Here is a 51,458-nt window from a genome sequence, read left to right as displayed (position 1 = left end):
GAGATCACGCCTTACCCTGAACAAACGAGTGGCTTACGCCTTCAACGCGGAGGTGAGGCCTTAACCGAACACGGATGGTTTCGAGTTGATAGTGGAGAATTGCGACATCGACGAGGTCGGGATAGCGACCACCTGACTGCATATACTGTTCGAAATTCCTCATCTTCGAAGCCGCCACCTCGGCTTTCGGTGGGACGAAACGGACACGTTGGCCAATACCGTTCGTGTCTTCCTCGATCCAGACGTACTGTGACCGGAACGCACCGGGTTGTGGGTCGTCGTCGGTTCGGTCGGCCTCCATCAGCGAACTGTGGAGAGATTTGAGGAGCGCGATGGAGAGATTTTCGCGTGAGCGTCCATCACGTGTCAGTTGTGCAGTGGCTTGTCGAAGTGCTTCTGCGTAATTTCTCGCTTCCCTGACGTCTTTCGAGTCGGACCCTCTTCGATACATATCAGAGACAGTAACCTGCGTCCCCTCGACTTGCGACGATTGTTCGGCCTCTTTATAGACGAAGAGACCGAACACGGCTTCTGGATCGTCGATCTCGCTCCAGAATCCATCCAGCCGGCCAAGCGAATGCATCGCACGGCCGTGAATCGCACCGAGCTTCTCCGAGAGAGTAATGTCTGGCGGGAGATCATCCGGTAAATAAAACTTGGATGCGGGGAGCGATGCACCCGAATCGGCCGGAAGATACTTACCGGGAACCGGTTCATCCACGAGATATCCGTCTTTCATTAGCGACTCGAAGGGCACAGATAGTAAAAGGTTAGTGCATACCGTTCACTTAGAACGGCTACGCTACTCCTCGGTAAACAAACGCCGCAGGAGGGTTACCTAGCGTGGCGAGCAGAATCGATAGCAAACAACGGCGTTTTGTACCAATGGTTGCGAATCTACCCGATAGATGTCGAACGCCAAGGGCGACCGCCGGGAGCGCGAACTCGTCAACCGACTCGACGCGGCGGGCTTTGCGGTGATGCGCGCGCCGGCCAGCGGTAGCGCCACCGAGCGCGAACTCCCCGATGCGCTCGCGGGCAACGGCAGGGTCTTCTATGCCATCGAGGCGAAATCGAGTAGTGGCAACCCCATCTATCTCACCGGCGAGGAGGTCGAGGCGCTGGTCTTCTTCGCCCAAAATTTCGGCGCGAAACCGCGTATCGGGGTGCGGTTCGACCGCGAGGACTGGTATTTCTTCCATCCGAGCGACCTCCATGTCACCGACGGCGGTAACTATCGTGTGAAAAAGGAGACCGCGCTCGAATCGGGGACCGATTTCGACGAACTCACCGGCAGCTCCTCGCGCACGCGCCTCGACGACTACGACGGCTGACGGTTCCCGCGACGCCCGTCGTGCGTATGTCTGACGCGGAGTTAAGTGCCGGCCGTCCGTCGCTTCGGACGGGCGCGCACCGCCGGTTTCACTCCCCATCCTCCCCACCCGCGCGCCCGCACGGTCCTCGCTCCGGTGGCCCTCCCCTCCCCTTTCCGTTACTGTTCGAGAGCTACGCGTCGGCCCCGTGAATCATCTCGCGGACGGTCGCCACCGCGTCCGGGCGGGCCATGAGCGCGAGCTGGTCGCCCGTCTCGATTGCCGTTCTGGGGAGCGGTATCGTCATCGGCTCGCCCGCCCGCCCGTGGGCATACACCCGCGCCTCCTCGGGCACGTCGAGGGTGACGACGCGCTCGCCGACGACGGGCGAGTCGTCGGGCACGGTGAGCGTGGCCGCCGAGAGCTTCTCGGTGATGTCGGCGAGGACGCTGAAATCCCCACCGAGCAGGGCAGTCTTCGCCCCGGCCGCACCGAGCTGTTCGGGATAGATGATTTCGTCGACGCCCTCGCTGTACTCGCGGTAGACCGCTTCGGAGAACTCCTCGCTGATGCGGAGCACCGTCCGACAGCCGTGGTCGTTGGCGACCGCACACACCGCGAAGTTGGTCTCGGGGTCGCCGGTGAGTCCGCCGACCGCATCGGCCGCATCGAGGTCGGTCTCGGCGAGCACGTCCGTCGCGGCACCGTCACCCTCGACGACGGTGAACCCGTTTTCGCGGGCGCGTTCGGCTTTTGCCGGGTCGTTTTCGACGACGACCACCTCGTGGCCCTCCGTGGCGAGGAGGTCGGCCGTCCGGATGCCGACGCGGCCGAACCCAACGATAACATATCTCATGGTCGGTATAGCAGGCCGGGGATGAAAACACTATCTGCTCTCGGCGGTGAGTCGACGAGACGGCGACGGGGAGGCTGATGGGGAGGTCGAGTATGCATGTTCTTGACCAAAGGCTATGTGTCATCCCCGAATACGGCTGGTCGATGACGGCCATTGCCATCACTGGCGCGGCGGGCGGGGTCGGTCGAACGCTGCTCGAAGGGTTCGACGACCACGACGTGACGCCGCTCACCTACGAGGAAGCGGACGACATCGACAGCATCGTCTGTGACGTTCTCGACCGCGAGGCGTTCACGGAGGCGCTCGCCGGACAGGACGTCCTCGTGCATCTCGCGGGCAACGCCTCGGCGTACGCCGACTGGAACGAGGTGCGCGAGGTGAACATCGACGGCGTCTACAACGCCTACGAGGCGGCCGTCGCCAACGGGCTCGACCGCGTGGTCTATGCGAGTTCGAACCACGCGGTGAACATGGCCGACGTCGCCGACCCGAGCGAGCCCGAGACGATGACGCCGGAGGCACCGACGGTTTTCGCCGATACGGACGCACGACCCGATTCCTATTATGGAGTCACGAAAGTCGCCGGCGAGGCCATCGGCAACTACTACGCCGCCCGCCACGGCATCGAAGTGGTCCATTCCCGCATCGGCTGGCTGATGGACCGCGAGGAGTTGCAGGACACCCAAGAGAACCCCGACCACCCCTATCCCGACGCGTACGCGCGCTTCGCCCGCGCGATGTGGCTCAGTCCGCGGGACTGCCGGGACCTCCACGAACGGGCCGCCACGGCCGACCTGCCCGAAACCCCAGTGACCGCTCACGGCGTCTCCAGAAACGACGAGCGGTATCTCTCGCTGACCGAGACCCAGCGTGCGCTCGGCTATCGGCCGCGGGACAACGCAAGCGAGGCGCTCGACGGCTGAGTGGGATACGAAGTGACTCGGGCCGCGCGGTCACTCGAAGACGTCCTCGACGAGGAGGTCGGCGATGCGCTCGTTGGTCTCGGCGCTGTAGTGGCCGCCCTCCCCGCGCTGGACGTACAGCGACTCGACGGCATCGGGGTCGTCGGCTTCGTCGAAGTGGCGCGGGATGTCGATGGTCTCTAGGTCCGGATATTCGTCGTCGAGACGGTCGAGCAAGTCGCCGTAGACGGGTCCGTGGGTCGCCTCGTAGGCCGCATACCGTAATTGGCCGCCCATCGCAAACACCGGCGTGAACTCCTTTTCGTCGGCGTAGTCGACGAATTCGCCGATGATGGCCGTGAACAGGTCTTCCTTCAGGTCGTACAGTTCCTCGTGGTATCGAACCCGCGGCTGTTCGAGTCTGACCCCCGAACGCGTCTTCGCTTGAGTGGTGTCGATGCCGGGTAGCGAAACGCCGGTTCGGCGTTCGACGTCTTCGAGGGCGGCAGCGGAGAGATAGCGGAGCTGTTCGGGGGGTTCGAGCAGGTCAGTCGCGTACGGGAACCGCGCGAGATGCGGCTTGAACCAGTGGTCGTAGTGATAGTCGTTCGAGCGGAGGAACTCGGCGTGGGCTTCGAGGTCAAGGAGGTCCTCTTTCTGCGCTATCGGCGTCTCGACTAGCTCCAGCGAGCCGTCATCGAGTCTGTAGCGTGGCTTCGTCGCGAGCACGTTGCCGAACTCCTGATAGTGTTTCCAGACGCTCAGGATGCGGGCAATTGACGATGCTGTGACGAGAACCACCACGTAATCGGTCGGGTCCTCCGGGTACTGTCGTTTGAGCCGCAGAAGTGCCTGGTCGAGACCGTAGTTGCCGCCGCCGTAGTTGCCGACGTGCGTGCCGAGCTTTCGTGCGAGGTGATTCTGGAAGGTCTCGTCGTCGTTGACCTCCCGACAGAAACAGTACGAATCGCCGTAGGTCGAAACCGAGAGGTCGGCATCGTCATCGCGTTCGGCGGCTGGACAGACTCTGCTTCCATATTCGTCGGTCGAATACTCGACGACGGTGCGGACCTCCTCGCCGGGGAGGTGGTCGCCGGTGTCCTTCTGTTTCGTCCGATTGGGCTGAGGACACCAGCCGAGTTCCGGGTCGAAACTGGAGAATTTCTCGAGCAGCGCCCGGTCGATACCCGGAAACTCCTCCAGGACGACCGTCGGCATGCTGTTCAGCCCCTCCCCGTATCGCCGCAGAGCGTACCGCGAGAGCGTCTCCAGACCGATTGCGCTCGCCGCTCCGATGCCGAGTGCCGCCCACAGCCGACTCCGTCGTTCTCCATCGGTTCGCGTCATCACTCGGCAACTGATGCACTGTTCCGATATAGGTTATGATGCCATCGACCGCAGCGGCCGAGCGTCAGCCGAAAATCGGCCCATCCTGAGCGATACCCGTGTAGAGAGCGCAAGCCTAGGCCGGGATTTGAACCCGGGGTCTCGTCCTTACCAAGGACGCGCTTTACCGCTAAGCTACCCAGGCAGCATTCGTGCCTACCGCCGAGCCGTCTTTATCCGTTTCGGTTCAGGAGTCCGTCGCCGACGTGCGCGCGCCGGCGTCGGTCGACTCGAACGGTGCGCTCGCTCGCCGGGCGAGTGCGTCGCGCGTTGCGGCGTCGAACAGTGCCTCGGCGGCGGGGAGGTCGGTCGATTCGGCCGTGGCGAGGTCGGCGACGAATTCGCGGTAGTTGGTCGAAGGATGGCCGTCGACGGCCGTGGTGCCGGCGACGGCGGCGAGGCGGAACACGTCGGCTTCGAGGCGGCACTTGTCGCGCCCACGGGTCCGGTCGCGGCCGAAATTGCGGACGGTTTCGACGGCACTCCCGGCGGCGTCGGTGCGCGCGAGCAGGTAGAACCCGCGGGCGACGAGCGCGTCGGCGGCGAGTACCGCCACGTTGGCCTCGTCGCTTTCGTCGGTCTCCCACGGTACCTCGGCGGCGAGCCGGCGCGTCAGTCGAAGTCCCTCGTAGATGAGTTGGGTGCCGGCAGCACGCTTGGCGACGGTCTCGAAGCCAATCGAAGAATCGAGTGCACGGGCCGAGAGCACGACGAGCACGCCGGGGGCCATCGAGCCGGTTTCGAGGGCGGCCGTGACGGCGTCGTTGAACGGTTCCGGGTCGATATCACGGACGGCCTCCCGCGCTGCGGACCGGACGTGGGAGGCTTCCTCCATCGGCAAATCGTCAGGCCGCGGACGGCAAAGGCCTTTGGAAACGGGCCGTACGTTCGCTCGTGATTGAAGTACGTATCGACGGTCCGGTCGCCACCGTCACCCTCGACCGCCCGCACAGACGCAACGCACTGACGCCGGCCGCGCTCGACGACCTCGAAGCCACGGTCGAGTCGCTCGACACACCGGTCATCCACCTGCGAGGCGCTGGCCCGGCCTTCTGTGCAGGGGCGGACCTCGCCGCCGTTGCCGACCTCGATGGGGATGAAGCCCACGAGTTCGCCCGGGACGGCCAGCGCGTCGCCGAGATCATCGAGAACACCGAGTCGGTGGTCGTGGCTGGCATCGACGGGGCCGCCCGCGGCGGCGGGGTCGAGCTCGCGCTCGCCTGTGACATCCGCCTCGCCACCCCGGAAGCGAGTTTCGCCGAGACGGGCGTCAAACTGGGGCTGTTCGGCGCGTGGGGTGGCACCCATCGACTACCCGCGGTCGTCGGGATGGGTAACGCCCTCGACCTCGCGCTCTCGGGGCGAACGGTCGACGCCGAGGAAGCGCTGCGGATGGGACTGGTCTCCAGAATCGTCGACGATCCCGCCGAAGCGGTTGCAGCAATCGCCGAGAGCGACCCGGCAGCGCTCACCGTCGTGAAAGAACGGTTGCGCGACGATGCGCCGACCGACGAGCAGGACCGGCGCGAGGCGGAAGCGTTCGCCGACCTCATCGAGCGCGCGGACCTCGCCGAATACCGCTAATCGAACCGGGTGAGCGGTGCGGGCGCGGGCGGCGTGTGGCGTTTGTGCTCGCTGCTGGCGACCAATTCCTCGACGCGCTCGACGGTCTCGGTGGGAATGTCGAGTTCGCGCGCCGTCGCCGTCCGCGAGAGCGGACCGTCGACCCGCAGCGCGAGGACTGCATCGAGCGTGTCGTAGCCAAGCCCCAGTTCGTCTTCGTCGGTCTGGCCGGCCCACATCCCGGCAGTGGGCGTCTTCTCGACGAGGTCGTCGGGGATACCTACATGACGGGCGAGCTGGCGCACCTGCATCTTGTAGAGGTTGCCGATGGGGTGGCAATCGACCGCGCCGTCGCCGTATTTGGTGAAGTAACCGACGAGCGCCTCGCTGCGGTTGCCCGTCCCGAGAACCATCACGTCCTCCCGATTGGCGACGAAGTAGTTGCAAACGGCCCGTACGCGCACCCGGAGGTTGCCGACGGCTGTCTTCGAGGAATCGCCGTCCGCGGAGTCGGGAAAGACATCGAGGAACGCCTCCACTATCGGCTCGATTGCGAGCACGTCGTAGTCGATGCCGAGGTCCTCGGCGACCCGTTCGGCGTCGCTCATGTTCTCATCACTGTTGACCTCGCTCGGCAACACCAGCCCGTGCAGCCCATCCGTTCCGAGTGCTTCGACAGCCAGATAGGCCGTCAGCGTGCTGTCGATACCGCCCGAAATCCCGAGCACGCCGCCGGTCGCGCCCGCGTACTCGACGCGCTCGCTGATGAACCGGGTGATGTGCTCGCGGTGGGCGTCGAGTTCGGCTTCCGAGAGCGAGAGGTCGAAGGGCATGTCGGTCGCCGTCGTTTCGGTATCGGACATTGCCCGACGGTAGACAGCCACGTCACTAATACTCACCACCTGCCCGTGGAACAAGGGACTACGGGGTGGCGATGGTGAACAGCAGGAGGTTGTGTACGCCCGGCCCGAGACCGACCGCCGCGACCGCCCCGAGCAGGAGATAGCCCTCGGTCGGCTCCTCGCGGACGTACTCGCTCAGGAAGACGACGACCAGCACCGCAAGCACGAGTTTGACGAGGACAAACAACCAGCCCGCGCCGATGACCTCCGCCGTGGGCAGCCCGGCGGCGAACTCGATGACCGCCCGCGAGACCGGCGAGCGCTCGCCGAAACCCAACACGTCGAGACCGACGGCCGTCGAGACGCCGTCGAGGGTGTGACCGAACACCGCGAGCGCGCCGACCGCACCCGTGCACTCGGTCTCCGGCACCGCTCGGCGCAGCCCGCTCCAGACTGCGGCCGCGAGGACTGCTGCGACGACCAGCCCCAGTGCGGGCCACGCGACGGTCAACCCAGGTGTACCGACCGAGAGCGCCCAGCCCAGAGCGATGGCGGTGAGAACGCTTCCCACGAGCGCGACGACACCCGGAACGGAGGGAAGTCGCCAGCGCCCGGTGGGGAGGTCGGCCGCTGCTGTGACAGTCCAAACCGTACCGGCAACGGTAGCGACGGAGAGATACACCGTGGGCGAGCCGAAAAGCGGTCGCAGAACGAGGGGAACGGCTTCGACCTCATAGAGCACGTACAGACTCGACCCCAGCACCATCCACGGCGCGAACGCGACGACCACCCGGTCGGTCACTCGTGGACCGACCCGGCGCAGCGAGACGGCGACGGCGACGAACGCGACCGCGAGGACGATGAGATAGCCGACCGGCGGGAGCGTCGAGCCGGCAGGCAGCAACTGCGCGGGCATCTGCATATCCGACGGCCGGCCGGCCCGGGCGAAAGCGTTCCGGTCGTCCAGGGGCGGATTTATCCGCCGTGCGCCCCCATGGATGGCATGGACCGCGCCGCCTTTGCCGCGAGCATCGACCACACAGTACTGGGTCCCGAAACCACCCCCGAAGACGTCGAACGAGTCCTTGGAGAGGCCGCCGAGCATGGGATGAATGCCTGCATTCCGCCCTGCTATCTCGATAGCGCCGACGGGCGCGACGTGACCGTCGCCACCGTCATCGGCTTCCCGCACGGCCAGCACGCCCCAGCAGTCAAACGCGAGGAGGCGGTCGCTGCATGGGAGGCCGGGGCCGACGAACTCGACGTCGTCATCAACGTCGGGCGGCTCCGCGCGGGGGAGGCCGAACGGGTCACCGAGGAACTCGCCGACGTGGTGGCGGCCGTCCCGATTCCAGTGAAGGCCATCATCGAAGCACCCCTGTTGAGCGACGCGGAGAAGCGCCGTGCCTGTGGGTGTGCGGTCGATGCCGACGCCGATTTCGTGAAGACCGCGACCGGCTTCGAGGGCGGTGCGACCGTCGAGGACGTCGAACTCATGAGCGAGTTCCTTCCCGTGAAGGCAAGCGGCGGCATCGGGAGCTACGAGAAGGCAGAAGAGATGTTCGCGGCAGGAGCCGACCGCATCGGCGCGTCGAGCGGCGTCGCACTCGTCGAAGGGTTCGACGCCGCCGAGGACTGATTACTCGCCGTCGAGCACGCGAACGACGCCGGTGACGACGAGCCACGGAGCGATCACGAGCGAGCCGAAGCCAATCATCGACACGGCGAACAGCCACGCCAAGGCCGGCAGCGACACGGCGAACCAGAGGGCCGCGAACCCGAGCGTCAGGACGGCGAACACCGCCGCCGCGAACGTCGTGGCACGTTCGGCCGTTCGACCCCGCCATGCGCGCGCACCAGCGCGCCCGTTCCTGTGCAGTACCCTCCGTCCAGCCTCGGCAGCACTATCGTAGTTCATTCTCGTTTCGTAGTAGGCCGCCTGCCACGATAAGTGTTAGCTGAAATTCATTTCTGTAACGCCGACAACCGAAATCCGCTTCAGTAACCAATCGGGAACGTGCGAGCCGTTCACTCGCGCGTCGCGTCGAGCACGCTCGCGTCGCCGTCGATGGTGAGGGCAAGCGTTGCGTCGTCGACCGGAATCCGCAGTTCGACCCGCCACGGGTCGGTGCGTTCGACCGTGAGAAAGTCGTCGCTCCAGAGAAAGGGCAGGTCCCACGAGGGTGTCTTCGAGACATCGATGCCGTGGTCGTAGAGGAAGGCGACCACGGCCGGATGGTTCTGGAAGGTCTCACCCACCGTGGTCGTCATGTCGGCGGTGCAGCGCTCGCAGGTGTGGACGACCTGCACTTCGGGGTCCGCCGGCGACTCGCCCGCGCGGAGTTCGGTCGTCCGGCGACCGAAACACCACGTGCAGAGACCGTCGACGGAGAGGGCGGTCTGTGAGCGCATCCATCCATCGTAGATCGAAAGCAGTTCCTCGCGGCTCCGGCCGGCGAGCGTGCCCGGCGGGAATGGGAAGTCGTGGAACCCGATGCCACAGTCCGGACAGCGAATCACCACATACTCGTGGTCGTACTGGGCGGCGAGCGTCGCCCCGCAGTTGTAACAATCACTTTCGAGGTCGAAGGGGGCGACGCTTCGCCGGTCGGTGTCGAGCGCCGCGAGCATCGACCGACAGACCGCCAGCCCGCTGAAAAGGAGGCCATATCCCTCCTCGGCGCGGTAGATGAACGTGCCGGTGAGCTGTTTCAGGTGGTAGTTGAACCGGCCGCTGTCGGCGAGACCGACGCGCTCGTTGAGCGCCGAGAACGGGACGACCCGGTCTGGAGCCTCGTACAGCGCGAACAGGATGCGCACGCGCGTCTCGTTGGCCAGCAGGCCGAATGCCTCCTCCAAGCGACTCTCGGTCGTCCAGTCGGCGGACTCCTCACTTCGTTTCATCGTTCTCCCGATGAGTGGGTTGGGTCATGGTCGGGGAGTAGGTGCGGGTCGTGATAAGGGCAGGGCACGAACCCACGAAGGCGAGCCGTCGCGTTTTTGCCCGCGCGCGTCCGAACGGTGGTAGGTGGATGGCCAGCTATCACATCGAGACCTACGGCTGTACCGCGAACCGCGGCGAGAGCCGCGCCATCGAGCGGCGGCTCCGCGACGGCGGCCACCACCCCGTCGACGGCCCCGAAAACGCCGACGTGGCCATCCTCAATACGTGTACTGTGGTCGAGAAGACCGAGACGAACATGCGCCGCCGGGCCGAGGAACTCGACGACGCGACCGCCGACGTGGTCGTCACCGGCTGCATGGCGCTCGCTCAAGGTGACGAGTTCGCCGACCTCGACGCGGAGGTCTGTGGTTGGGACGAGGTCCCCGAGGTCGTGCGTAACGGCGAGTGTCCGCGACCGACGCCGGACGCCGAGCCGGTACTCGATGGTGTCGTGGGAATACTCCCCATCGCCCGGGGCTGCATGAGCGATTGTTCGTACTGTATCACCAAACACGCGACGGGCAAAATCGACTCGCCGCCAATCGAGGAGAACGTCCGGAAGGCCCGCGCGCTGGTCCACGCCGGGGCGAAGGAGATTCGTGTCACCGGACAGGACACGGGCGTGTACGGCTGGGATACCGGCGAGCGCAAGCTCCACGAACTGCTCGCACGGATATGTTCCATCGACGGCGACTTCCGGGTACGCGTGGGGATGGCCAACCCGAAGGGAGTGCATGGAATCCGCGAGGAGTTGGCCGAAGTGTTCGCCGAAGAGGAGAAGCTCTACAACTTCCTGCACGCCCCCGTCCAGTCGGGCAGCAACGACGTTCTGGGAGAGATGCGCCGCCAGCACCAGGTCAGCGAGTTCCGCGATGTCGTCGCAACCTTCGACGACCGACTCGACCACTGGACGCTTGCCACGGACTTCATCGTGGGCTTTCCCTCCGAGACCGACGATGACTATGAGCAATCGATGGCCCTGCTGCGGGAGACGAGTCCCGAGAGAATCAACGTCACCCGCTTCTCGAAGCGGCCCGGCACCGACGCCGCCGACATGAAGGGTCTCGGTGGAACCCTCAAAAAGGAGCGCTCGAAAGCGATGAGCGACCTGAAGATGGACATCGTGGGCGCGGCCTACGAGTCGATGGTCGGCGAGCGCCATGAAGTCATGGTCGTCGAACCCGGTACTGGCGAGTCGGTGAAGTGCTACGACGAGGCCTACCGACAGGTCATCATCCGCGATGCACCCGCCCACGGCGTCGAACCCGGCGACCTCGTGGACGTTGAGGTTACGGGCCAGAACACGGTGTACGCCTTCGGCGAACCGGTATAACTCACCCACCGTCGGCGTTCGGTTCGTCATCCATCGGTTCCTCGGAACGCCGAACCAGTCTGTCCGTCTCGGGGTCTCGTTTCCACTCGCCGAGTTCCTTCGGGTCGATGTGGACGAACACGTCATCGACGTCATCGAGCGCGCGAATCGATTCGACGACCGCGCTCTCGATGTCGTGGGCCTCCCGGAGCGTGCGGTCGCCCTCGACCTCGATGTGGAGGCTCACGTCGATTTCCGGTCCCACGTAGTGAGCGATGACGTCGTGGGCACCCTCGACATCGGGATGGGCGAGCGCGCGCCGGAGGATGCGCCGCTGGAGGGCCTCCGAGGGTGCGCCACCCACCAAATAGGGCACGTTGTCACGGACGACATCGACACCGGTATAGAGAATACCCACGGAGACGAGTGCCGCCGCGAGCGGGTCCAGCAGTGGGAAGCCGAGGCGTGCGCCGACGACGCCGACCAGCGCCGCGCCCGCCGTGAGCACGTCGTTGCGGTTGTCGAGGGCCGTCGCCGCGAGCGCCGGCGAGTCGTGGGTCCGACTGGCCGACAGGCTGTAGCGGTACAGCCCTGCTTTCACGAGCGCCGCACCGGCGAGCACCGCGATGGCGACCGGACTCTCGGTAGCAGCAACGCTGCCGGCGAGGACGGCCGTCACCGACTGCCAGAGGACCGTGCCACCAGTCAGAAAGATGCCGAGCGCGATGGCGAGCGCGACGAACGGCTCGATGCGCTCGTGGCCGTGGGGGTGTTCGCTGTCGGGCGGCTGGGTCGTGAGATACAGCCCCGCGAGCACCACGGTCGCATAGACGGCATCGACGAGGCTGTTGGCGGCCTCGGAGCCGACCGCGAGGCTCCCCGTGTCGAGCCAGACCCAGCCCTTCGCGGCGGCGAGGACGACGTTCGCCGCGAGGATGAGGAGACCGATTCGTCGAACCGCGCCCGCACGACTCATCACCGGGGGTTGGCGAGCGCGAGCAAAGACGCTTCGGCCTACGCGATGCGGACCGCGTCATCGGAATCCTCGACATGCGTTCCCTCTTGGTCGGCGAAGGCCTCGTGAAGGTGGTCGTAGGTGTCCTCGATGGCCTCGACGATGACCTTCGTCTCGTCGATGACCGCCATGAAGTTGGTGTCGCCCGCCCAGCGCGGCACGACATGGGTGTGGAGGTGGTCGTCGATGGAGCCGCCGGCCGCGTTCCCGAGGTTCATGCCGGTGTTCGCGCCGTCGGGGTCGAGTCCGTCCTCGATGGCCTCCAGTGTGCGCTGGGTCAGGCGCGCGTGGTCGAGCAGTTCCTCGTCGGTGAGGTCGCCGTACACGCCGGTGTGGCGGTAGGGGATCACCATCGCGTGACCCGGATTATACGGGGCGTTGTTCAGCAGACAGAAGGCGTGCTCGCTGCGGGCGACGATTTTCGAGTCCCTATCCGCGCCGCGTGCAGGCAGGACACAGAACGGACAGCCGTCGGATTCCTCGTCGCGTTCGACCCACTCGATGCGCCACGGCGCGAACAGCTCGTCCATACACACCCCATCCGCGGGACCGATTTAACGGCTGGTATCGCGGCCCAAACTCAACAATAATAAGTCTTCTGGCCGTTTTCGACTGTTTCATCGTTCGCACTGCGAAAACGGTTCGGGGAAATCGACCCACAGAGCGTTTCTTTCCCGCATTCGTTCCGCAAAACGCGGAAACTGGTGACAATCGAGGCGAACGGATTCCGGTGTTTATGGAGACCTCGCTCCGAGAGACGGGTGATGTCAACCAAGACCCGATCTGCAAGCGACCTCACTGAAGCCTGCGAGGACTGCGGGCGCGACACCCCCCACACCGTCTCGATAGAGCTGCGCACCGAGAGCGACAAACACGAAAACCGGGAGTTCTCGCGCGAACCCTACCGTATCACCGAGTGTATGGCCTGCGGCAGCGAGACGGCGCTGCGGATGAACAACGCATAATTTCTCCCGACGCGACGGGCTTTTGACCGCCGGCGAACAGGCACGGCCATGCAGGCAGTCACGCTCGGACCGGCCGGCACGTATTCACATCGCGCAGCGCAGGCCGTCGGCGACGACATCGCCTTCCGCGAATCGGTGACGGGCATCGTCGAGGCGGTCGCCACAGGTGACGCCGACCGCGGCATCGTCCCGGTCGAAAACAGCATCGAAGGCTCCGTAACCGAGAGTCTCGACGCGCTCGCACAGTTCGAGGTCGCTGTCGTGCGCGAACTCATCACCCCCGTGCGTCACGCGCTGCTCGCCCGGAACGAGGAGTTCGAGGTCGTTGCGAGTCACTCCCAGGCGCTCGCCCAGTGTCGAAGCTATCTCGATGTCGAGTACCCGGACGTGGCCCTCGAATCGGTCACGAGCACCGCCCGCGGCGTCGAACGCGCCCGCGAGGACCCGACCGTGGCGGCCATCGGCCATCCCGAGACGGCCGGAGGAGAACTCACCGTGCTCGCCGAGAACATCCAGGACCGCACCTCGAACGCGACCCGCTTCGTCGTCGTCGCGCCGATGGACGAGCACTCGACGGGCGGTGGCAAGAGTTCGCTCATCGTCTATCCCAACGACGACTACCCCGGACTGCTGCTCGACCTGCTCGAACCCTTCGCCGACCGGCGCATCAACCTCACGCGCATCGAATCCCGGCCGAGCGGCGAGCGCCTCGGCGATTACGTCTTCCACATCGACGTCGAGGCGGGTCTCTACGAGGAGCGCACACAGGAGGCCATCGCGGTCGTCGAGGACATCGCCGCCGAGGGTTGGGTGCGCCGGCTCGGTTCGTATGACGTCGAACACGTCGTCGAGTGAGTGTGAGGTTTAAGACCGTTGCAGCCGTAGCTCGTGGTGAATGTCACGACGCAACCCATTCGAGGAGATCGAGCGGATGTTCGAACGGATGAACGAGCAGTTCGGCCAGTTCGAAGAGACGACGCTGCCGGCGACGCAATCCCTCTCGGTCGACCTCGCCGACCACGAGGACAGTTTCGAGGTCACCGCCGACCTCCCGGGCTACGACCGCGACGACATCGACCTCTCGGTGGCCGACCGAACGCTCAGAATCAGCGCCGAGCGCGACGAATCAACCGAGGAGGGCGAAGGCAACTACCTCCGGCGCGAACGCCGCCGGCGGTCGGTCAGTCGCTCGCTCTCGCTTCCCGAGGAGGTCGCAGAGGAGGAGGCAAGCGCCGCCTACACCAACGGCGTGCTGACCGTGACGCTGCCAAAGGCCACGAGCGACGAGGACTCGCGCAGCATCGACATCGACTGACCGCAATCGACTTTTCGCTCGCGGCCGAGGAACGGGCATGGCACTCTCGACTGGCGACCCGTCCCCGGCAGTGAGCGCGCAGAATCAAGCGGGCGAGACGGTGTCGCCCGACTTCGCCGAGCCGACGGTGGTGTATTTTTACCCGCGTGATGGCACGCCCGGCTGCGAACTCGAAGCCAACCAGTTTCAGGCCGAACTCGACGCCTACCGCGACGCCGGCATGGCAGTGTACGGCGTCTCGACCGACGGCGTGGATTCTCACAAAGAATTTGCCGACGACAATGACCTCGCGTTCGACCTGCTCGCCGACCCTGCGGGCGAAGTGGCCGCATCGTTCGACCTCGAAGTGAGCGACGATTTCGTCGGCCGCACGACGTTCGTGCTCGCCGACGGGGAGGTGAAAGCGGTTTACGACCCCGCGGACGTGAATCCCGACGGTCACGCGCGCGAGGTGCTCGAAGAAAGCCGCGATTCGGGACTCGTGGCGTTCGGCGAACGGTAGTTCTACACCGAAGCATCGGAGAGTCGGACAGCGATTCGGTTGGCGGTGGTATCCGCAACCGCTCGCCAGCCATCGGGCCGTTCAGCGCCGCGTTTCGGTGGATTCAACACGAATTCGATGGCGTGGTAGCTGAGCGCATCGAGCGCATCGGCGGCGACGCGACCGACGAATTCGGCGTTCCGTCGTTTCGAGGAAACCCCGCCGCCGGCGAGGTCGTAGTAGCCAGTGAAGACCTGAAAGACATCGATTCGGTCGGCAGCGAGCGCACCCTCGGAGAGATGGCGAAACAGTTTCGCGGTGTTGTCCGCCGGGTCTGCTCGTCGCCATTCCAGTTCGACGAGCGCGGTATGGTCCGTGGCGTGGCCGGCGATGTCCACCGGCGTGCCGGCGATTCGGTGTTCGGTTCGCCAGTCGAATCGCGGTCGGAGGGTGGCGAGGCGCTCACGGAGACACGACTGGACCGCGGTGGCGAACGAACCCATGCGGTGGCGTCGGCCGAGCAGCTCCTATGGCTTTCGACCGCCGTCGGCGTCACGCCTCGTGAATCTCGATTGCGGGCCGGCCCGGCGTTGCCTCCCGGGCAATGTCATCAGGGGCTTCGTCGGCACGTTCGAGACGCACGGAACAATCGAACTCGCGCTCGAAGAGCCATTTGGCGCGTTCGAGCGCCGCGAACTCCTTTTCCGGTGCGAGTGCTTCGGACAGGGACTGGTGTTCGGCGGCGAGGTCCTTCGCGTAGTCGGCGGCCGCCTCGCCGCGCTCGCGGAGGTCATCCTCTGCCATCACGTTTCCCACCACGTCCTCATCGCTGTGGATGGCGATGTCGAGCGCGCGATGCTTCCACTCGGGCGCGACGACGACCTCGATTGCCGCCGCGTTCTCGATGTCGGCCACGTCGATGATGTGACGGACGTCCTCGCGGGTGTTCTCGACGAGCTGGCGCTCGGCTGCGTGGTCGGCGTCGTGCTCCGTTTCGGGCCAGTCGGCCTCGGCGACGAAGCCGTCCTCGCCAAGCGCCGTCCAGCACTCCTCGGTGACGTGGGGCGTGACGGGCGCGAGCAGCCGAACCGCCGTCCGCAGGCCGCGCTCGAACGTGTCGTAATCGGGCGTCGCCTGCTCGCGGTAGCGCCGGAGCAACGAGACCAGCCCGCGTGCCTCCCGGAGCGCGTCGTTGAACCGGAAGCTCTCGTAGCCAGCGGTCGTCTCGTCGATGGTCGCGTCGATCTCGCGGGCGACGTACTCGTCGATTGGTCGTTCGCCAGCGTCGGTGGTCGCGGTCTCGCCGGCGGCGAACGCCTCGACCATCTCGAACAGTCGCCCGATGAACTCGTTGCTCGACCGGACGCCGCGTTCGGTCCAGTCGAAGTCCTTGCTCGGGCGGGCCGCACCCATCATGAACAATCGAGCGGTATCCGCGCCGTACTCGTCCATGATTTCCACCGGTGAAACGACGTTGCCCTTGCTGGAGGACATCGCCGTTCCTTCCAACTGGACCATCCCCTGTGCGAGGTAGTGCTCGAACGGTTCGTCGATATCGACCATCCCTATGTCCCCGATGGCGCGCGTGACGAACCGCGAATACAGCAGATGCATTACGGCATGTTCGATGCCCCCGACGTACTCGTCGACGGGCATCCAATCGTTGGCGCGGTCGGTGTCGAAGGGAACGTCCTCGCGGCCGGGCGAGGTGAACCTGAGGAAGTACCACGAGGAGTCCATGAACGTGTCCATCGTGTCGGTCTCGCGCTCGGCCGGGCCGCCACACTCCGGACACTCGGTGTGGACGAACGAATCGACCTCTTCGAGGGGGTTGCCCGTCGGCGTCGGGACGAACTCGGGGAGTTCCACAGGTAAATCCTCGTCGGGCACGAGGACGGGACCACAGTCCTCGCAGTGAACCACCGGAATCGGCGTGCCCCAGTAGCGCTGGCGGGAGATGAGCCAGTCGCGCAGTCGATACTGGGTGTGGTAGGCCGCCGTGTCGAGGTCCTCGACCAACCGCTCGCGGGCCGCGGCGCTCGCCGCACCATCATAGTCGCCGCTTTCGACGAGCACGCCCTCGTCGGTGTAGGCTTCCGCGTCGATATCGACCTCGCCCTCCTCGGGCGCGACGACCTGCCGAATCTCGATGTCGTACTCGCTGGCGAAGTCGTGGTCGCGCTCGTCGTGGCCCGGCACGCCCATCAGCGCGCCGGTGCCCACGTCCGAGAGGACGAAATCCGCGACATAGATGGGGATTTCTTCGCCCGTTGCGGGGTTTTTCGCATACTCGCCGGTGAACACGCCGCGCTTTTCGTCGCCGTCGGCATCGGGGTCCAACGTCTCGACTTGAGTTTCGAGTTCGGGGTCGTCGGCGACGAGTGACTGGGTGAGTTCGTGACCCGGCGCGAGCGCGAAGAAGGTCGCGCCGTGGATGGTGTCGAGGCGAGTGGTGAAGACCTCGACACCGCCGAAATCGGGCACCGCGAACTCCACCGTGGTACCCTCCTGACGGCCGATCCAGTTGCGCTGCATCCCGCGGACGCTGTCTGGCCAGCCATCGAGGTCGTCGATGCCGTCGAGCAGCTCGTCGGCGTAGTCGGTGATGGACAGAAACCACTGGTCGAGCACCCGCGATTCCACGGGTGTCCCACAGCGCCAGCAGACGCCGACGGCTCCGCCGTCTCCGTGAGACTCCGCCGGCGTCTCACCGCCCTCGACCTGCTCGTCGGCCAGCACCGTCTCGCACGAGGGACACCAGTTGACCTCGCCGCCCTTGCGCTCGGCGAGACCCTCCTCATAGAATCGCTTGAACAGCCACTGATTCCAGCGGTAGTAGTCGGGTTCGCAGGTCGTGATTTCCCTGTTCCAGTCGTAACCAAAGCCCATCGATTTCATCTGGGCTTTCATCGTGTCGATGCAGTCCATCGTCCACTCGCGGGGATTGATTTCGCGCTCGATGGCCGCGTTCTCGGCCGGCAAGCCAAACGAGTCCCAGCCCATCGGATGGAGGACGTCCTCGCCGCGCATGCGCTGATAGCGCGCGTAGGCGTCGGTAATCGTGTAGTTGCGGACGTGGCCCATGTGGAGGTCCCCGGAGGGATAGGGAAACATCGCGAGCACGTAGCTCGGGTCGGTGGCGTCGTCGGGCGTCCGATAGACGTCGGCATCGGCCCAGCGCTCCTGCCATTTCGACTCGATGGCGGCGTGGTCGTAGGTGTCCTGTCGGCCCATGAGTGATTACGGAGGATTGACGGCGGTCGGTTTTTTATGTTGTCATTGGCATGGTCGGCCGCTGGCTTCTTTTCGATGAGGCCCGAAGTACCACCATGAGCGGAAACAGCTCCGATGACGACCCGGGTGCGATGAAAAAGGCGCTGCGGACGGTCACGCCACCCTCGAAGATGCACCGCAACGCCGAGATGGACACCATCGGCTGGGCAATCTTCGCCGGCCTGCTCGTCGTCGCGCTGCCGCTGTTGCCGATACTCGTCGTTGTGTGGCTGCTAACGAAACTGTTCGGCCGCGCCGCCGACCGCGCAGGCGAGTGAGTCAGCGGCCGACGAACTCGAACGACTGACCGCCGCCGGTCTTGCTCGCGTGCTCGTAGATGACGTGGGCGGTCGCCACGTCCTGAATCGCCAACCCCGTGCTGTCGAACACAGTAATACCGTCCTCCGAAGTACGGCCCGACCGGTCGCCGACGACGATTTCACCGACCGCGCCGTGGATGTCGGAGTCGTCGATGATACCTTCGGAATAGGGAATACTGATTTCGCCCGAATGGGTGGTCTGGTCGTGGTCGTCGATGACGAGTTTTGCCTCGCGGAGGATTTCGGCGTCGAGTTCCTGCTTTGCGGCGGCATCCGCTCCCATCGCGTTGACGTGGGTGTGGGCAGCGAGGTCCGCCCGCGAGACGAGCGGTTCGGTGCTCGGTGTCACAGTAGAGAGCACGTCACAGGCAGCCGCTTCGGCTATCGAGCCGCCGCGGACGTCGAAGCGGTCGTCGAAGGTCTCGACGAACGCATCGACCGCGTCGCTGTCCAGATCGGCGACGACGACCTCCTCAATGGGTCGGATTTCGGCGATGGCCTCCAGCTGTGTGTACGATTGGACGCCCGCACCGACCAGTCCAAGGCTCCGTGCGTCCTCGATGGCGAGGTGGTCGGTGGCGACGGCGGCCGCAGCACCGGTGCGTTTCATCGTGAGTTCGGTGCCGTCCATGATGGCAAGCGGGACGGCGTTCTCGGGGTCGGAGTAGATCATCGTCCCGATCACGGTTGGAAGGTCGAACTTTTCGGGGTTGTCGGGATGGACGTTGACCCACTTGATGCCGGCGGCGTCCCACTCGCCGGCGTCCATGTAGGCCGGCATCGCACGGAAATCGCCGTTGTACTGGTCGAGTTCGATGTAGGATTTCGCCGGCATCAGCGCGTCGCCGCGTTCGTAGGCCCCGAAGGCCTCGCTCACGGCGTCGATGACCTCGTCCATCCGCGCGTTCGTATCGACCGCCTCGCGGTCGAGGAGGAGTGTTTCCATACCGGCGATATCTGCGCCCGCATCTTAACTCCCCCACCTCCGGGCCGAGCGCGGCGACGGCAAAGTATTTGCCACGATGGCTGTGAATCGAACCATGCGACGTGCGCTCGGGTTGATTCTGCTTTCCGTGCTGGTCGTCCTCACCGGTTGTTCCGGCGTGTTCGGTGGCAGTGGCGAGCCGACCGAGACGGTCACCCCCGCCGCCGTCCCCACCGACGAACCGACGCCCACCCCGGCCCCGCGGCTCGCACCCGGCATCACGGAGCAGGGTATCGTGAGTCCGCGGGCGCTCGTCGTCGCCCATCAGTCGTTCCTCCAAAATCGGTCGTTCACCCGGCGGTCGAACTCCACGGCGCTAGCTGCGAACGGCTCGACTGTCCTGCGGACGACGAGTAGCCTCCGCGCGGGACCGCCGGGGGAAGGACTCTATTCCGTGATAGAGCGGAACGGCTCGTACGTCTCTCAGGAGTCTGCGACGATTTCGACACGCTCCGAAGCGTGGTGGGATGGCGGACAGTACGTCGTGAGGCGGACGTTCTCGAACGGAACGACGACGTACGGTCAACCATCGAACAGTGTCACGCGCGCCAATATCGGAACCGGAACGCTCCCGTACCTGCTCGAATCGTTCGGCACTAACGATACGACCGTGACTGACCGCCTCACTCGAAACGGAACCACGTTGTACCGCGTCGAAGGAACCAGCGACGGGCCGAGACAGCCGAATACGACCCTCCGGTTGCTTGTTGACTCCCGCGGCGTCGTCCACGAGTACACGACGATTCGACAACTCTCCACCGGGCCGGCCGTGTCGAGAAGTGTCACGAAGACGCGACTCGTCGCCATCAACGAGACTGACGCGCCCGAGCGGCCATCATGGGTCGATGATGCGCTGAACCAAACGACATCGACGGCGAGTAGCGGAACCGAGCTGGCTGGATAAGAGTCGTTTGACGCGCCGGAGTGGGCGAGTCGTTGCTGCCGGAGTGAGGGAGAATAAAATCAGTCGTTCGTGCGGTCGCGGTGCGGTTGTGGTGCAGTTTGCGGTCGTGGTGCGGTCTTTTTCCCCAAGTTTTTGCGAACGAGCGCGCCAGCGGCGCGCGAGTGATGCAAAAAGTGGGTTTACATCATGCCGCCCATGCCGCCCATTCCGCCCATGCCACCCATGCCGCCGGGTGCGCCACCGGGACCGCCGGCGTCCTCGTCGCCCTCGGTGGTGAGGTCGCCGGCCGAGATGATGTCGTCGATCTTGAGCACGAGGTTCGCGGCCTCGGTGGCACTGGAGAGTGCCTGCTCCTTGGCGTGGGCGGGTTCGACGACGCCGCCCTCGAAGGTGTTCTCGACCTCGCCGTTGAAGACGTTGAGACCCGCCTGCTGGTCGCCCGACTCGTGGGCCGAGCGGAGGTCGACGAGCGTATCGATGGGGTCGAGTCCGGCGTTTTCGGCGAGGACTCTCGGAACGAGTTCGAGCGAGTCGGCGAAGGTCTCGACGGCGAGCTGTTCGCGCCCGCTCACGGAGTCTGCGTACTCGCGGAGCCGGGAGGCGACTTCGACCTCGACCGCGCCGCCGCCGGCGAGCACGCGCCCGTCGGAGACGGTCTGAGCGACGACCTCCAGCGCGTCGGTGATGCCGCGTTCGAGCTCGTCGACCACGTGGTCGGTCGAGCCCCGAAGCAGGAGAGTCACGCCGTGGGAGTCCTCGCCCTCGACGTAGAACAGTTCTTCATCTTCGTCACGGGTGACTGAGCCGGTGCCGAGGTCGGCGCTGGTGGCGCTGTTGAGGTCCGAGACGATGTTCGCGCCGAGCACTTCGCTCAGGAACTCGATGTCGGATTTCTTCGCGCGGCGCACGGCGAGGATACCCTCCTTGGCGAGGTAGTGCTGGGCGAGGTCGTCGATGCCCTTCTGACAGAAGACGACGTCCGCGCCGGTGTCCTTGATCTGCTCGACCTTCTGTTTGAGCTGCTCGTCCTCTTGGTCCAAGAACTGCTGGAGCTGGTCGGGGTCCGAGAGGCTGACCTGCGAGTCGACGTTGGCCTCCTCGACCTCGACGGCCTCGCTCAGCAGGAGCGCCGAGGCGTCCTCGACCTCGCTCGGCATCTCGTCGTGGACCGGGTCCTTCGAGATGACCGCGCCCGAGAGCAGTTCCGAGTCGCTCGCCGATTTGCCGGTCTGGGTCTCGATGTTGACGAATTCGAGGTCGACGATGCTCTCGCCCGCCTCGTTCTCGACGGTCACGTTTTGCACTGCGTCGACGATGAGCTGGGCGAGCTGTTCTTTGTTCAGCTCCGCGCCCTTGCCGGTCATCGAGGTCTCGGCGACCTTTTTTATCCTATCCGTGTCGTCGGCGTCGACTTCCTCGGCCACATTGGCGATCTCTTCTCTGGCCTTCTCGCTGGCCATGTTGAACCCACGGATGATGGCCGTCGGATGGATGTCCTGCTCGATGAGGTCCTCGGCGTTCTTCAGGAGTTCGCCCGCGACCGCCACGGCGGTGGTCGTCCCGTCGCCCGCCTCGTCCTCCTGTGTCTCGGCGACCTCGACGATCATCTCCGCCGTCGGGTTGTTGATGTCCATCTCGGTGAGGATGGTGACGCCGTCGTTCGTCACAGTTACATCGCCCATCGAGGAGACGAGCATCTTGTCCATGCCCTTCGGCCCGAGCGTCGAGCGGACGGAGTCGGCCACCGCCCGCGCCGCGTCGATGTTGTGCGACTGGGCGTCCTCGTCCTTGACGCGCTGGGAGTCATCACCCATGATGATCATGGGCTGACCCTGCATTCGCTGACTCATGATTCACCGAACGATTGAATGTGATTCTATATAAAAGCATTCATTCGCGTTGCCTCGTGTCCAATCGACAGGAACAGTCGGCGACGACGTACGGACCGACTTGACGCTCGTTTTGGCCCGTGCGTGGCGAACGTTAGCACGAACTGTGCCGTTCGGTCGGTCGGCACAGCGGTCATTTATCACTTCGTCGGCTCACTCGACGGGTTCCTTCCAGTGAACGACGACCGACCCCACGACGAAGTCGTCGCGGGTGTCGGCATCGCAGACGATACGAACCGTGTTCTCGCCGGGTTCGAGGTCCGCACCGGTAATCGGGTCCATCCAGTACTGCCAGCCCGGTGCGGGCGGGATGTCGAAGCCCGTGAGCGCGTCGCCATTGACCACGATCTCGTGACCGTAGCTTCCAACCTCAAACAGTTGACATTCGAGATACGCCTCCGTGGCCGGCCCGGCGGGCACCGTGAACTCCTGTGCGGAGGAGCGGTGGTTGCCGACGAACTCCGCCCACGACACGTCGAGTCCGTCCGAACTCTCGCCGAGGTGTTCCTGAAAGTCGAGCAGTGCGTAGTTCGCCCGGGTCCGGGTGTGGGTCATCACCCGATTCTTGCAGGCTGGTGAATTAAGCTTGCGGCCATCGTGCGAAAACACGGTCGTTCCGCTACGCTCCACTCCCTGCTCTATCTCGTTACACTCGGGAGAACGCCGGGGCGGGATTTGAACTCGGTCGGACGTGCTCACTCGCTTTCGCTCGTTGCGCGCGACCTCCCTGCTCAAATCCCCGCGTTGGCGATTTAGCTCCTCGCGTCCGCTCGTCGCAAAATACGCCGGGACGGGGATTTGAACCCCGGATCCCAAAGGGAACACGCTTTCCAGGCGTGCGCCTTACCACTCGGCCATCCCGGCTCGCCTAAGACTACCCGCGTCGCGGGTTAAGACCTTTCGCTCCGCGCCAACCACCCCTCAAACAGGTAGCTCGCCGCGCCGGCGACGAACCAGACGACCGCCGCGATGGCGAGTTTGACGAGTAGGCTGATGCCCGGTGCGAAAAGCAGTTCGTAGCCCTGTGCGAGTACCAGAAAGGCGAGTGCGCCGACCGCACCCCACAGCAGACCCGCTTTCGCGCGCGGACGCACTACTTCTCGGCGATGGCCTCGATTTCGACGCCGACGCCCTTCGGGAGCGCGCCAGCCTGCACCGCGCTTCTGGCGGGTGGTTCCTCGTCGAAATAGTCGGCGTAGGTCTCGTTCATCTCGTCGAAGTCGCCGATGTCGGCGAGGAATATCGTCGTCTTCACCACGTCTCCCAACTCGCAGCCGGCCTCGTTGAGCACGCTTTCGAGGTTGTCGAGGACGAGTTCGGTCTGCTCGGCAATGGAGACATCAGCTTTCGATTCGCCGTCGGGTGTGAACGGAATCTGGCCGGCGGTGAACACGAGCGAATCCGTCGAAACGGCCTGACTGTACGCGCCGACCGCCGCGGCTGCGTCGTCGGTCTCGATGATTTCGGTCATACAATCGGCTCGACGGCTGGCAGCCGCAAAACCCCTTTCGACTCAGACCAACACCTCTGGTGCGTAGCCGTTGGCTTCGAGTTCGTCGAGCAGCGCCGCGACGTGCTCGTCGCCACGCGTTTCGAGGTCGATTTCGACCTCCGTCGCGGTCATGCCGATGTCCCGGGAGGTGCGGTCGTGCTGGATGGCGTAGATGTTCGCCTGCATGTCGGCGATGATTTCGAGCAGGCGTTCGAGCGAGCCGGGCTGGTCAGGCAGCGTCGTCCTGAAACGGAGGTACCGACCCGACTCGACCAGCCCGCGCATGATGACCGTGCGCAGCATGTTCAGGTCGATGTTGCCGCCACAGAGCACGGGTACGATGACCTCCCCCTCAGCATAGCCGAACGCCTCGGCGAGAATCGCGGCCATCGGCACCGCGCCCGCCCCTTCGATGAGCGTCTTCGAGCGTTCGAGCAGTTTCGTGATGGCGACGGCGATGTCGGGGTCCGAGACCGTGACGACCTCGTCGACGCGCTCTTCGATGACCGGAAATGTCTGTTCGCCCACGCGACGGGTAGCGATGCCGTCGGCGATGGTGTCGACCCCATCGAGTTCCTGTACCGCCCCCTTTTCGAGCGACTGGGCGACGCTCGATGCGCCTTCGGCCTGTACCCCAATCATCCGTACGTCAGGGGCCTGTTCTTTGATGGCGGTGGCGATGCCGGCGATGAGTCCGCCACCGCCGATGGGGACGACGACCGTCTCGACGTCGGGGCAGTCTTCGAGAATTTCGAGACCGATTGTTCCCTGACCGGCCATCACGGCCGGGTCGTCGAAGGCGTGGACGTAGGTCCGGCCGTCGTCGGCTTCGATGTCGTGGGCGCGGGCCTGTGCTTCGTCGTAGTCCTCGCCGTGGAGGACGACCCTTGCTCCGTAGCTCCGAGTGGCTTTGACCTTCGCAATCGGGGCGTGTTCGGGCATCACCACCACGGAGTCGACGTCCGCGCGCGTGGCCGCGAGCGCGACGCCCTGTGCGTGATTGCCCGCGCTCGCGGTCACAACGCCCGCGGCCTGCTCCGCCTCGGTGAGCGTGGCGATGCGATTGCTCGCGCCGCGAATCTTGAACGAGCCGGTGCGCTGGAAGACCTCTAGTTTGGGATGGACCGCCGCGCCCGAGAGGTCCGAAAACGAGTGGGAGTGTTCGAGCGGCGTGTGGCGGGCCACCACATCGACGCGCTCGCGCGCCTCGCGGATATCATCGAGGTCGAGCATACGCCGAGTGCGTCGCTCGGCGGTATAGTTCTTGTTGGAAACGGCGGTGGAGAGCCGCCAAAGCGTGTGACGCATCGACTCTCGGTGGCGGATGCTCATCAATGCGCGGAAAGCGGAGTGAAAGTGAACGTGTTGGCCGCGGTGGTCGCGGTGCGGTTGCGGTCGGTGGCGGTGCAGGGCGGTTTGCGGTTCCTGGTGGATGAAGGGCGAGGCGCACCGATGTGAGCGGAGCGAACACCGCGACCGAAGGGAGCGCGCCGAGGGCTTCGGCGGTGCGGTTGCAGGTGCTGGATGGTGCGGAAAGCGGTCGTGTCCGTGCGAGTGCAGCGAGCGCGGTTCGCCGCGAGTGAGTCGAAGACGAACGACGGGAGTTTTTAGTCCAGGTTTTTGCAAGCGGGGGTCGCCGTAGGCGACCCTCCGCAGTAAAAAAGTGGGGGTTCCTAGTCGCTCTGGATGCGGGGGGCGAGCATGTAGGTGACGCTGCCCTCGGTCTCGGCGACGGCGAAGTGGAGTTTGACGGGGAACTCCTCGCCGAGGTCGATGGTGACTTCGGCGTCGCCGGGGATGGCCTTGTTCATGTCCTTGAGGTAGTCGAGGCTGAACAGCGAGTGGGCAGGGCCGGGAGTGAGGTCGATGAGGTCCTCGGTGTCGAGTTCGAAGTGCACATCGTCAGTATCGCCCTCGGCATCGACGTAGAACTGTTCGGCGTCCTCGTCCACCCCAAGGGCGATGTGGTCGCTCACCATGTCGGCGGCCGTCACTGCCCTGTCGATGTCGCGGCCTTCGAGGACGATCTTCGCCGGGAGGTCGAGGTCCGGGATGTCGGGTTCCTGCCGGATGGAATCGGGGTCGATGAGCGCGAGCGTGTACTCCAGTCCGTCGATGGAGATGTGGAGTTTCCGTGTCTCTTCGTCGAGTTCGAGATGCACGAGGTCGTCGCTGCCGGCCATGCCCGCGATGTCCTGGAGTCGGGAGAGGTTCACGCCGATGACGCCGCCGTCGGCCTCGTAGGACTCGAAGGCGTCGGCCGAGAGCGTCAGATCGACCATCCCGACGTTTGCGGGGTCGACGGCACGAATGGCGATTTCGTCGTCGTTGAGGTGGAGTTTGCACTCCTCGACGAGCACGCTCACCGAATCGAGGGCCGTCCCGAGCGTCCCCGCGCTCACGATAGCGTCGAACATGGCTCCGGTACGACCAGCCGGGTTATAAAAGATGTGCGTTGGCCCGCCGAACGAAGGGCGTTTACGCGCCCGTAGAGTAGCGTCTCGGGATGGCGCGCCGGGACGAATACTACAACAAGGCAAAACAGCAGGGCTATCGCTCGCGGTCGGCCTACAAGCTCCAACAGCTCGACGAGACGGCGGACCTCTTTACGAACGAGAGCACCGTTCTCGACTTGGGCGCGGCTCCCGGCGGCTGGCTCCAAGTCGCGGCCGAGCGCACGCCCGAGGGTCGCGTCGTCGGCGTCGACCGCCAGCGCATCGAGACAATCGAGGGCGTCGAGACTCGTCGGGGCGACCTCACCGACGAAGAAGTCAGGGCGGAACTGAAAGCCGACATCGGCGAGGCGGACGTCGTGCTCTCCGATATGGCTCCGAACATGAGCGGCGAGTACGACCTCGACCACGCGCGGTCGGTGCATCTCGCCCGGCAGGCTCTCGACGTGGCCCGCGAGGTGCTCACGCCGGGCGGCGACCTCGTGGTGAAGGTCTTCGACGGTCGCGACCTCGATGGTCTCAAGACCGACGTCGACGACGAGTTCGAGTACGTGAGAACCGTGCACCCGGACGCCTCGCGCGACGAATCCTCGGAGCTGTATCTCGTCGGGAAAGGCCGTATGACCGCACCGGTCGAGGTTGGCGACCAGCTCGTGGTGGAGATCACCGCCACGGGCGAGGAAGGCGACGGTATCGCCAAAATCGAGGAGTACACCGTCTTCGTACCAGAGACCGAAGAAGGCGAGGAGGTGCGCGTTCGCATCGTGGACGTGAAACCGCGGTTCGGTTTCGCCGAGCGCATCGACTGAGGCCGAGCGGCCGTCGAATCGGCAGTTGTACCGATTGGGGAATCTCCAGTCGAAGTCGAGGGGTTTGCGTCGTCGGACCCGGCTGCAGGCAGCCAGTTACTGGGTACGAAACGCGCGGTCGCCGGCGTCGCCGAGGCCCGGCACGATGAACCCGTTCTCGTCGAGGCGGTCGTCGATGCTCACGGTGAGGAGGTCGGCCTCGGGGAAGCGCTCGCCGACGCGGAGCAGACCATCGGGCGCGCTGACCGCCGAGAGCACGATGAGGTGTTCGGGGTCGGGCGCGTTGGCGAGGACGTGCTCCAGTACCGTGCACATCGTCGAGCCGGTGGCGAGCATCGGATCGGCGACGATGACGGTGTCCTCAGGGCTGATCTCGGGCAGTTTGGTGTAGTCGATGCTGATGGGGAACTCGCCGTCGGTCATGCCGGTCTCCTCGTCCCTTCCTGCACTGATGACGCCCTGTTTCGCCCGCGGGAAGGCCTTCAACAGCCCCTCCACAAAGGGTGTCGCCGCCCGGAGGACGTTGACGATGACGACGTCGTCGAGACCCTTGACGCGCTCGCCGGTGGTCTCGGCCAGCGGCGTCTGAATCGAGACGTACTCGGTCTCCATCGCGCCGTCGATGATCTCGTAGCCACAGATACGGCCGAGTTTCACGAGTCCTTTCCGGAAGGCGACCTGTTCCGTGTCGGCGCTTCGCAGCCGTGAGAGCGTATCTCGCGCGAGTGCGTGGGTGATGAGCGAGGCCGAATCGCGCTCGGAGATGGGCATGGTGGATTCGCTTGCCGCGCGCCTATAAACTCACCCCATCGTGCTCAGCGCAGTACCGCGAGGTAGGTCAGAGCTGCCACGACCAACGCCGCGAGCACCACCGTTCGAATCGAGAAGGTGAGAACACCGAGCACCGAGAGTCCCCACACGACGACCGACCCGAACACCGCCGAGAGCAGCAGGTCCAGTACGAGCAGGACACGGATATCACCCTCCGAAGCCATCGGTCTCGACAACGACCCCACCGAATTATATACTGTCGGTCCACCCTTTCCCGTGCCGGAACCGGGCTGGAGCGCCCACTGTGCAGGTCGGCGCGCTGTGGGATAGCTGGCCGACGGCGTATGTACGCAGCCGACGTATGGCCACCATGAAACTCACGAACCGCCACGGGACGCCGGTCGATCCGGTGCCGTTTCTCGTCGTCTCGTCGCTTGCCTTCCTCGTGAGCCTCTCGTATGGACCCATCTACCTGCTGTCGCTCGGACTCTCGCTGCCGGCGGCGGTCGTCGTTTCGGGGCTGCTGTTCGTGTGCGCTACGGGCGCAGCCTACCATCGGCTGGTGCTGACGACGCGCCCGGAGCTGCGCGGCGAGATACCGCCCGAGAAACGTCTCCGTCGGCTGGTGTACGCGGCCGTGGTCGGTCTCGCGCTGCTGGTGTTGCTATCGCTGCCGTTTTTCGTACCCTGACCCAAGCGACGGTATGCGCGAGGTCAGCGCGTCGCGGTTCGTCCGGGCGACGCCGGCGGCCGTCGAGCGTGCGCTCACGCCACGGGCGCTCGTCGAATACGAGGGGAGTTTTACCGTCTACGAGGTCGAGGACACCGAGGAAGGCTGGCTCGTCATCGCCGGGTCCCGGGGTATGGAACTCGCGCTCGCCTTCGAGGTTCGTGCGGAAGGGCTGACCTACGAACAGCGCGGCGACGGTCCACTGGAGGCGCTCGAAACCACCGTCACGTACGAACCGGAAGACGAGGGTACCTCGGTACGGATGCGGTCGCGGGTGAGTGCCGGGCTGCCACTCCCGTCCATCACCGACCGCGTGGCCGCGTGGAAACGCCGTGGCGAACTCCGGCGGGCGCTCTCTCGTCTTGCCGCCGACATGGAGTGACGCCCGTGTGTTGCATGCGCACAGCCGCACTCGGATTTATCCGTTCGCCGCTCGAACCGTTCCCATGGAATTCGTTAGCAACCTCAGGGAGACGCTGAAGGCATCGACCGAATCGGCCAACCGTGGTGGCGGCACAGGTGATAATTCGAAGGGAGCCTACTGGTGTCACGACTGCGCCGAGCGGATTCGGGACGTGGACGTCGAGGGCGAGAATTCACCGGACTGTCCCGACTGCGGCGCGGCGATGGAGTTCGAGCGCTCGCCCTCCTCGACCGGCTGTGCCTGCTGAACGGATGGACGAAGCCAGCGGCCGCTTAAGTGTTCACGCCGCCATTGTCCGAGTCATGACGCTCGCAGACCGCATCGCAACCTACCGCGAAATCATCGAGGAATGGCTGCATGGGCTGTATCACGGCATGATAGAGGGACCGGCGTTCGAACTCATCGAGAAGGAGGCCGAAGACACCGAGGACGTGTTCATGCTCGCGTGTTTCGCCGACGCCTTCGGGATTCCGAGTCCGGTCTCCTATTACACCGCCGAACTGCTCCCGTATCTCGCCGAGGAGTTCGCGGGCTGGGAACGCCGGCTCTGGGACCGCGATTCGATGATAGAACGCAAGGGCCAGCAGTACCACTTCTGATGGGGTGGCAAACGTGAACGAGTTCGTCTTCTTCGGCGGCAAGGGCGGCGTCGGCAAGACCACCGTCTCCTGCGCGTATGCACTCAAATGCGCCCGGGCGGGGCTGGACACGCTCGTGGTCTCGACCGACCCGGCCCACAGCACATCCGATGTGTTCGACCAACAGTTCGGCGACCAAGCCCGGCCTGTGGAGGGCCACGACGGACTATCGGCGATGGAGATCGACCCCGACGAGGAAGTGAGCGAGCACCTGCTGGAGACCAAACGCGCCCTCGCCGACCAGGTGAGTCCGGCGATGGTCAACGAGATCGACAGACAGATCGAACTCGCCCATCAGACCCCCGGCGCGTACGAGGCAGCCCTCTTCGACCGGTTCATCGAGGTGATGCGCGAAAGCGACCACGACCGCGTGGTCTTCGACACCGCCCCCACCGGTGGGGCGCTCCGCTTGCTCTCGCTCCCGGAGTTCCTCGAAGACTGGATCGACCGTCTCATCGCAAAGCGCACCGAGAGCATCGACCTCTACGAGCGGGCGGCTATCGGCGAACGCGAGGCCCGCCGACAGGCCGAAACCGACCCCATCATCCGGCGCCTGCGCGAACGAAAGGAGATGTTCGAGTTCGCCGGGCACGCCCTCCGCGAGCGCGCGACCTTCTTCCTCGTACTAAACCCCGACGAACTCTCGGTGCGCGAGACCGAGCGCGCGCTCGACGACCTCGACGAGTACGGACTTTCGGTTGGGGGATTGCTCGTCAACCGCCTGACGCCCGAGCCCGACGACGAGGAGCAGGGCCGGGGTGCGCGCTATCTCCGCGAGCGGTGTGTGAACGAGCGCGAGCACGTCGCCGAAGTCCGCGAGGCGTTCGCCCCGCCGGTGCTCGGAACAATCGAGACACGCGTCGCGGAAATCAAGGGTGGCCTGCTCGCAGACGTGGCCGCCGAACTCGACATCGAGGTCGCGCCCGAGCCGACCGCCTGAGTCCATTTCGTCGGGCGGACGGGGAAACCGAGAACAACGTTTAAGCCGTTCCATTCCGTCGGCTGTTGTGGACGGTTATCATGGTTCAAGTCATCTGGATGGTTGCCCTCTCGCTCGTAACGTTCACCATCGGGTATATCGGCTACTCGCGCTATCTCGCGAGGTTCGTCGAACTCGACGAGGAGACCGAAACCCCGGCACACAAATACGAGGACGGCCAGGAGTACGTTCCGGCGAAAAAGCCCGTTCTGCTCGGTCACCACTACTCGTCGATTGCCGGCGGTGCGCCAATCGTGGGTCCCATCACCGCTGGCGTGGTCTGGGGATGGGTGCCGGCACTCCTCTGGATCGCCATCGGCAACCCGATTCTCGGGAGCGTCCACGACTTCGTCTCGCTGTCGAGCAGCCTGCGCCACGAGGGGAAGTCCATCGGCTACATCATCGGCGAGTACGTCGGCACCCGCGGCAAGGACATGCTGCTGTGGTTCGCCTTCCTGACCATCGTGCTCGTCGTTGCGGTGTTCGCGCTGGTGGTCTCAATCGTCTTCAACGCCTATCCGAGCGCGGCGACCGCGAGCGTCCTCTACATCGCGCTCGCGTTCGTCTTCGGCGTCTATCTCTACCAGCTCAACCTGCCGTTCATCCTTGGGACTGTGGTGTTCGTCGCCGGCGTGTTCGCAAGCGTCTGGGTCGGCATCAACTTCCCGCTCGCGCTGTTCCCGGCAGGCGCTGATGCCTCGTATCCGGCAGGCACGATGGTGCTCTTCGGCGGCGGGTCGTGGATTCCCGGCGCAGCGAGTCTCGGAGCGAACACCGCGGCGTGGGTGCCGGTCATCATGATCTATGGGGCCCTCGCCTCGGCGCTCCCAGTTTGGATGCTGCTCCAGCCGCGTGACTATCTCTCGTCGTTCTTACTGTATGCAGGCGTCGGCGGGGCGCTGCTCGCCATCATCGTCGGCACGCTGTTGGGAACGAGTTCGGAGCCGCTCACCATCGACCTCGCTGCGTACAAGGGCTTCTGGGGCGGCGAGTTCGGTCCGCTACCGCTGTTCCCGCTGCTGTTCGTGACCATCGCCTGCGGCACCATCAGCGGCTTCCACTCGCTCGTCTCCTCGGGCACGACCGCAAAGCAGCTCAACAAGGAGACCGACGCCCGCACCATCGGCTATGGGGGCATGCTCGGCGAGGGGCTGTTGGCGACGCTCTCGCTGGCGACCGTCGCGGTCGCGTCACAGACGCCGGCGGGCGGCGGCATCGGTCTCGCGCTGCCGAACTTCGCCACCGGCGGCGGCATTATCCTGACGAGTTTCGGCATTCCGGCGAGTTTCGGCGCGCCCTTCATGGCGCTGGTGTTGGTGAGTTTCCTGCTCACGAGCACCGATACGGCGGTGCGCCTCGGGCGATACATGTTCGAGGAGATCGTCGAAACGCCCGAGACCTCCGTCGAGAAGACGGTCACGAACCGCTATGTCAACGCACTCATCCAGATCGTTCCCGCCTACATCCTCGTCTCCAGCGGGAGTTGGGCCGACCTCTGGCCGCTCTTCGGGGGCGCAAACCAGTTGCTCGCGGCGCTTGCACTCCTGACTGCTACCGTCTGGCTCGCCAACTGGGACGAGTCGAAACAGCTCATCTCCACGGGCGTCCCGATGGTGTTGATGTCGGCCGTCACGATTCTCGCACTCCTGTATCTCGCTGTGGTTCAGAACTTCGCCGAGAAATTCCTCAATCCTTCGTGGATGGCCGATGCCACGATTGCTGCGATGGCGTCGGCGGTCGTCCAGATCGCCATCGCGCTCGTCCTCGTCGGCCTCGCTTTGGCGCTCGTCAGGATAGGGTACGGCAACATTCGAGAAGCCCGCAGCGAGGGTGGTGCGGTCGCGGCCGACGGGGGTGAGCCGAGCGACGACTGACGATCCGGATTTCGGTTCGTCGTGGTCGCTTCGTTCGCCGTTCGGTGCGTGGCCGTGCCGTCGCTATCCGGCTCCAGTGACCACCGCCAGCGCTCGATAGAAGCCGAAGCCGACGATTCCCGTGCCGACGAGCGTGCCGAGCCACGCGACGACCGTGATACCGATCTTGCGCGCCGAGACACCCGCCGACCCGACGACGAGACCGCTGCCGATGACGCCGCCGATGATGACGTTGTTGAACGAGAACGGAATCCCGAGCGCGATGGCGGTCTGAGCGATGAGAAAGCCCGGAATCAGCGCCGCAATCGACCGCCGGACGCCGAGCTGTGAGTATTCGCGCGAGACCGCCTGAAGGAGCCGTGGCGACCCCATCCACGCGCCCAGCAGAATGCCGACGGCCCCGAGTCCGAGCAGGACGATGCCCGGCGTCCCGAACGAGTCAAAGAGCGGTTCGAGCGGGCCGGTAGCGAGTCCGACCTGACTCCCGCCGGAAGAAAACGCCACGATTGCACCCAACCCGATCAGGAATCTCCTGATGCCGGCGTCCATCGAGCGACGCATCTCGCGGCGAACGCCGACGAAAACCACGGCACCGAGCGCGAGGCTCACACCGAACGCGAGTGCGTCGTACGACCCGAACAGGACGGGTGCGCCGCCGAGCGCACGCGAGAGATAGCCCGCGAGCGTCCCCGTGCCGCCCTCGACGGGAATAAAGGTAAATTCGACGTTGGCGAGGACGAACCCGACGATGGCGCTGAGCAGCGACACGCTGAGTTCCTCCGGCACGTCCTCGCGGCGCAGCAGGGTCGCGGTCGCGTAGGCAATCGTGGCCGAGACGAACGGCACCGCAATCCAGAAGGTGCCGAGGCGCTGGTAGGTGTCGTAGGCCGGCCCGCCGCCGAGGGCGAGACCCGCGCCGACGACCGCGCCCGTCGTGGCAAAGGCCGCCGGTATCGGATAGCCAGTTCTCACGCCGGCCGCGATGAACCCCGCCGCCGTCAGGAGTGCAGCGGTGGCGGCGAGCGGCGTAATCGACACTCCGTCGATGAGACCCTTGCCCACCGTCTCGGAGATGCTCCCTCCCTGCGCGACCGCGCCGAGCGCGGCGAACACGCCGATGAAAAACGCCGCGCGCATCGTCGGGAGTGCGTTCGCACCGACCGCCGGGGCAAAGGGTGGCGAGTTCGAGGAGGCACCGAGCGCCCACGCCATCCCGAGACACGCAAGCACTGCCACGCCAGCCACGAGCAGCGGGGCGGCCGATTGGAGAACGACCGTCACTACCGTCGCTCCCGGAATCGCCCTCCCCAACGGGACGGACCGACAGCCGACCGCCGTTCGCGCATGGCGTCCATTACGCCCCGTTTTCGCGCAGGCGAAAAGCGTTGTCGCCCGCCGACACAAAAAGACTATGCGCGCGAGGCGGCCAGTTCGACCCATGAGCCGGACGGAATCGGCCGCCATAGACCTCGATTTCGGCGATAGCGGGTTGGTGACGGTCGTCACACAGGACGCCGCTTCCGAGCAGGTGTTGATGGTCGCTCATGCTTCACCGAAAGCAATCGAGCGCACCCGCGAGACCGGTCTCGCCCACTATCACTCCCGCAGCCGCGACGAACTCTGGCAGAAAGGACAATCGAGCGGTCACGTCCAACACGTCGAAGAAGTCAGGGTCGATTGCGACGGCGACGCCCTCCTCTATCGCGTCGCACAGGAGGGCGGGGCCTGCCACACCGGCTACGAGAGTTGTTTCTACCGCACGCTCGACGGCGAGACCGTCGGCGAGCGCGTCTTCGACCCCAACGCGGTGTATGACTGAGCGCGCCGAGGACCTCGCGGGCGAACTGGCCGCGGCACACGAAGCATACGAGGACGTCGACGAACGCATCGCCGAACACGGCGAAAGCGACCTCGGAGGGCTCGCCGACGCACACGACCGCGCGACGACGTTGCTCGAAACGTACGAAGACCGCGCCACCGGCACGGGCGATTTCGAAGCATTCATTCGGTTTCAGGAATCGTTCGCCGAACTCGTCGAATCGCTCGACGAGGAGATGCCCCTGCGGCAGGCCTTCGAGGACGCCAACGACCGCTTCGACAAGCGCCGCCTCTCGTCGAGCGACTTCGCCGCCGCCCGCGAGGCGCTCGCGCCGGTCGCCGAACGCGTCGAGCTGCTCGACGAGCGCGAGCAACGCCGCGAGCACTACCGGGAGGTCCGCCGGCGCGTCGTCGCCCGCCGCGACGACCTTGCCGATGACATCGCCGAGTTGGAGCGCCTCAGCACGCTCGCCGATATCGACCTCGACGCGCCGGTCGGGGACCTCCGTGAGATGGTCGAAGGCTACAACGAAGCGGTCGCAAAAGCGTTTCAGCGCTTCCGCGGGGAGGCGAGCGCGCGCGAGGTCATCGAGTTCGTCGAACGCACCGAACAGTACCCGCTCGTGCCGTTCCGGCCACCACCGGACGACCTCCGCAAGTACGTCGAGACCAGTCCTGTAGGCACCGAACCGCTCACCCAACTGCTCGACTACGCCGACTACTCGCCGTCGAAGCTCGCCCACTACGTCGACGAACCCGACCGACTCCGGAAGAACGTCGCCGTCCACCGGAGCTATCTCGACGGTCTCGACGCGACGGCGCTCGAAATCGACTGGCCACCGCCATCCGCCCCGGAGTGTCGATTCCTGCTGCGCGAGCTGGTCGCGGTCGTCGGGCGGTTCGCGCCCGAGGAGGTAGTGAGACGGCTCCACGAACTCCGGGGATTCGCTCGGAGCGAGCGCTACGAACGCCTCCACCGCGCGGCGATGGCCCGAGAAGAACTCTCCGAACGCGACCGCAAGCGCCTCGCCGAAGGGACGGTCGAGGCAGACCTCACAGCCGCCAGAAACGACCGCGAGCGCCTCGCCGAGGCGCTGTCGGCCCATCCCGGTCCCTAATCGAGCGCGCGGTCGAGCCGGTCGCGGATGCCGTCGGCGAGTTCGTGGGCACGCGCTTCGGTGCGCGCCTCGGTATAGACACGCACGAGCGGTTCGGTCCCGCTCTCACGGACGAGCACCCAACCGTCGCCGACGTCGAGACGGTAGCCATCGATGTCGTTCAACTCGCCATCGCTCTCGTCGGCGTACGCTTCGGCCGCCGCGAGCAACGCCTCGCGGTCGGCGTCGCTCCCGTACTCGACGGTCGTCCGTACGTTGTGATAGCCGCCGACGTCGCCGACGACCGCGCTCGCCGGCGTTTCAGTGATGAGTTCGAGGAATCTGGCGGCGGTGTACGCGCCGTCGCGGGCGAGGCGGTACTCGGGAAAGAGCACGCCACCGTTGCCCTCGCCGGCGATGGGCACCGAAATCCCCCCATCCTGGAGGTCGCGCACCCGCGAGATGATGCGTGTGCTCCCGACCGGCGTGAGTTCGAGGCTCGCATCCGCCCGCTCGGCCACGTCGACGAGACGCTGGGAGACCGTCACCGCCGACACCGTCGTATCGCCCGCTTCGAGCGTCGGGGCCGCGAGCGCCGCGAGCGTCGCGTCACCTTCGATGTAGTGCCCCTGTTCGTCGAAGAAGATCGCTCGGTCGGCGTCGCCGTCGTGAGCGATGCCGACGTCGGCGTCGGTCGCCCGCACCAATTGTTCGAGGGCGGCGAGGTTTGCGGGTATCGGCTCGGGGTCCCGGCCCGGAAAACTCCCGTCGCGCTGGGCGTTGACCGTATGGACCTCACAGCCCAACTCCCTGAAGAGGTCCGGACTCGTCAGCGCGCCCGCACCGTGACCGGGGTCGAGCGCCACGGTGAGGTCGGCATCGCTGATGCGCTCGCGGTCGACGGCATCGACGACCTCCGTGATATACTCACGGCGCGCGCTCGCAACCCGTCGGGAGCTTCCCGTCTCGTCCCAGCGGGCGCGCTCGAACGCCTCCGTCTCAAGGAGTTCCTCGATAGACTCGGAGCGCTCGACGCCGAACTCGATGCCATCGGCACCGACGAGCTTGATGCCGTTGTACTGCGGCGGGTTGTGCGAGGCGGTTATCATCACCGCCGGGACGCCCTCGCGCTCGGCATAGGATTGGAGGGCCGGCGTCGGCAGCACGCCCACTCTGTCGATGTCGTTGCCGGCGCTCGCGAGACCGCTCGCCGTCGCGTCGGCGAGCATCGCACCCGTCGCCCGCGTGTCCCGCCCGATGGCAACCCGGCCCTCGACGGCCGTGCCGACGGCAAGCCCCATCCGCAGGCAGAACTCCGGCGTCACCTCCTCGTTTGCGACCCCGCGAACCCCACTCGACCCGAACAGTTGCATTCGAGTAACGGTTGGACCCGACTCACAAATCGCTTCCGAACCCCACCTTTTTGCTGCGGGGGGTCGCGCGCCTCCGGCGCGCTCAACCCCTTGCAAAAATCTGGACCAAAAACCCCCGCTCGCTCCCTCGCTACGCTCGGTCGTCTGCTCACGGGCGCGGAGCGTCCTCAGAAGCCGAAGGCTTCTGATGGGCTGCACGAGAGCGAAGCTCTCGTGAACGCCCGTTCGCATGGTCCGAGGGACCGAAGGTCCCTCACTACTCACGGCGAACCGCGCTCGTTTCACTCGCACGGATGCTGACCGCTAACCGCTCCCGCAACCGCCAACCGCACAGCACCGCAGAAGCCCTCACTCGCTCCGCTAACGGGTCGCTTCGCTCCCCGTTCGCTTGGCGGTGCTCACTTCGTTCGCACCGCCCGCCGCTCGCTCGCCCTTCATCCGCCAGGGACCGCAACCGCCGCGACGGCTCCGCGACCGCACCGTAGTCGTCGGCGCGGCCGCGCCGGAACGCTTTCGCCGTTCGGCGTGCGCATCCGCGTATGAGCAGCATCGACGAAAAGCGCGTTCACGGCGCGAACACCGAGCCAACGGCGCTGTTCGTCGCCAGCGACATCGGTCTCACCCGCGTCGCGGTCGCGGGCGAGCGCGTGGGCGAAATCGAACTCCGCGACCGCCGCCCCGCCCGCGACTGCGCGTTCGACAAGAAGTTGGCCGTCGCCACCGAGGAGGACGTGCTGGTCGGCGAGTCGCTCGACGAGTCGGGATTCGGCCCGGCGACGGCGGTCGGCTTCGACGACGAACCCGTCGCCACCGCCCCGGACGGCACCGTCGCACGCCGAATCGACGACGACTGGCACGAGGTGGGCACGGTCGAGACGGTCCATGCCATCGACGGCGACCTGCTCGGCACGGACGGCGGCGTCTATCGAATCACGGACGGCGGCCTCCAGTACACGGGTCTCGACGCGGTCCGCGACGTCGCCACCACCGGAGTTCCGCGAGCCGCGACCGCAACGGGACTCTATCGCCTCGGCAACGGCTGGTTGGACGACCTCGACGGCGAGTTCACGATGGTGAGCGCCGATGCGGAGAGGGCACACGCCGCAACGATGGACGACTTCTATGCCCACGAGGGCGAGTGGCAACCCATCGAGGTTCGAAAATCGGTCGCCGCCGTCGCGTACGCCGAGAAGGTCTATGCCGTCACGAGGGACGGAACGCTGCTCGTCGAGACCGACGACGGCTGGCGCGACCATCCCCTCGGGGTTGGCGAGCCACACGCGCTCGTCGCGGCGGACCGAAAACCCGTTTAACTGGCCGTCACAGGAGTACACATGATCGTCAGCGCCTCGGTCTCCCAATCGTTCGCCAGCGCGCTCGCGACGGCGCTCGACGAGCCACTCGCCGAGACATCTCATGAACGCTTTCCCGACGGCGAGCTACAGGTTTCGGTGCCGAACTTCGACGCAGAGCGCGCAATCGTCGTCTGTGCGACCACGACGAGCGACGCCCACATCGAGGCGCTCCAGCTTCAAGACGCCGTCCGCGAGGCCGGCGCGAGCGAGGTCGTTACTGTAATTCCCTACATGGGCTACGCCCGACAGGACCGAGCGTTCGAGCCGGGCCAGCCCGTCTCCGCGCGCGCGGTCGCCCGTGCGCTGAGCACCGGCACCGACCGCGTACTTACCGTCAACCCTCACGAGGAATCCGTCAGCGACTTCTTCGACGTTCCCTGTGCCACTGTGGACGCCGCCGGACGGCTCGCCGACCCCCTGCCGACGCTCGATGACCCCGTTTTCATCGCGCCCGACGCCGGAGCCAGCGGCCTTGCCGACACGGCACGGGACGCTTACGGCACGGGCGAGACCGACCACTTCGAGAAGACCCGCCACAGCGCTAACGATGTCGAACTCACACCACACGAAGCCGACGTCACGAACCGGGACGCCGTGCTCGTCGATGACATCATCGCAACCGGCTCGACGATGGCCGGGGCCGTCTCGCACCTCAACGACGACGCAGCCCGGGTGTTCGTCACCTGCGTCCATCCGGTCTTCGCGGGCACCGCCCGCACCCGCCTCGCCCGCGCCGGCGTCGCGGCCGTCTACGGAACGGACACGATAGAGCGCGCCGAAAGCGCCGTCAGCGCCGCGCCGGCCGTCGCCGACGCGCTCGACTAGTCCGCCCGCGCCTCCGCGACGGGCACGATGGCGATCTCGACATGTGTATCCTCGACCTCCCACTCACGACGGTGGCCATCGGCGATATCGCCGAACGCCGCAGCCCTGACCTCCTCGGCGATGAGGCGCTCGTGTTCGCGGACGAACTCGGCGACGCGGTCGTCCTCGATGTCGATGGAGACCCTGATTTCGGCCTCCAAGTCGAGGTCCAACTCCTTTCGCATCTCCTGAATCCGCCTGATGACGTCGCGGGCGTAGCCCTCGCTCTCGACATCGTCGGTGAGCGCGGTGTCGACATAGACCGTGCCGCCGCCCTCGGCGTCGAACGTGTCGGCGGCGACGCCATCGGGCGTCTCGGTGACGATTTCGACCATCTCGTCGGTGAGGGTAACGGATTCACCGAGCGCATCGGCGACGGCCGCTTCGAGCGCGTCGAGCGTCGGTTCCTCGACTCGTGCCTCGTTGAGTGCGGTCATCACCGCGCCCGCGCGGTCGCCGAATGCGGGTCCGAGAACACTCATGTCGGCGCTGGCGCTGTAGCGCAGCTCTCCCCAGCGCTCGTCGGGACCGACCAGTTCGACAGTTCTGGCGTTGAGTCGGTCAGCGACCATTTCTGACCGGGACCCGACGGCCTCGGCGACCACCTCACTGTCGGCATCGACGACGATGCGCGTGACCGGCCAGCGGAGCTTTCGTTCTGCCTGCTGGCGTGCAGCCGAGCCGGCCTCCTCGACGCCGCGGGCGACCCGAACCTCGCGTTCGAGCCGCTCGTTTCGCAGTTCCGCGTCCGGCTCTGGCCAGTCACACATGTGGACCGTATCGAACTCGTCGTCGCCGGTGAGAGTGGTATAGATATCCTCAGCGGCAAAGGGTGCATAGGGCGCGAGCAGCGCCACGACCTCCCGGAGCACGCGATAGAAGGTCGCGTACGCCGCGCGCTTCGAGGGGCTGTCGCTCTCCTCCCACATCCGCTCGCGCACGCTCTGGACGTAGAAGCGCGAGACGTCCTCGACGACGAAATCGAGCAGGGCGTGTAGCGCGCTGTCCTGCCGGAAGGCCTCCCACTCGTCGGTCATCTCGCGCTCCACAGTTTGCAGCCGCGAGAGCACCCACTCGTCCTCCCGTTCGAGTTCGACGTTTCCGAGAGTGGTCTCGTCCGGGGAAAAGCCATCGAGGCGCATGTACGGCAGCGGGAAGCGGAAGACGTTCCAGAGGATGTTGAGGTTGCGCTGCATGGTCTCGGTCTCGTCCCACGAGAAGCGCATGTCGTCGCCCTGTGGCGTCACCGACAGGAGGAACAGCCGCATCGGGTCCGCGCCGTACTCCTCGATGACCTCCTGTGGCTCGACGGTGATGTCCTTGGACTTCGACATGCCTCTGCCGTCGGGCATGTTGGCGTAGCCGTGCATCAACACCTCGTCGTAGGGAATCTGCCCGAGCGCCGCCGTGCCCATGCCCAGCTGCGACCAGAACCACCCGCGGGTCTGGTCGTGGGCCTCCATGATGAGGTCGGCGGGCCACAACTCCTCGAAGTCGCCCTCCTCTTGCGGGTAATCGAGCGTCCCCCACGACGCCACCGACGAATCGAGCCAGACGTCGAAGACGTCGGGCACGCGCGTGTAGGTCGTGCCCTCCTCGGTGATGGTGAGGTCGTCGACGGTCGGGCGGTGGAGGTCCACCTCGTCGGGGTCCACGGGTTGGTCAACCCGCTCGGCCAACTCCTCGCGCGTGCCGATGACGATGACATCGTCCATCCCGCCGGACCACTCTTCGGGCGTCCAGATGGGGACGGGAATACCCCAGTAGCGCTGGCGGGAGACGTTCCAGTCGGGCGACCCCTCGATGAAGTCCCGAAAGCGGTTGTCGCGGGCCTCCTGTGGATGCCACTCCGAGTCCTCGATGTTGTCGAGCATCTCCTCCTTGACATCCGTAACGGTGATGAACCACTGGTCGGTGGCGAGGAAGACGATATCGGTGTCACAGCGCCAGCATTGCCCGTAGTCGTGAGAATAGGTCTCTTCGGTGAGCAGCAGTCCCTTCTCGTCGAGGTCGGCGATGATTCCCTCGTTGGCGTCGCGGACGAACTCGCCGGCGTAGTTCCCTGCCGCGTCGAGATAGACGCCATCGCCGCCGACGGGGCAGAATACTGGTAAACCGAGTTCCTCCCCGCGTTCGAAGTCCTCCTGGCCGTGGCCGGGCGCGGAGTGCACGAGTCCTGTCCTGTCGACCTCGACGTACTCGGCGTGATGGACCTCGCCCACTCCCTCGCCGTTGGGATGGTCCGGTACCTCCTCGGCCAGCGGGTGGTCGTACTCCCAGCCGAGTAGTTCGGACCCATCGAGTTCGTCGAGCACCTCGTAGTCGTCGTATCGGCCCTTCTTCAGGACCTCCTCGACGACCTCGGCGGCGAGATAGAGCACGTCCTCTCGGCCGTCTTTTTGGGCGCGGACCTTCTGATACGTCACCTCCTCGTCGACGGCGACGAACTCGTTTGCGGGGACAGTCCACGGCGTCGTCGTCCAGATGACGAGACTGCCCTCGCGCTCGGAAAGGGGGAATGTGACGTAGATGGAGGGGTCCTCGACCTCGTGGTACTCGACCTCGTTTTTGGCGATGGCCGTCTCACACCGGGGACACTGGGTGATGGAGCGTTTTCCCTGCTCGACGAGACCGCGTTCTGCGGCCCGTTCGAATCCCCACCACGCCGCCTCCATGTACTCGGGATTCACGGTCTTGTAGGGGTTCTCCCAGTCCATCCAGACGCCGAAGGACTTGAAATCCGACTGGAGACCTTCGAGTTGTTCGTCGGCGTACTGCTTGCACTCCTCGATGAACGGCTCCATCCCGAACGCCTCGATGTCCTTCTTGTTGTCGAAGCCCAGTTTCTCCTCGACGCGGGTCTCGATGGGCAGCCCGTGCATGTCGTAGCCCGGCCGGTCGGTCACGTCGTAGCCCTGCATGCGGTGATACCGGATGTAGGCGTCTTTGAGGGTCTTGTTCCACGTCGTGCCCATGTGGGCCGCACCCGATGTATAGGGCGGGCCGTCGACGAAGAAGAAGTCCTCGCCGTCGGTGCGGTGTTCTTTCGCTTTGCGGTAGGCGTCGGTCTCGTCCCACTGCTCGAAGACGCGGCCCTCGACCGCATCGGGGTCGTATCGGTCCGCGACCGGCTCGAACCTGCTCATGGCTCGCCTACCCGTGCGGGGACTAAAGGAGCCTCGGTTGTGCAGACCGACCTGTCGAACCCTCACGACCGGAACGGACTCAAACCGTCCGTCCCCACATTCACCATGCCCGACTACCCCGATGCCGATTCGAAAAACGTCCTCGCGCCCGGCTGTGAGCGCTGCCCGGCGCTCGCCGACGCCCGCGAACGCATCTCGTGGGGCAACGGTTCTCTCGATGCCGATCTCGTGGTGGTCGGCGAAGCGCCCGGTGCTGGCACGCCCGAAACCGACCGCTGGAAGGGCGGCAACTGGACGGGCATGGCCTACACCGCGCGCCACTCCGGGCGAAAGATTCGCGACCTCTTTGCCGACCTCGGCTTCGAAAACGACGAACTCTACTTCACGAACGCCGTCAAGTGCTTTCCCGAGGGTGAGGACGGTTCGAACCGCGAACCCACGGGCGAAGAACGGGCGAACTGCCGACCGTATCTCGAACGTGAAATCCGAGACATCGAACCGCGTGCCGTCATCGGAACGGGAAAACACGCCACGACGAGCCTGCTGGCGACCGAAGACCGCACAATCGACGGCTTTCTCGATTCGATTCTCGAACCGGTCGCGCTCGGGAGTCTGGGGACGACGCTCGTGCCGATTCTGCATCCGTCGTATCAGGCAGTCTGGCTATCGCGGCTCGATTACACCCGGGAGTCGTACCTTGAGACCATCACCGAGACGCTGGCCGCCGTCGAGTGACGCCAAACCTTCTTGCTCCCCGCACGCGAGGATCGAGTATGTCGAACGACTGCCCGTTCTGCGGTATCGTCGCCGGCGAGATTCCCGGTCGTATCGTCTTCGAAAGCGACGACGTGACGGCGTTTCTCGACGCGAACCCGCTCGCACGCGGCCACACGCTCGTCGTGCCGAACGACCACCACGAGCGCCTCGGCGACCTCTCGGCGGACCTCGCCCGCGAGGTGTTTGCCGCATTGCACGGACTGACGCCCGCCGTCGAGGCGGCCGCCGACGCCGACGGCTCGAACGTGGCGTTCAACAACGGTCCGGCCGCCGGGCAGGAGGTACCCCATCTCCACGGTCACATCATCCCCCGGTTCGACGACGACGGCGGTGCGCCGATTCACGCCATCGCCGGCGAGCGCCCGGACCTCGATGACGACGACCTCGACGCCATCGCCGAGGACATCCGCGACGCCCGCTGACCCACTGTCCCCGCCGATTTTCGGTCCGACCTCCGAGCGAACACCGGTCGGTGTGGGGACGTTTTTCTCTCCCCGCTGTTCGATAATTCCGACGTCGAAAAAATTTAAATAGTGGGGGTTTCCTCATCTATATAGTGAATTCAATGGCTGCGTGCCCGGAATGCAACGGTCGGTTGGACGGCGCTGGCGAGGAAACGTTCTGTGGGACCTGTGGGTTGGTCGTCGCCGAGGACCGCGTCGACCGCGGTCCGGAGTGGCGCAGCTTCGAGGACGGCCCGGACCGGAAACGGACGGGCGCACCGCTGACCCGTTCGCGCCACGACCGAGGTCTTTCGACGGAAATCGGTCGCTCGACCCGCCTCACAGGCCGAAAGCGCCGGCTGTTCGCGCGCCTGCGCCGCCAGCACAGCCGCACCCAAATCGCCTCGCGCGCCGAGCGCAATCGCGTCTATGCCTTTACGGAGATACGGCGGCTGATCGGCGCGCTCGGTCTCTCCAAGTCAGTCCGTGACCGCGCGTGCGTGCTCTTCGAATCCGCACAGAAAACCGACCTCCTGCGCGGGCGCTCGCTCGAAGGGTTCGCCGCCGCGGCCGTCTATGCGGTCTGTCGCACCGACGCCATCTCGCGCACGCTCGCCGAGATCGGGACGGTCGCCAAGGCCACCCGCGCCGAACTCACTGCCGCCTACGACGCCCTGAATCGTGAGTTGGGCCTTCCCACCGGCCCCATCGACCCTGCCGAATACCTCGCTCGCTTTGCGAGTCAACTCGAACTTCCCTGTGAGGTCGAAACCGAAGCGCGCGCCCTCGTCGAGAAGAGCCACGAGCTGGGCCTGACCAGCGGGCGCAATCCGAGCGGCGTCGCCGCAGCCTGTCTCTACACCGCCGCGACCGAACGCGACCATCCCCTCACCCAGCAGGCGGCGGCCGACGTCGCGGGCGTGACGCCGGTGACGCTGCGGGCGACCTACTACGACCTGCGGGAGTAGCCCGGAAATCCAGTCAGGTCGTCCGCAGGTGGTCGGTCTGTGGCTCGTAGACCTCGCCCTGCCGTCTGAGCTTCTCGATCTCGTGTTCGGCCTGCGAACGCTCCATGCCCGTCTCCTCGGCACGGTCGAGCACTTCCTCAATGGGTGCGCCGGAGTCGTAGTCGCTCTCGATGTCGCCGATGAGCGCTTTGACGTTTTTCACGCGGTCGCGCTGGGTTTTCGACTGGCCAGTTTCGACGATATCGGCGTCGAACTCACCGGTCTCGGGGTCGACGCCGATGTCTTTGAGACACGAGCGGACGATCTCGATGACGCGCTCTGCGTCCTCCAACTCCACGGTGTCGGCGAGTCGAACGCGCGCGGAGGCTTCGGCGAGCCTGACGAGCGCCTCCAGCTTCCGAGCGGTCACCGGCACGGGCGCGTCGTCGTCGGAGCCTTCCGCCCGGAGGTCGACGTAGAAATCGCTGATTGCCTCCTTTGCCTCCTCGGTCATCGTCGGGAAGCAGTTCCGCTGGGCGTAGGCGATGTACTTTCTGAGCAAATCGGGTTCGATGGCCGGGGCCACGGTATCGGTGACGGCATCGACTTCGGACTGGCTGACGTTCGCCGCGGTCTGTTCGGTCCGTTGGGTGTTGAGTTCGCCCGCATAGTTCGTCCGCAGGATGTGCTCGGCGAGGTCCTTGTCGCGCTCGGGGTCTGGGTCGTCGGTGACGGTGAAGATGAGGTCGAACCGCGAGATGAGCGCCGGCTCCAAGTCTATCTGCTCGCCGATGGATTCGTACTGGTCGAAGCGTCCGTACTTGGGATTGGCCGCACCCAACAGCGAGCATCTGGATTTGAGCGTGGCGTTGATGCCGGCCTTCGAGACCGAGATGGTCTGCTGTTCGAGCGCCTCGTGCATTGCAGACCTGTCCTCCGAGCGCATCTTATCCAGTTCGTCGACTGCTGCGATGCCCTGGTCGGCGAGGACGAGCGCACCGGCTTCGAGCGTCCACTGCTGGCCCTCGCCGAAGTCATCCCGTACCGCGGCCGCCGTGAGGCCCGCCGAACTGCTACCCTTCCCGGAGGTGTAGACCGACCGCGGCGCGATGTTTCTGATGTACTGGAGCAACACCGATTTCCCCGTCCCGGGGTCGCCGATGAGGAGCATGTGGAGGTCGCCACGGATGCGCGACCCGTCCGGGAGGTGCTTCGCCACGCCCGAAAATAGCTGGAGAATCATGGCGAGTTTCGCTTGTTCATACCCGTAGATGGATGGGGCGATGGAGCCGACCATCTGCTCGTAGATGTCGTCCTCCGTCGAGAGTTCGACGATGGCGCGCTTGTCGGCCTCCGAGATATCCATGTCCTCGAACTGCTCGTCCTCGATTTCGACCGTCACCCCGTCCATGTACACGTCGAACATCGGCGAGGCATCCCGCCCCGTCTCCTGCTGGTCCAAATGGAGAACGCCGGTGACGCGGACGTGGTCGCCGGCGGTCACTTCCCCCGTGATATCGTCCTCGATATGGATGTCGATGTTCTGTGGGGTTTCGCCACCGCGCAGACCCTCGGGACTCTCCTGCACTCTGAGCTTCTGGGCATCGACGAACTCCGACTGGTCGAAATTGATATTGAAGGGTCCCTGCCGCTCACAGCCCTGACACTCGTGTGGCTCCTGGAAGTCGCCGCCGGTCTGGGGAATCCGGGTCAGGGTGCCACAGCGCTGGCACTCGAAGGCCGCCTCGGTGATTTTCGGGCGCACGTCCGTGGCCTTTCTGACGATTCCCTGCACCGCGAGCAGTTGGCCACGATGGCGCGCCCGAATCTCGCGGATTTCGGTCGGTTCGTCGAGACCGCGGATGCGGACGTGTGCGCGCCCGAGACCGACATCGACAGGAAGGTCGTAGAGCCGCAGCGCCTCCTCGGCGTACTCCTGGAGCTGGTCGGGTTGAGAGCGGTAGTCGTCGGCGAGGTCCGAATCGAACCGATAGAGGTCGCTCCAGTCGATGAACAGCGAGCGCCGCTCGTTGGGATATTTCTGGGCGAGGTCGCCGATGTCGTTGCGATAATAATTGCGGTAGAACTCCTCGAAGTCGTCTATCAGGTCGGCGTTCTCCGCACGGGCCATTGGTGAGGGGTAATGCGCTTTGGCTCAAGAACCTTCCCAATCCGCAGTGAAAGTGGTAGCCTACCCGCCCCTCCGAGAGCCGAAGTCGTCCGGTATCGTCTTCGGTGCGTTCGGCGGCCGCTTGCGGTCGTTGCTGCCACGGCGGTCACGCTGGAGGGGAATCGGGGTACCGCCGTCGGACTCGATCCAGTCGAACAGTCGGTCGTGCATCGCATCGAGGCGGTCGTCGTGTTCGCTCTCGTCGATGAGGTTGTGCTGTTCCAGTGGGTCGGCCTGGAGGTCGTATAGTTCGTTCTTCACCGGGCCGTAGTACCAGATATATTTGTATCGGCCGCGGCGCGTCCCGAACATGGTCGGATGCTTCGGGACGCCACCCCAGTAGGACTCGTAGAACGGTTCCCTGTGCCCGGACAGCTTCCCGCCGACGAGTGCCGGCAGGAACGACCGTCCGCTCACGTGGTCGGGGGTCGGCTGGTCGGCCGCCTCAAGGAAGGTCGGCGCGAAGTCGACGTTCGAGACCTGCTCGTTCACGACCGTCCCGGGAGCAATCGTCCCCGGTGCGTACGCGAGCAGCGGCACCCGAATCGAGGTCTCGTAGGCGGTCTGCTTGCCGACCAGTCCGTGCTCGCCGAGCGTGTAGCCGTTGTCGCTCGTGTATACCATCACCGTCGAATCGGCCATCCCCGACTCGTCGAGCGTGTTCATCACCGTGCCGATGCTCTCGTCGAGCGCCAGCAGCGTCTCGCAGTAGCGACGGTAGAGTTCGTCGAAGCCGAACCGCCCACCGAAGAGGTAGTTCACGCCGCGGACGCCGTTGCGCTGTCGGCGCACCCAGTCAGGCTTGCCGGCGTAGGTTTGCTTCGTGTTGGCCATCGTCTCCGGATACTCGATTGGTGCGTTCGCGTACCGGTTTCGGTGGCGCGGTGCGGGCCGAAACCATGCGTGTGCAGCCTTGTGCGCGAGGAACAGGAAGAAAGGCTTGTCGCCGTCCCGGCTGTCGAGCCAGTCGCGGGCGTACTCGGTCAGGATGTCCGTGATGTACCCCTTCCGCTTGACTCGCTTGCCATCGACGTTCAGCGTCGGGTCGAAATACTGGCCCTGCCCTTCGAAGCTGACCCAATGGTCGAATCCGGGACGTGGCTTCGCGCTGTCGAGCTGGTAGGTGTGCCACTTGCCGATGTACGCCGTCTCGTAGCCCGTATCCGTGAGATACCGGTGGAAGAAGGGGACGTGGTCGGTTTTCGGATGCTGGTTGTCGACGACGCCGTGTTCGTTGGCGTACTGGCCGGTGAGGACGGACGCGCGTGAGGGGGCACACAGCGGCGTCCCGACCGATACGTTCCGTAGATGGGCACCCTGTGCGGCCATGCGGTCCATGTTCGGTGTCTCCAGGAAGTCGGGCGTTCCCGGCGCGTCCATGAAGCTCATGAAGTCATAGCGGTGGTCGTCGCTGTGGATGAACACGACGTTGCGCGCGTCGTCGGAACCACTCCCTGGCAGTACGTCGATGTTCGAACCGCAACCGCTGAGCAACCCCGCGGCCCCGACGCCGCCGAGCGCCTTCATCGCGTTCCGACGACGGACGCCATCGGATTCGCTCTCCCTGTCGGTCATGGATGCGGCGAGACAGGACGAGACGACGGTTGCGAGAGGACGAATGCTATCAAGCGGCTCACTGTATGGACGAAATGCGTTCGTCGGTCACTTATTCGTTGAGGCCGATTCGGCGGTGTCGCCATCCCGTTCCTATCGGACGAAAACAGTGGGACCGCGCGGATTTGAACCGCGGTCACGAGCACCCAAGGCTCGAAGTATACCAGGCTAACCCACGGTCCCGCAAGAACGGCTAACGCGCGCTGGCGAATAAACCCTTCCGTTCTGCGTACTCCAGCCCACACGGCCGTCCCGACGGAGTACGGAAAACATATACCGCCCTCACGCGAGGGATAGGCATGGTCACGGGACTCGAACTCGCGGTCCTCGCGGTCGCGCTCCTCCTGCTGTTCGGTGCCGCGCGCATCCTGCGGGCGGTCCGGCCGCTCATCGTCAACGCGGTCGTCGGCCTGCTGGTCTTCCTCGCCGCCGGCTGGCTCGGCATCGGCGTCGAGGTCAACTGGCTCACGCTCGCGGTCGTCGCCATCGGCGGGCTGCCGGGCGCGGTGCTCGTTGTGCTCCTGTCGGTGTTCGGTATCGCGTTCACACCCGAGTTCCTCGCCCCGCTTGTGCCCGTCTAACGTTCCTCGTCGCGCAGTTCGATGTCGGCCACGGTGTCGTAGGGGTCAGTTCCTTTTCGAATCCCATCGAGCATCCCGAAGGCCGCACCGGGTTCGAGGAAGTGTCGTGTCACCGCCCGGCCCAGCGGTGTCGGCGAGAGACCGTCGATGAACCCGTAGTCCAGCAGTTTGCCGACGGCGTGTTTCATCGGCACGTCGCCGACCATCCGCTCGGTCAGCGCCTTCGCATCCCCGCCCGCCACAGTGATGTTCGCCAGCACCTCCTCGACGGCACTCGTTTCGTCGTATCGCATCGCCACGGGTTCCATCTCGCCCTTGAGGAGGCGGAAGGCCGTCTCGTCCTCGCTCCCCTCCATGCTCGAATGATAGCTGCCGTCGGGTTCGACCAGTACATAAACCACGCCGCGGTCGTGATAGTCGGGTCGGCCCGCTCGCCCGAGCATCTGATGGAACTCCTGTACCGTGAGCCACTCGATGCCCATCGCCAGCGAATCGAAGATGACCTGCGAGGCCGGGAAATCGACGCCGGCGGCGAGTGCGGCGGTCGTCACGACCGCCGCGAGGTCCTGATTTGCAAACTGGCGCTCGACGGCCTTCCGCCGCGAGTAATCGAGTCCGGCGTGGTAGGCCGCGGCCTCGTATTCTAACTTCCGACTCAGCTCGTGACACCGCCGCCGGGAGTTGGTGAAGACGATGGTCTGCCCACGAAACCCCTTCGAGGATTTCCGGTCGAACTCCCTCCGTACCAGTTTGTTCGCCACGCGCGCTTTCTCTTGACTGTCGGCGAAGGTGACGTGGCGCTCGATTGGTACGGGCCGTTCCTCGAACTGGACGAGGTTCGCCCGGAGCTTCCGCGCCAGCCAGCCCGGATTGCCGACCGTCGCCGAGAGATAGAGCCACTGCGTTCCGGCAGTCCCCCCGTTGTCGCGCTCGCGGGTCGTGCCTCCCCGCTCGCTGTTTCGCGGCGCTCGTTCCGCTCGCGCCGCGCTTCTCTCACAGTAGCCCTTCAGTCGGGCGATGAGTCCGTCGAGGCGATGGCCGCGGTCGTCGTCTTCCAAGGTGTGAACCTCGTCGATGACCACGGTCCCAATATCGCCCAAGTCCTGGCCGACCCGGAGCGCGTGGTCGATGCCCTCGTAGGTGCCGACCACGATGTCGGCGTCGGGGTCGAAGCGCTCGCCGTCGCCCCGGACGCGGCTCGCACCCACTCGAATGGTCACGTCGGCGAGGTGGCCGTATTCCTCGGCGAAGTCCTCGTATTTCTGATTTGCGAGCGCCACCAGCGGCACGAGAAAGAGCATCTTTCCCTCGCCGCGCAGGAGCCTGTCGAGACCCGCCATCTCGCCGATGAGGGTCTTCCCCGTCGCTGTGGCACTCACCACGAGCTGGTCCTCGCCATCGAGCGCGCCGTTTTGAACCGCGAGGCTCTGGACAGGCAGAAGCGTCTCGAAACGGTCGTCGAGCAGGTCCTGCATGCCGGAATGGAGACCGAGCGATTCGACGGGCACCGGGTCAACTGCCTCGGTCGTGGCGCTCATCTCGTCGAACTTCGTGAGGTCGGGGTCGAGTTGGCCCGACAGCAGGTTTTTTACCCGCTCCAAGTCCTGTACGTCGAGCAGCAGTTCCTGTAGTCTGTCGGCAGCGGTCGAACTCACGTCGTGGTGGGCGAGTTCGCCGTCGAGTTCGCGGCGCGCACAGTCCGGACAGATGTGTTCGCCGTCGGCTTCGATGGCCGTCTCGCTCGTAATCGGCGAGTAGCGCCCGACGTTGGCGCAGTACCGGCAGGTCCGCACCGTCTTGGCGTCGAGTTGGTAGCCATCGAGCATCTCCTGGAATCGCTCGCGCTGTGTGCGACCCGTCTGCTCGGAGATCCGAATCCGGTCGGCACGCCGTGCGAGGTCGACGAACCGGTCCGGGCGCAGCGGTTCCTCGCCCGAGTCGTGTCTGCGTGCGAACTTCGCGGGTCGCGGCCCGGCGTCGGTCGTTCCGAGGGCGAGCCGCGCCGAGAGCGTCCGCTCGTCGTCGTTCGTGACGGCGACGAGGTAGTCATCGCCGACGCCGTGGACGAACAGCGTCTCGACTGCAACCTGCTGTGACACTACCCACAACTACGCGAGCGGGCTATTTCAGTCGCTCGAACTACTCCTCGACGAGTTCGATGGCGTCGTCGCCGTTGGGCACCGCACAGATGAACGCGCCCTCCTCCTCACCCTCGTTGCGATACCAGTGGACGACGCCGGCGGGAATCAACAGCGAATCCCCGGCGCTCACCGTGTGTTCTTCGTCGCCGATACCGACGGTGTACTCGCCGTTCAGGACGTACTGTTCGTGCTCGACATCGTTGGTGTGCTTCGGGACTTCGCCACCGGCCGCGAGCGTGAACCGCCGGATGGCGAAGTTCGGCGCGCCGCGTACCTCGTCGACGAGTACGCCCTTTTCGAGACCGTCGGCCGCCGCGACCGGTTCGTAGTCGATGTCGTCGGCCCGCCGCAGCAACCCCTCTGCCTGTCGGCTCATGCGCTCCGTACGGCCACCGATGAGGTAAACTCGGCGGCTGGGATGGGCTTAAGGGACTGCCAGCCCTACCCCGGGTATGCCAAGCTTCCGGGTCGGCAGTATTGGGGGCATCCCCATCAAGCTCGGCCTCTCCTTTCTGCTCGTGCTCCCGCTGCTCGCGTGGCTCATCGCCTCACAGGTCGGCCAGCTCGTGACGCTGGGCGGTGGTGCAGAAGTCTTCACAAGGAATACGGTAGGACGGATTTGATGTGTCCAGCAAGTCCGTCCTACCGGATAATGCGACGGTCGAACAGGTTTTCAAAGCATTGGAGACCGAGACGG

55 protein-coding genes, 3 tRNA genes and 1 pseudogene are annotated in these 51,458 nt (G+C 65.3%); 28 read left to right on the top strand and 31 right to left on the bottom strand.

Features of this window, described 5'->3' with window-relative positions; translation table 11 throughout:
- Positions 1-4: 4 nt before the first annotated feature.
- Positions 5-739: a Fic family protein gene (locus ACQUQO_RS13465; RefSeq protein ID WP_435078537.1), complete on the bottom strand. Its 735-nt coding sequence runs from the start codon at positions 737-739 to the stop codon at positions 5-7.
- Between the two features lie 169 nt (positions 740-908).
- Between ACQUQO_RS13465 and hjc the strand changes: the two genes are divergently transcribed.
- On the top strand, positions 909-1,334 hold the full coding sequence (hjc, locus tag ACQUQO_RS13460) for a Holliday junction resolvase Hjc (protein WP_435078536.1): 426 nt from the start codon (positions 909-911) through the stop codon (positions 1,332-1,334).
- 172 nt (positions 1,335-1,506) lie between these two features.
- Here the strand turns inward: hjc and ACQUQO_RS13455 are convergent, their stop codons facing one another.
- Positions 1,507-2,169 (bottom strand): potassium channel family protein, encoded by a 663-nt coding sequence (locus tag ACQUQO_RS13455; RefSeq protein ID WP_435078535.1) that lies wholly within the window; start codon positions 2,167-2,169, stop codon positions 1,507-1,509.
- 143 nt (positions 2,170-2,312) lie between these two features.
- Between ACQUQO_RS13455 and ACQUQO_RS13450 the strand changes: the two genes are divergently transcribed.
- Positions 2,313-3,092 carry an NAD-dependent epimerase/dehydratase family protein gene (locus ACQUQO_RS13450; protein ID WP_435078534.1) on the top strand — a complete coding sequence of 260 codons (780 nt, stop codon included), beginning with the start codon at positions 2,313-2,315 and terminating at the stop codon, positions 3,090-3,092.
- Positions 3,093-3,122: 30 nt separating this feature from the next.
- Here ACQUQO_RS13450 and ACQUQO_RS13445 read toward each other — a convergent pair whose 3' ends face one another.
- The 3 genes from ACQUQO_RS13445 to ACQUQO_RS13435 form a co-directional block, all read right to left on the bottom strand.
- Entirely contained in the window at positions 3,123-4,418 is a 1,296-nt protein-coding gene (locus ACQUQO_RS13445; RefSeq protein WP_435078533.1) for a hypothetical protein, read from the bottom strand.
- 112 nt (positions 4,419-4,530) lie between these two features.
- Positions 4,531-4,602: transfer RNA gene (locus ACQUQO_RS13440), tRNA-Thr, on the bottom strand.
- Positions 4,603-4,644: 42 nt separating this feature from the next.
- Positions 4,645-5,292, bottom strand: coding sequence for a DUF7114 family protein (locus tag ACQUQO_RS13435; RefSeq protein ID WP_435078532.1), 648 nt, complete (start codon positions 5,290-5,292; stop codon positions 4,645-4,647).
- Between the two features lie 59 nt (positions 5,293-5,351).
- On the opposite strand from ACQUQO_RS13435, the gene ACQUQO_RS13430 reads away from it, so the two are divergent.
- The gene (locus ACQUQO_RS13430) at positions 5,352-6,041 is read left to right on the top strand and encodes an enoyl-CoA hydratase/isomerase family protein (RefSeq protein ID WP_435078531.1); all 690 of its coding nucleotides are present in this window, start codon (positions 5,352-5,354) and stop codon (positions 6,039-6,041) included.
- Here ACQUQO_RS13430 and ACQUQO_RS13425 read toward each other — a convergent pair.
- A complete protein-coding gene (locus ACQUQO_RS13425; RefSeq protein WP_435078530.1) occupies positions 6,038-6,883 on the bottom strand; it encodes an NAD+ synthase in 846 nt (281 codons plus the stop codon). The two genes, ACQUQO_RS13430 and ACQUQO_RS13425, sit on opposite strands and share 4 nt — an antisense overlap.
- A 58-nt stretch (positions 6,884-6,941) precedes the next feature.
- Positions 6,942-7,784 (bottom strand): DUF63 family protein, encoded by an 843-nt coding sequence (locus tag ACQUQO_RS13420; RefSeq protein ID WP_435078529.1) that lies wholly within the window; start codon positions 7,782-7,784, stop codon positions 6,942-6,944.
- Between the two features lie 81 nt (positions 7,785-7,865).
- Between ACQUQO_RS13420 and deoC the strand changes: the two genes are divergently transcribed.
- Positions 7,866-8,501 (top strand): deoxyribose-phosphate aldolase, encoded by a 636-nt coding sequence (deoC, locus tag ACQUQO_RS13415; RefSeq protein WP_435078528.1) that lies wholly within the window; start codon positions 7,866-7,868, stop codon positions 8,499-8,501.
- On the opposite strand, the gene ACQUQO_RS13410 is transcribed toward deoC, so the two are convergent.
- Together ACQUQO_RS13410 and ACQUQO_RS13405 are read right to left on the bottom strand one after the other, a co-directional pair.
- The gene (locus ACQUQO_RS13410; RefSeq protein ID WP_435078527.1) at positions 8,502-8,780 is read right to left on the bottom strand and encodes a hypothetical protein; all 279 of its coding nucleotides are present in this window, start codon (positions 8,778-8,780) and stop codon (positions 8,502-8,504) included.
- Between the two features lie 110 nt (positions 8,781-8,890).
- The gene (locus ACQUQO_RS13405; protein ID WP_435078526.1) at positions 8,891-9,766 is read right to left on the bottom strand and encodes a DUF7351 domain-containing protein; all 876 of its coding nucleotides are present in this window, start codon (positions 9,764-9,766) and stop codon (positions 8,891-8,893) included.
- Positions 9,767-9,894: 128 nt separating this feature from the next.
- Between ACQUQO_RS13405 and ACQUQO_RS13400 the strand changes: the two genes are divergently transcribed.
- Positions 9,895-11,139, top strand: coding sequence for a tRNA (N(6)-L-threonylcarbamoyladenosine(37)-C(2))-methylthiotransferase (locus ACQUQO_RS13400; protein WP_435078525.1), 1,245 nt, complete (start codon positions 9,895-9,897; stop codon positions 11,137-11,139).
- Between the two features lies 1 nt (position 11,140).
- Here ACQUQO_RS13400 and ACQUQO_RS13395 read toward each other — a convergent pair whose 3' ends face one another.
- On the bottom strand, positions 11,141-12,094 hold the full coding sequence (locus ACQUQO_RS13395) for a cation diffusion facilitator family transporter (RefSeq protein WP_435078524.1): 954 nt from the start codon (positions 12,092-12,094) through the stop codon (positions 11,141-11,143).
- A 38-nt stretch (positions 12,095-12,132) separates the two neighbouring features.
- The gene (locus ACQUQO_RS13390) at positions 12,133-12,663 is read right to left on the bottom strand and encodes an HIT family protein (RefSeq protein ID WP_435078523.1); all 531 of its coding nucleotides are present in this window, start codon (positions 12,661-12,663) and stop codon (positions 12,133-12,135) included.
- Positions 12,664-12,897: 234 nt separating this feature from the next.
- On the opposite strand from ACQUQO_RS13390, the gene ACQUQO_RS13385 reads away from it, so the two are divergent.
- Genes ACQUQO_RS13385 through ACQUQO_RS13370 form a run of 4 tightly spaced genes read left to right on the top strand, consistent with a single transcriptional unit; the run spans position 12,898 to position 14,915 of the window.
- Positions 12,898-13,098 carry a hypothetical protein gene (locus ACQUQO_RS13385; RefSeq protein ID WP_435078522.1) on the top strand — a complete coding sequence of 67 codons (201 nt, stop codon included), beginning with the start codon at positions 12,898-12,900 and terminating at the stop codon, positions 13,096-13,098.
- A 48-nt stretch (positions 13,099-13,146) separates the two neighbouring features.
- A complete protein-coding gene (gene pheA, locus ACQUQO_RS13380; RefSeq protein WP_435078521.1) occupies positions 13,147-13,953 on the top strand; it encodes a prephenate dehydratase in 807 nt (268 codons plus the stop codon).
- Between the two features lie 40 nt (positions 13,954-13,993).
- A complete protein-coding gene (gene hsp14 / locus ACQUQO_RS13375; RefSeq protein WP_435078520.1) occupies positions 13,994-14,413 on the top strand; it encodes an archaeal heat shock protein Hsp14 in 420 nt (139 codons plus the stop codon).
- Between the two features lie 37 nt (positions 14,414-14,450).
- Positions 14,451-14,915 (top strand): peroxiredoxin, encoded by a 465-nt coding sequence (locus tag ACQUQO_RS13370; RefSeq protein WP_435078519.1) that lies wholly within the window; start codon positions 14,451-14,453, stop codon positions 14,913-14,915.
- 2 nt (positions 14,916-14,917) lie between these two features.
- Here the strand turns inward: ACQUQO_RS13370 and ACQUQO_RS13365 are convergent, their stop codons facing one another.
- On the bottom strand, positions 14,918-15,397 hold the full coding sequence (locus ACQUQO_RS13365) for a hypothetical protein (protein ID WP_435078518.1): 480 nt from the start codon (positions 15,395-15,397) through the stop codon (positions 14,918-14,920).
- Positions 15,398-15,446: 49 nt separating this feature from the next.
- Positions 15,447-18,128, bottom strand: coding sequence for a leucine--tRNA ligase (gene leuS, locus ACQUQO_RS13360; RefSeq protein WP_435078517.1), 2,682 nt, complete (start codon positions 18,126-18,128; stop codon positions 15,447-15,449).
- A gap of 95 nt (positions 18,129-18,223) precedes the next feature.
- Between leuS and ACQUQO_RS13355 the strand changes: the two genes are divergently transcribed.
- On the top strand, positions 18,224-18,445 hold the full coding sequence (locus tag ACQUQO_RS13355; RefSeq protein WP_435078516.1) for a DUF7535 family protein: 222 nt from the start codon (positions 18,224-18,226) through the stop codon (positions 18,443-18,445).
- 1 nt (position 18,446) lies between these two features.
- On the opposite strand, the gene ACQUQO_RS13350 is transcribed toward ACQUQO_RS13355, so the two are convergent.
- Positions 18,447-19,433 (bottom strand): ornithine cyclodeaminase family protein, encoded by a 987-nt coding sequence (locus tag ACQUQO_RS13350; protein WP_435078515.1) that lies wholly within the window; start codon positions 19,431-19,433, stop codon positions 18,447-18,449.
- Positions 19,434-19,527: 94 nt separating this feature from the next.
- Here ACQUQO_RS13350 and ACQUQO_RS13345 point away from each other — a divergent pair, with 94 nt between their 5' ends.
- Positions 19,528-20,376 carry a hypothetical protein gene (locus ACQUQO_RS13345; protein WP_435078514.1) on the top strand — a complete coding sequence of 283 codons (849 nt, stop codon included), beginning with the start codon at positions 19,528-19,530 and terminating at the stop codon, positions 20,374-20,376.
- A gap of 179 nt (positions 20,377-20,555) precedes the next feature.
- Here the strand turns inward: ACQUQO_RS13345 and thsB are convergent, their stop codons facing one another.
- The 6 genes from thsB to ilvA all read right to left on the bottom strand — a co-directional run bounded on the left by thsB (position 20,556) and on the right by ilvA (position 24,990).
- Complete coding sequence (gene thsB, locus ACQUQO_RS13340) at positions 20,556-22,226, bottom strand: thermosome subunit beta (RefSeq protein ID WP_435078513.1); 1,671 nt, start codon at positions 22,224-22,226, stop codon at positions 20,556-20,558.
- 192 nt (positions 22,227-22,418) lie between these two features.
- Positions 22,419-22,820, bottom strand: a complete 402-nt coding sequence (locus ACQUQO_RS13335) for a DUF7383 domain-containing protein (RefSeq protein ID WP_435078512.1) — start codon at positions 22,818-22,820, stop codon at positions 22,419-22,421.
- A gap of 228 nt (positions 22,821-23,048) precedes the next feature.
- Positions 23,049-23,129, bottom strand: a tRNA-Ser gene (locus tag ACQUQO_RS13330).
- A gap of 26 nt (positions 23,130-23,155) precedes the next feature.
- Positions 23,156-23,359, bottom strand: coding sequence for a hypothetical protein (locus tag ACQUQO_RS13325; protein WP_435078511.1), 204 nt, complete (start codon positions 23,357-23,359; stop codon positions 23,156-23,158).
- Positions 23,359-23,736, bottom strand: coding sequence for a Rid family detoxifying hydrolase (locus ACQUQO_RS13320; RefSeq protein ID WP_435078510.1), 378 nt, complete (start codon positions 23,734-23,736; stop codon positions 23,359-23,361). Before ACQUQO_RS13320 ends, ACQUQO_RS13325 begins: the two co-directional genes overlap by 1 nt.
- 42 nt (positions 23,737-23,778) lie before the next feature.
- The gene (gene ilvA, locus ACQUQO_RS13315; protein ID WP_435078509.1) at positions 23,779-24,990 is read right to left on the bottom strand and encodes a threonine ammonia-lyase; all 1,212 of its coding nucleotides are present in this window, start codon (positions 24,988-24,990) and stop codon (positions 23,779-23,781) included.
- Between the two features lie 221 nt (positions 24,991-25,211).
- Here ilvA and ACQUQO_RS13310 point away from each other — a divergent pair, with 221 nt between their 5' ends.
- Positions 25,212-25,340 (top strand): hypothetical protein, encoded by a 129-nt coding sequence (locus ACQUQO_RS13310; RefSeq protein WP_435078508.1) that lies wholly within the window; start codon positions 25,212-25,214, stop codon positions 25,338-25,340.
- A gap of 90 nt (positions 25,341-25,430) precedes the next feature.
- Here the strand turns inward: ACQUQO_RS13310 and ACQUQO_RS13305 are convergent, their stop codons facing one another.
- A complete protein-coding gene (locus tag ACQUQO_RS13305) occupies positions 25,431-26,174 on the bottom strand; it encodes a DNA polymerase sliding clamp (protein WP_435078507.1) in 744 nt (247 codons plus the stop codon).
- Positions 26,175-26,263: 89 nt separating this feature from the next.
- On the opposite strand from ACQUQO_RS13305, the gene ACQUQO_RS13300 reads away from it, so the two are divergent.
- Entirely contained in the window at positions 26,264-27,019 is a 756-nt protein-coding gene (locus tag ACQUQO_RS13300) for an SAM-dependent methyltransferase (protein ID WP_435078506.1), read from the top strand.
- A gap of 96 nt (positions 27,020-27,115) precedes the next feature.
- Here ACQUQO_RS13300 and upp read toward each other — a convergent pair whose 3' ends face one another.
- Together upp and ACQUQO_RS13290 are read right to left on the bottom strand one after the other, a co-directional pair.
- A complete protein-coding gene (gene upp / locus ACQUQO_RS13295; protein WP_435078505.1) occupies positions 27,116-27,790 on the bottom strand; it encodes a uracil phosphoribosyltransferase in 675 nt (224 codons plus the stop codon).
- 44 nt (positions 27,791-27,834) lie between these two features.
- Positions 27,835-28,014, bottom strand: a complete 180-nt coding sequence (locus ACQUQO_RS13290; RefSeq protein WP_435078504.1) for a hypothetical protein — start codon at positions 28,012-28,014, stop codon at positions 27,835-27,837.
- A 146-nt stretch (positions 28,015-28,160) separates the two neighbouring features.
- Here ACQUQO_RS13290 and ACQUQO_RS13285 point away from each other — a divergent pair, with 146 nt between their 5' ends.
- The 6 genes from ACQUQO_RS13285 to ACQUQO_RS13260 all read left to right on the top strand — a co-directional run bounded on the left by ACQUQO_RS13285 (position 28,161) and on the right by ACQUQO_RS13260 (position 32,435).
- Positions 28,161-28,481, top strand: a complete 321-nt coding sequence (locus ACQUQO_RS13285; RefSeq protein WP_435078503.1) for a hypothetical protein — start codon at positions 28,161-28,163, stop codon at positions 28,479-28,481.
- Between the two features lie 13 nt (positions 28,482-28,494).
- Entirely contained in the window at positions 28,495-28,902 is a 408-nt protein-coding gene (locus ACQUQO_RS13280) for an SRPBCC family protein (RefSeq protein ID WP_435078502.1), read from the top strand.
- Positions 28,903-28,966: 64 nt separating this feature from the next.
- On the top strand, positions 28,967-29,191 hold the full coding sequence (locus ACQUQO_RS13275; RefSeq protein WP_435078501.1) for a hypothetical protein: 225 nt from the start codon (positions 28,967-28,969) through the stop codon (positions 29,189-29,191).
- 55 nt (positions 29,192-29,246) lie between these two features.
- Positions 29,247-29,543, top strand: coding sequence for a hypothetical protein (locus ACQUQO_RS13270; protein ID WP_435078500.1), 297 nt, complete (start codon positions 29,247-29,249; stop codon positions 29,541-29,543).
- Between the two features lie 13 nt (positions 29,544-29,556).
- Positions 29,557-30,522: an ArsA family ATPase gene (locus ACQUQO_RS13265; protein ID WP_435078499.1), complete on the top strand. Its 966-nt coding sequence runs from the start codon at positions 29,557-29,559 to the stop codon at positions 30,520-30,522.
- Between the two features lie 80 nt (positions 30,523-30,602).
- Positions 30,603-32,435, top strand: coding sequence for a carbon starvation CstA family protein (locus ACQUQO_RS13260; protein ID WP_435078497.1), 1,833 nt, complete (start codon positions 30,603-30,605; stop codon positions 32,433-32,435).
- A gap of 63 nt (positions 32,436-32,498) precedes the next feature.
- Here ACQUQO_RS13260 and ACQUQO_RS13255 read toward each other — a convergent pair whose 3' ends face one another.
- Positions 32,499-33,716, bottom strand: coding sequence for an anion permease (locus ACQUQO_RS13255; RefSeq protein ID WP_435078496.1), 1,218 nt, complete (start codon positions 33,714-33,716; stop codon positions 32,499-32,501).
- A 157-nt stretch (positions 33,717-33,873) separates the two neighbouring features.
- Between ACQUQO_RS13255 and hisI the strand changes: the two genes are divergently transcribed.
- Together hisI and ACQUQO_RS13245 are read left to right on the top strand one after the other, a co-directional pair.
- A complete protein-coding gene (gene hisI, locus ACQUQO_RS13250) occupies positions 33,874-34,254 on the top strand; it encodes a phosphoribosyl-AMP cyclohydrolase (RefSeq protein WP_435078495.1) in 381 nt (126 codons plus the stop codon).
- Entirely contained in the window at positions 34,247-35,371 is a 1,125-nt protein-coding gene (locus tag ACQUQO_RS13245) for a DUF7118 family protein (RefSeq protein WP_435078494.1), read from the top strand. Before hisI ends, ACQUQO_RS13245 begins: the two co-directional genes overlap by 8 nt.
- On the opposite strand, the gene glmM is transcribed toward ACQUQO_RS13245, so the two are convergent.
- Complete coding sequence (glmM, locus tag ACQUQO_RS13240) at positions 35,368-36,723, bottom strand: phosphoglucosamine mutase (RefSeq protein ID WP_435078493.1); 1,356 nt, start codon at positions 36,721-36,723, stop codon at positions 35,368-35,370. The two genes, ACQUQO_RS13245 and glmM, sit on opposite strands and share 4 nt — an antisense overlap.
- Positions 36,724-37,262: 539 nt before the next feature.
- Between glmM and ACQUQO_RS13235 the strand changes: the two genes are divergently transcribed.
- A complete protein-coding gene (locus tag ACQUQO_RS13235; protein WP_435078492.1) occupies positions 37,263-38,036 on the top strand; it encodes an HVO_0234 family beta-propeller protein in 774 nt (257 codons plus the stop codon).
- A 21-nt stretch (positions 38,037-38,057) separates the two neighbouring features.
- The gene (prs, locus tag ACQUQO_RS13230) at positions 38,058-38,903 is read left to right on the top strand and encodes a ribose-phosphate diphosphokinase (RefSeq protein ID WP_435078491.1); all 846 of its coding nucleotides are present in this window, start codon (positions 38,058-38,060) and stop codon (positions 38,901-38,903) included.
- On the opposite strand, the gene ileS is transcribed toward prs, so the two are convergent.
- On the bottom strand, positions 38,900-42,088 hold the full coding sequence (ileS, locus tag ACQUQO_RS13225) for an isoleucine--tRNA ligase (RefSeq protein ID WP_435078490.1): 3,189 nt from the start codon (positions 42,086-42,088) through the stop codon (positions 38,900-38,902). The two genes, prs and ileS, sit on opposite strands and share 4 nt — an antisense overlap.
- A gap of 105 nt (positions 42,089-42,193) precedes the next feature.
- Between ileS and ACQUQO_RS13220 the strand changes: the two genes are divergently transcribed.
- The 3 genes from ACQUQO_RS13220 (at position 42,194) to ACQUQO_RS13210 (ending at position 44,276) form a co-directional block, all read left to right on the top strand.
- On the top strand, positions 42,194-42,823 hold the full coding sequence (locus ACQUQO_RS13220; protein WP_435078489.1) for a uracil-DNA glycosylase: 630 nt from the start codon (positions 42,194-42,196) through the stop codon (positions 42,821-42,823).
- Positions 42,824-42,861: 38 nt separating this feature from the next.
- Positions 42,862-43,287 (top strand): HIT family protein, encoded by a 426-nt coding sequence (locus ACQUQO_RS13215; RefSeq protein ID WP_435078488.1) that lies wholly within the window; start codon positions 42,862-42,864, stop codon positions 43,285-43,287.
- Between the two features lie 131 nt (positions 43,288-43,418).
- A complete protein-coding gene (locus ACQUQO_RS13210) occupies positions 43,419-44,276 on the top strand; it encodes a transcription initiation factor IIB (RefSeq protein WP_435078538.1) in 858 nt (285 codons plus the stop codon).
- 13 nt (positions 44,277-44,289) lie between these two features.
- Here the strand turns inward: ACQUQO_RS13210 and ACQUQO_RS13205 are convergent, their stop codons facing one another.
- The 3 genes from ACQUQO_RS13205 to ACQUQO_RS13195 all read right to left on the bottom strand — a co-directional run bounded on the left by ACQUQO_RS13205 (position 44,290) and on the right by ACQUQO_RS13195 (position 48,222).
- Positions 44,290-46,386: a minichromosome maintenance protein MCM gene (locus tag ACQUQO_RS13205; RefSeq protein WP_435078487.1), complete on the bottom strand. Its 2,097-nt coding sequence runs from the start codon at positions 46,384-46,386 to the stop codon at positions 44,290-44,292.
- 60 nt (positions 46,387-46,446) lie between these two features.
- Positions 46,447-48,000, bottom strand: coding sequence for a sulfatase-like hydrolase/transferase (locus tag ACQUQO_RS13200; protein WP_435078486.1), 1,554 nt, complete (start codon positions 47,998-48,000; stop codon positions 46,447-46,449).
- Between the two features lie 149 nt (positions 48,001-48,149).
- A tRNA-Pro gene (locus ACQUQO_RS13195) sits at positions 48,150-48,222 on the bottom strand.
- 116 nt (positions 48,223-48,338) lie between these two features.
- Here ACQUQO_RS13195 and ACQUQO_RS13190 point away from each other — a divergent pair.
- Complete coding sequence (locus tag ACQUQO_RS13190) at positions 48,339-48,620, top strand: pro-sigmaK processing inhibitor BofA family protein (protein ID WP_435078485.1); 282 nt, start codon at positions 48,339-48,341, stop codon at positions 48,618-48,620.
- Here the strand turns inward: ACQUQO_RS13190 and ACQUQO_RS13185 are convergent.
- A complete protein-coding gene (locus ACQUQO_RS13185) occupies positions 48,617-50,719 on the bottom strand; it encodes a DEAD/DEAH box helicase (RefSeq protein ID WP_435078484.1) in 2,103 nt (700 codons plus the stop codon). The two genes, ACQUQO_RS13190 and ACQUQO_RS13185, sit on opposite strands and share 4 nt — an antisense overlap.
- Before the next feature lie 40 nt (positions 50,720-50,759).
- Positions 50,760-51,137 carry a cupin domain-containing protein gene (locus tag ACQUQO_RS13180; protein ID WP_435078483.1) on the bottom strand — a complete coding sequence of 126 codons (378 nt, stop codon included), beginning with the start codon at positions 51,135-51,137 and terminating at the stop codon, positions 50,760-50,762.
- 76 nt (positions 51,138-51,213) lie between these two features.
- Between ACQUQO_RS13180 and ACQUQO_RS13175 the strand changes: the two are divergent.
- Positions 51,214-51,336: pseudogene (locus ACQUQO_RS13175) on the top strand (metalloprotease); the annotation flags it as partial.
- Positions 51,337-51,458: the final 122 nt, after the last annotated feature.

This window comes from Halococcus sp. AFM35 (assembly GCF_051195015.1).
Taxonomy (GTDB): Archaea; Halobacteriota; Halobacteria; order Halobacteriales; family Halococcaceae; genus Halococcus.
The sequence above is the reverse complement of the archived record's forward strand: the minus strand, read 5'-3'. Positions and strand labels throughout refer to the sequence as shown.

Bases quoted from the DNA above. Each gene is read 5' to 3' on its own strand.
- hsp14 (WP_435078520.1), top strand. From the start codon at position 13,994: ATGTCACGACGCAACCCATTCGAGGAGATCGAGCGGATGTTCGAACGG.
- hisI (WP_435078495.1), top strand. From the start codon at position 33,874: ATGAGCCGGACGGAATCGGCCGCCATAGACCTCGATTTCGGCGATAGC.
- ACQUQO_RS13465 (WP_435078537.1), bottom strand. From the start codon at position 739: ATGAAAGACGGATATCTCGTGGATGAACCGGTTCCCGGTAAGTATCTT.
- pheA (WP_435078521.1), top strand. From the start codon at position 13,147: ATGCAGGCAGTCACGCTCGGACCGGCCGGCACGTATTCACATCGCGCA.
- glmM (WP_435078493.1), bottom strand. From the start codon at position 36,723: ATGCAACTGTTCGGGTCGAGTGGGGTTCGCGGGGTCGCAAACGAGGAG.
- ACQUQO_RS13320 (WP_435078510.1), bottom strand. From the start codon at position 23,736: ATGACCGAAATCATCGAGACCGACGACGCAGCCGCGGCGGTCGGCGCG.
- upp (WP_435078505.1), bottom strand. From the start codon at position 27,790: ATGCCCATCTCCGAGCGCGATTCGGCCTCGCTCATCACCCACGCACTC.
- ACQUQO_RS13345 (WP_435078514.1), top strand. From the start codon at position 19,528: ATGCGACGTGCGCTCGGGTTGATTCTGCTTTCCGTGCTGGTCGTCCTC.
- ACQUQO_RS13425 (WP_435078530.1), bottom strand. From the start codon at position 6,883: ATGTCCGATACCGAAACGACGGCGACCGACATGCCCTTCGACCTCTCG.
- ACQUQO_RS13385 (WP_435078522.1), top strand. From the start codon at position 12,898: ATGTCAACCAAGACCCGATCTGCAAGCGACCTCACTGAAGCCTGCGAG.
- ACQUQO_RS13245 (WP_435078494.1), top strand. From the start codon at position 34,247: ATGACTGAGCGCGCCGAGGACCTCGCGGGCGAACTGGCCGCGGCACAC.
- ACQUQO_RS13300 (WP_435078506.1), top strand. From the start codon at position 26,264: ATGGCGCGCCGGGACGAATACTACAACAAGGCAAAACAGCAGGGCTAT.
- ACQUQO_RS13420 (WP_435078529.1), bottom strand. From the start codon at position 7,784: ATGCAGATGCCCGCGCAGTTGCTGCCTGCCGGCTCGACGCTCCCGCCG.
- hjc (WP_435078536.1), top strand. From the start codon at position 909: ATGTCGAACGCCAAGGGCGACCGCCGGGAGCGCGAACTCGTCAACCGA.
- ACQUQO_RS13405 (WP_435078526.1), bottom strand. From the start codon at position 9,766: ATGAAACGAAGTGAGGAGTCCGCCGACTGGACGACCGAGAGTCGCTTG.
- thsB (WP_435078513.1), bottom strand. From the start codon at position 22,226: ATGAGTCAGCGAATGCAGGGTCAGCCCATGATCATCATGGGTGATGAC.
- ACQUQO_RS13220 (WP_435078489.1), top strand. From the start codon at position 42,194: ATGCCCGACTACCCCGATGCCGATTCGAAAAACGTCCTCGCGCCCGGC.
- ACQUQO_RS13350 (WP_435078515.1), bottom strand. From the start codon at position 19,433: ATGGAAACACTCCTCCTCGACCGCGAGGCGGTCGATACGAACGCGCGG.
- deoC (WP_435078528.1), top strand. From the start codon at position 7,866: ATGGACCGCGCCGCCTTTGCCGCGAGCATCGACCACACAGTACTGGGT.
- ACQUQO_RS13215 (WP_435078488.1), top strand. From the start codon at position 42,862: ATGTCGAACGACTGCCCGTTCTGCGGTATCGTCGCCGGCGAGATTCCC.
- ACQUQO_RS13435 (WP_435078532.1), bottom strand. From the start codon at position 5,292: ATGGAGGAAGCCTCCCACGTCCGGTCCGCAGCGCGGGAGGCCGTCCGT.
- ACQUQO_RS13290 (WP_435078504.1), bottom strand. From the start codon at position 28,014: ATGGCTTCGGAGGGTGATATCCGTGTCCTGCTCGTACTGGACCTGCTG.
- ACQUQO_RS13355 (WP_435078516.1), top strand. From the start codon at position 18,224: ATGAGCGGAAACAGCTCCGATGACGACCCGGGTGCGATGAAAAAGGCG.
- ACQUQO_RS13410 (WP_435078527.1), bottom strand. From the start codon at position 8,780: ATGAACTACGATAGTGCTGCCGAGGCTGGACGGAGGGTACTGCACAGG.
- ACQUQO_RS13390 (WP_435078523.1), bottom strand. From the start codon at position 12,663: ATGGACGAGCTGTTCGCGCCGTGGCGCATCGAGTGGGTCGAACGCGAC.
- ACQUQO_RS13445 (WP_435078533.1), bottom strand. From the start codon at position 4,418: ATGACGCGAACCGATGGAGAACGACGGAGTCGGCTGTGGGCGGCACTC.
- ACQUQO_RS13450 (WP_435078534.1), top strand. From the start codon at position 2,313: ATGACGGCCATTGCCATCACTGGCGCGGCGGGCGGGGTCGGTCGAACG.
- ACQUQO_RS13275 (WP_435078501.1), top strand. From the start codon at position 28,967: ATGGAATTCGTTAGCAACCTCAGGGAGACGCTGAAGGCATCGACCGAA.
- ileS (WP_435078490.1), bottom strand. From the start codon at position 42,088: ATGAGCAGGTTCGAGCCGGTCGCGGACCGATACGACCCCGATGCGGTC.
- ACQUQO_RS13370 (WP_435078519.1), top strand. From the start codon at position 14,451: ATGGCACTCTCGACTGGCGACCCGTCCCCGGCAGTGAGCGCGCAGAAT.
- ACQUQO_RS13400 (WP_435078525.1), top strand. From the start codon at position 9,895: ATGGCCAGCTATCACATCGAGACCTACGGCTGTACCGCGAACCGCGGC.
- ACQUQO_RS13335 (WP_435078512.1), bottom strand. From the start codon at position 22,820: ATGACCCACACCCGGACCCGGGCGAACTACGCACTGCTCGACTTTCAG.
- ACQUQO_RS13270 (WP_435078500.1), top strand. From the start codon at position 29,247: ATGACGCTCGCAGACCGCATCGCAACCTACCGCGAAATCATCGAGGAA.
- ACQUQO_RS13455 (WP_435078535.1), bottom strand. From the start codon at position 2,169: ATGAGATATGTTATCGTTGGGTTCGGCCGCGTCGGCATCCGGACGGCC.
- leuS (WP_435078517.1), bottom strand. From the start codon at position 18,128: ATGGGCCGACAGGACACCTACGACCACGCCGCCATCGAGTCGAAATGG.
- ACQUQO_RS13200 (WP_435078486.1), bottom strand. From the start codon at position 48,000: ATGACCGACAGGGAGAGCGAATCCGATGGCGTCCGTCGTCGGAACGCG.
- ACQUQO_RS13365 (WP_435078518.1), bottom strand. From the start codon at position 15,397: ATGGGTTCGTTCGCCACCGCGGTCCAGTCGTGTCTCCGTGAGCGCCTC.
- ACQUQO_RS13205 (WP_435078487.1), bottom strand. From the start codon at position 46,386: ATGGCCCGTGCGGAGAACGCCGACCTGATAGACGACTTCGAGGAGTTC.
- ilvA (WP_435078509.1), bottom strand. From the start codon at position 24,990: ATGCTCGACCTCGATGATATCCGCGAGGCGCGCGAGCGCGTCGATGTG.
- ACQUQO_RS13280 (WP_435078502.1), top strand. From the start codon at position 28,495: ATGCGCGAGGTCAGCGCGTCGCGGTTCGTCCGGGCGACGCCGGCGGCC.
- ACQUQO_RS13235 (WP_435078492.1), top strand. From the start codon at position 37,263: ATGAGCAGCATCGACGAAAAGCGCGTTCACGGCGCGAACACCGAGCCA.
- ACQUQO_RS13260 (WP_435078497.1), top strand. From the start codon at position 30,603: ATGGTTCAAGTCATCTGGATGGTTGCCCTCTCGCTCGTAACGTTCACC.
- ACQUQO_RS13305 (WP_435078507.1), bottom strand. From the start codon at position 26,174: ATGTTCGACGCTATCGTGAGCGCGGGGACGCTCGGGACGGCCCTCGAT.
- ACQUQO_RS13180 (WP_435078483.1), bottom strand. From the start codon at position 51,137: ATGAGCCGACAGGCAGAGGGGTTGCTGCGGCGGGCCGACGACATCGAC.
- prs (WP_435078491.1), top strand. From the start codon at position 38,058: ATGATCGTCAGCGCCTCGGTCTCCCAATCGTTCGCCAGCGCGCTCGCG.
- ACQUQO_RS13395 (WP_435078524.1), bottom strand. From the start codon at position 12,094: ATGAGTCGTGCGGGCGCGGTTCGACGAATCGGTCTCCTCATCCTCGCG.
- ACQUQO_RS13190 (WP_435078485.1), top strand. From the start codon at position 48,339: ATGGTCACGGGACTCGAACTCGCGGTCCTCGCGGTCGCGCTCCTCCTG.
- ACQUQO_RS13285 (WP_435078503.1), top strand. From the start codon at position 28,161: ATGAAACTCACGAACCGCCACGGGACGCCGGTCGATCCGGTGCCGTTT.